Source organism: Parashewanella sp. 2304DJ23-3 (assembly GCF_056591695.1).
In genome coordinates, this window is record NZ_JBWQOH010000001.1 from 865,074 (window position 1) to 922,744 (window position 57,671).

Consider the following 57,671-nt stretch of genomic DNA (forward strand, 5'->3'; position numbering starts at 1 on the left):
AGCTGATATCTTTGTTCCATTTGTTGATTAAAACGTTCCATATCACTCTCAACACGGTCAGTTCTATCTTTGAGATTGTTCTGGCGAGTATCAATAAAACCATTAAATTCGGTAAAAGGATCTAAAACGGCTTCGAGTTTGTCTATGTAGGCATCATCAGCAGTAAATAAAGCTTCAACAGCATCAGCATCATCACGTAATGCATTCGACAGTTTTTCACTATCAATACTTAACTTACCGTATCTATCTAGCTCTAGTCCGATATCAGCTAATCGCATGCCATTGGGTGCAGTTTCGAACAAGACATTTTTCAGCCTCCCCTGAAGTGCACGAACTGAAGCATCACCATTTAGTACGCCTACTGACTCTGAGTCAGTATCTGTGGCTGCGCTACCTAACCCACTAGTAAGTGAGCCGATTTGATTCTGAAGTACATTAAAAGCAGTAACAAATTCTTCAACAGCTTCTTTGGCAGTATCCGTATCTGCTTTAACTTTTAGAGTTGTGCTTTCACCTGCCGCATGAACACTATCAATATCCAATGAAATGCCATCAATCACGTTTTCAACAAAGTTGCTGGAACTGCTGATATCCACACCATTAATACTAAACTGTGCGTCTTGAGCTACCTGACGAGTTGTCATTCCCCAATCAGTTCCATCTAAGGTCACTGCAATAGTGTTTTCAGCCCCAGTATCTTTTGAGGTCATCATCAGCTCGACGTTACTACCCGTTCGAACGATTGAGGCTTGTACACCTGGGTTGTCAGGATGTTGATTGATCATATCTCTAAGATCGGCAACAGTTTCTGTACCACCAGCATTTACCACAGATAAATCAATGCTAATGGCATCTGCAGGATCGGCACCGAGTTGAATATTTAGCAGACCCGTTGTTGGTAAAATATCTGTCTCACTACCAAAAGTACGAGTTAATTGCTCAGCCTGTGCTAATTGCGACACCACCACATCATAAGTGCCTTGTGGTGCACTGCTGGTAACAGTCGCAGTAAGCTCTTCGCCAATAACATCGACTTTCTTTGCTGTAAAACTGTCACCTCCAATAGCAGAAAGTTTACCTTCTAAACTTTTTAAATTTTTTTCCAGCGTATTGTAAGCATTTAACTCTGTTTGATAACGCTGAAAGCTCGTTGAGTACAGCTGGTCTCTTGAGGCACGCTCAGCATTAACTAAGTTTCTTGATATTTCAGTTGGTATAAAACCAGCACCAGCAACCATGACATTCCTCCATTTGATTCAAGGCAACACGAATCAATGAGCGCAGATTTAATTTATTCTTATCGTTTACTCATCAAAAGTCATGCCAACAAAATAAAACATTTAATAACAAACAATTACAGTCAATCCCATCTAAAACCAAGCTAACCTTCTTCCGCTCTAACTTACAAAAAGGAAATGGTTTTTCCCCTTAATTTATTTTCCTTTAGGGATAAAAAAAGGCGCCAAATAGCGCCTAAGAAGGAAAGATTGCAATCCGAGTTGATGATTAACGCAATAGTCCCATAACCAAGTTAGTGTTTTGGTTCGCAGAAGACAGAATGTTCGTACCAGCTTGAACTAGAAGCTGGTTACGAGTCATGTTTGCAGACTCAACAGCGAAGTCAGTATCCATGATACGGCCAGCAGCAGCTTGAGTGTTTTGAGTCACGTTAGCTAAGTTAGAAGCTGTGTGACCTAGACGGTTGATATTAGCACCTAGCGTAGAACGTCTAGTTCCAACTTCATTCAACAATGCATCTACAACGTCAATAGCATCATTAGCGCCAGTGCTAGTCGTTAGAGTTGCAGTACTAAGGTTAACGGTTGTACCACCACCTGTACCATCATCAATCGCAGCTAAATCAATTCTGGCTGCTGTTACAGTCAATACTTCAGTGCTTGAAGAGCCAATTTGAAAGTCAACACCACCATCTAAAGTACCAAATAAATCATTACCAGCATATTGGGTGCCAGGGTTGGCAGTTGTGCCATCACCAATAATACGAGTAATTTCAGTTCTAAGTTCATTAAACTCTGCATGTAATGCGTTTAAATCTGCATCTGAATTCACACCGTTTGCAGCTTGTAGTGCTAGTTCTTTTTGGCGAAGTGCAATTGTAGTTACTTCATCTAAAGCGCCATCAGCCGTTTGTAGCATAGAAGTTGCATCAGACACGTTACGGCTAGCCGTTTGCATACCCACAACGTTAGAGTTTAGACGAGTTGCAATTTGAAGACCTGCAGCATCATCAGCAGCGCTGTTGATGCGCATACCAGTCGATAGACGCTCCATGGCGTTAGTCAACATGTCGTTGCTTTTAGTTACTGAATTTTGTGCAATTAGAGATGCGTAATTAGTGTGAACAGACAACATAGTGTCTTCCTCCATGTAATGAATTTGTTTTCTTGTCTCACCAACAAAAAGACGGCATGGAAAAAGCAAACTAAAGTCGATTTAAAATTTTTTATCAGAAAAAGATAAAAAACTAATACTTTCAATAAATAAAAATAGAACGTTTTATAAAAGTGTATCTCGTAAAATGACAATTGACGTTTTATTCAGCGAAATGTTACCTCATTAAATGTACCTTAATTAAAAATCACCACACTGGTTATATATTATGATTAAGGCCACATTTCTGTGTATGTGCTTCTCTATTGTTGCTTTTCCATGTTTGGCTCAATCTCATTCGATGCTGAATGGTTATCAAAAAGTAGGTTGCGCCACACAAAATATCGCAACGAGTGATTCAGGAAAATATCTTTTCATTGGAAATTACGGTGAGCAAGGTGCCAAATGCCCCTCGTACCTCCTCAATACTGAAACTCATAACAAGATAAAAGTCACTAATTCAGATCTCATGACGTTTAGCCAAGGGGGAAGTTTCATTGAAAATACTGATACCGATATACCTTCATTTCTTGCCGTCAACCAAAGCTCAACTGTGAATGTTGGTGATAGCCTTTATGTTTATCAATTTGATCCCCAACTGAAAGCGCTACACATCGTTCAGCACTACGATGATGTTTATTATGTCAGCGAACTGCCCGATCATCAGCATTCGTTAATCAAACAACAACACGCTCTTATCGTTGTGCGTAATGATGATCTTGCTCACGGTCAACCATTAACAGCGGAAAGTACTACTCACAATATTACTTATGCTGGGCAAACGGTATTTTTTAAGAATGGAGCAGACCAATCGATCATTGTTATGCCTTACAGTGGGCAATCTTATTTCATTAGAAATATTTATCAGAATAATGCCAAGCCTGACTTCGCCTTTAAAGAAGGCCAATTAAATACCTCCTTACCTGTAATTAACCAAGCAGATAAAAATACCAATACCGTCACACTCACATTTAACGCAACCCATTCGCTTTCTCAAGGTTCACAGGAACTTAGTTTAAATCGATATGTGTTCTCTCCAGGGGCTCCTGCTCAAGGAAAGTTGACCACTTACAAACTGACACTTAACCAGAAACCTTTACCTAATTCTGATTACGATAATGATATTTATGCCTTGCTTGCTGTACCAAACCATCCGGATGAATTTGATATTGCGTTTTCTGACTTAAAAAAAATGAAAAGTGAAATTGGGGTCGTTAAAGTCAGCGATCAAGCTGGAAAACTAAACTTTGATATTATTAAATCTAAACAGTATTTCGATTTGATAAAAGCAGTTGGCTTCTTATCGAAAACGTCAGACGATGAAAAAATGGGCATGATTTCAATTAACCCCATATTTAAACAAGCGGCGTATTATAAAGAAGTACCTTACCTAATGTAATTGATGTATTCGAAAGTAAGTGGCTTTGATCTATCGCACTAAGCAGTTATGATTGCAGTTAAACTCACTTTCGAACTAACACCTTGAAATTGCTGCCTCTGAATATTAAAAATTTTGTACTCGCACTTACTATTGTTTTGTTAGGTGCGTGTACTTCGTTGCCAAAAACAACATTATTACCCACTCAAGTCTCTGATGTTAAACAAGCCCAAGCTTGGGAGCTCAAAGGTAAGCTACTTGTTAAAACCCCACAAGATAAAGTCAGCACTAATCTTTTTTGGCTTCATGAACCCAATAGAGATCAACTCACTCTTACCACAATGTTGGGTACAACGGTACTATCTCTTGATGCTAAACCAAACAACGTCACTTTGACTGCTGATGGTAAAACTCACACAGGCACTGATGCACAGCGACTTTTACGAAGGCTTACTGGTTGGTCTATTCCCGTAAATCAATTTCCTTATTGGATCACGGGTCAAATTCATCAAAAACAGCTCATTAGCAATTTCGACTCAGATGGTAACCCCAAATCAGCATTAATCTCATTAGATGGAACAAAATGGTCGCTCACGTATAAAAGTTGGCAACAACAAAGTGGCGCAAATGTTCCTAGACTGCTTCAAGTCAAACAACCTGAACTTGATTTAAAAGTTCAAATCAATGAATGGCAAGCGCTCGCCGTAACACAGTGAAAAACATGACATTACACACATTAAAACTTCCCGCACCAGCAAAACTCAATTTATGTTTGCACATTAATGGTCGACGAACCGATGGCTATCATGAACTGCAAACCGTTTTTCAGTTTCTTGATAAGTCAGACTTCTTAGAGTTTACCAAACGAAACGACGAGCAATTAAATCTTCACTCCGAATTAAATCAAGTTGTTGCGTCCAGCGATAACTTAATTCTAAAAGCTGCAAAATTATTACAACAACAAACAAAAACTGCATATGGCGCAGATATAACATTAGAAAAAAACCTGCCAATGGGCGGTGGAATTGGTGGAGGCTCATCAGATGCCGCAACCACCTTATTAGCCTTAAACCAGCTTTGGCAAACGAACCTGTCAACTGACGAGCTCGCTTACATTGGAATTCAACTTGGTGCGGATATACCTGTTTTTATTAGGGGTTTTTCTGCTTTCGCTGAGGGTATAGGTGAAATTTTAAATCCGATTTCATTACCAGAAAAATGGTACCTCGTGCTTACACCTGATGTGCATGTTTCCACTGTAGAAGTGTTTACAGCTCCAGAGCTACATCGAAGTACGCCTCGAGTAAATGCTGATAATTTATTCACAATTGAGTGGAAGAATGATTGCCAACCTTTGGTCGTAAACAAATACCCTCAAGTTGCCAAGGCATTAGACTGGCTGATAGAATATGCGCCGTCTCGAATGACAGGAACAGGCGCATGCGTGTTTGCTGAATTCGATAACGAACAGCAAGCTCTATCTGTGTTCGCAAAGCTGCCAGCAGATCTTAGTGGATTTGTTGCTAAAGGCTTAAATCGTTCACCTGTTTTAGATTGCTTAGCTGAAATAAACTAATTTGGGTAGGTTTGAAAATCACGTTCAAATCTACTGAAACAATAAGCCAACACCTGAGGTTCATACCGTGCCCGACATCAAGCTTTTTGCTGGGAATGCCACTCCTAGTCTCGCTAAAAAGATTGCCGACCGTTTATTCTGTTCACTTGGAAATGCCGAAGTAGGCAGATTCAGTGATGGTGAAATCAGTGTTCAAATCAATGAAAACGTTCGTGGAGCTGATGTATTCATCATCCAATCAACTTGTGCACCTACTAATGACAATTTGATGGAATTGATTGTAATGGTTGATGCACTTCGTCGCGCATCAGCAGGTCGTATTACTGCGGTTATCCCTTACTTCGGTTATGCTCGACAAGACCGTCGTGTACGCTCTGCTCGTGTACCGATTACAGCGAAAGTTGTTGCTGATTTCTTATCAAGTGTTGGTGTTGACCGCGTATTAACGTGTGACTTACACGCTGAGCAAATCCAAGGTTTCTTTGACGTACCAGTAGACAACGTATTCGGTAGCCCAGTTCTACTTGAAGATATGATTGCAAAAGAGCTTGAAAACCCAGTAGTAGTTTCTCCTGACATTGGGGGCGTAGTTCGCGCTCGTGCAGTAGCAAAACTGTTGAATGACTCTGACTTAGCGATTATCGATAAGCGTCGTCCTAAAGCTAACGTTTCTCAAGTTATGCACATCATTGGTGATGTTGAAGGTCGTGACTGCATCATCGTTGATGACATGATTGATACTGGCGGAACGCTATGTAAAGCTGCTGAAGCACTTAAAGAGCACGGCGCTAAGCGCGTATTTGCTTATGCGACTCACCCTGTATTCTCAGGTAACGCACCGAAGAATATTGAAGAGTCAGTGATTGATGAAGTTATCGTTACGGACACTGTACCACTGAGCGCTGAAATGCAAAAAATAAGTAAAGTTTCTCAGCTAACAATGTCTGCAGTTCTTGCTGAAGCTATTCGCCGCGTTAGCAATGAAGAATCCATTTCTGCGATGTTTAAGCACTAATCATTGTTTTCTGCTTAAACATGAAAACCCGGTATCGATAAAGTACCGGGTTTTTTATTACTATTAAGAAAAATTAATTATAGATATCATACTGTAAAAGTTAAAATAACTCTCTGTCGACACTACTTATTCTCAATATGTCAGAGCCTTTATCTGCCTTACCCAATAAAGTTTACCAAGCTCACAGTTTAAGCACTCTATCATTAAGTCAACTAAGCCTAATTGCGAAAAACAAGCAACATGTCGTCGTTGAATTTTACGAACCTAATAGTCAGGCTTATACACAAAGATTGTGCTCTACTAGCATCGAAGGTGGGGGAGTTAAACTCAAATTGATCCAATTTCACAGCAAACATCAAGAACTAAAGTTTGGAAGTCAAAGTAAAACTAGCAGTAAATCTGACTCATCATCGCATCATCATTTGCATCAAGGCGTTGAAGCTACAGAAAGCGAACTAGACGCTTTTAGGCCGCCAATGCACCCAAATCTAAACATGAAGAAACAGGAGTTTACTGATTCAAACGAGCATAAACAAACAGTGAGAATTACTGAAACCAGTTTTTCAACACATGTAGAACAATCAAAAGAGAATGAAGAAACCCAAATAAAATCCACTTTGGAATTTTGTTTAAGTAGGTTCTGCATTTCAAATGTTCATGCAGAAAACGAATTACAAGCTATGAATTGCCGCTTAAATGAAGTGATTGAATCGGCTTTTAAAGCTGTACGAACCAATAATATCGACTTATTGCAACAACAGATAGACTTAGGCATGAATTTAAATATCTCGAATTCAAAAGGCGCAACATTATTGTGTTTGGCTTGCTATTATGGCCGATACGAAATGTTGGAGTTAATGATTAAAAATGGTGCTGATGTAAACGGACTAGATAATTTTGGTCGCACTCCATTACAAATTGCCTGTGAAGAAAAAAACACTGACTGTGTAAAACATTTAATTGAGCGTGGCGTCGACCCTAAACAAGTTTTCACTGATGGCTTTAGCGCTTTAGGTAGAGCAGTGAGGAACAATGATACAGCTACTGTAGACACCTTATTACGAGGGGGCTACACAGAAACAAGTGCCACAATAGAAAAGCAGTATTCATCCGCTATGGGTACAGCCGCTCGATTTGACCATGCTGAATGCATGGATTTACTTATACAATCTAAATTCGACGTTAACATTCAAGATAAATGGGGGGATACTCCTTTATACAGTGCGATACGTTTTGGCACTCCAGCGTGTGTGGAACAACTATTAAGCAAGGGAGCGAAAATTGATATTCCTAATAAAAAAGGTTGGACAGCTTTCGCTATCTCGCAAATATTCAAAGGTTCTCGGTATGCGGAACTATTATTAGCTCACGATGCTGACAGCAACCAGGTTTTCCCAAATGGCCATACTCCATTAACTCAAGCCATTGCAAATGGTGAACTCGAAACGGTTGACTTGCTACTCAAAAATAAAGCCTGTCTTTCAGTAGCCAATAGAGATGGAATAAAACCTCTCGAATATGCGAAACAAACAAATCAGAATCGAATACTGTTTCGACTTTTATTGGAAGTAACCACCAAAGAACAACTTAAAGGCCTAGAGGAATCAATTCTTTTTGATATTGCCAAATTTGGCGATACACCTTCTTTTATGCATCTAACCTCAAATTCGCTTCTAACTCACTTAAATGCTACCGACGATGACGGAATGACGCCACTCATGATTGCAGTAAGCGGAGATCATTATGAATTTATTAAAGAACTACTTAAACATGATATAAACATTGATGTGAGGGATGCTGACGGTCGCTCTGCGTTGCATTTTGCCTCTAAACACCGAAATGGACAGCACTCTCTAATCAAAGCGTTATTGCAACAAGCTATAGCTAAAAAAGTTGAAGGAGACTATCTAGATATTACGCCTCCACCTTTAGAAACCTCACCTCTAGCAACACCAGCTAACACAGATGATTGGTTGCTTGTAACAACCTAAACTCTGCGTTAGTAAGCGTCTACAGTAAAGCTACTCATTCAGGTTTCTCTACTATAATTTGTAACGCCCTCTTCTACATAGTTCTTTGGCGGTTTAAAATCATCATTTTCGAACAGTGTAAATAACTCACTGCCCCCTGCTAACTTCGAATTAAAATTTGCCGGCTGTTTCGATATCGCCAAAGGTTTGTATGGTTTTAAAGATTCAACATATGCTTCCTTTAATGCCATTAATGATGACTTTTGTAATACGATTTCTCGCTAACTTGTTCAGAAAAAGTACTTACAGTGTCTACATCAATTGCCATTGAAGAGCTATCAACTCCAGATATCTGTATATTCAATCCTTGGTCAAGTATGGGTAGGTGCTCAGAGGCACTTTATTAAAAACTAGAACTCAAACCCATTATTTTTTTCAATTGTCTTACCACCAACATGAGTGATATTTTTGAGTCCGTTATAGCTTTTTAGATATCGATTATTCTCAATATCCAAATTTCCATCGATTTCCTTTAAACCAACAAAACCATCGAGATCAAACAAATTCTGATTATTCTCAATGTCCAAATTGCCCGGTAATAATGAAATGTGTTGCAAGGAATCGGTGCCTCGCAATTCATCATTATGATTTATTGTTATTGAGTTCCCAATTTTGTTCAAAGCATCTAATCCAGCTAACGTTCTTAAACTTAAATCATCAGTGACATTTAAGTTCCCTTTAATTTCAGTTAGGTGTTGAAAAGCATCCAAGTAAATGAGCATTTTATTATCTTGAATATTTAAATCACCTGAAATGCTTTGTAGATTATTAAGACTTAATAGATCTGAAAGATCATCATTACCTTGAATGTTAACGTCACCATCAACGGTTTGTAAGCCATCCAAATCTTGGATGAACTCAAGTTTTGGATTTCCAATAATACTGAGTCCACCTTGAATTTTTACAATGTTTTTTAGACTCCCTAAATGCTTAATTGAACTACCGCTGATCGTCAGCCCACCTAGGATTTCATTGCAACCTTTAAAGGTATCCGAAAATGCATCAACTTGTGCTTGGGTTGTCAATTTACGCACAACACACTGATTAGGTTTTAATGGAGAGAAATTAGACGAATGTGGACTTGCAAAAGCATTATGAATCATCCCTGAAAACAATCCGATAACAATAAGAGACGTTTTCATAATTCCAAATTAAATGAGTAATAGAAACAACATTATCCGCTTAAATTATAAACAGCTCAAAGGTCAATAGCGAATTACTTGTATTATTTTGAAATAATACAACGAAATTATTTTACCTTTACTTTAAAAACTGATACTTAACACAAAACAGTGCAAACATTCTAAATATCCTAGAGGTACCTCATGACAACTAAACACTCACTTCAAAAAGATAAGATAAAGATCTTGCTGCTTGAGGGAGTTCACCAGTCCGCTGTTGAATCATTAGAAAATGCAGGCTACAACAATATCGAATACCATAAATCATCACTTACTGGTGAAGCATTAAAGTCCGCTATCAAAGATGCGCACTTTGTAGGATTGCGCTCAAGAACGCAGTTAAGTGAAGAAGTCATTAATGGTGCCGAAAAGTTGATCGCAATAGGTTGTTTTTGTATTGGCACAAATCAGGTTGACCTTAATGCGGCAGCGAAACGAGGGATTCCAGTTTTCAACGCACCGTTTTCAAATACTCGAAGTGTCGCTGAACTAGTATTAGGCGAAATTATTATGCTAATGCGTGGCATTCCTGAAAGAAATGCCAAAGCGCATCGTGGTGAATGGTTTAAAAGCGCCTCTGGCAGCCATGAAGTTCGTGGGAAAGTACTCGGTATCGTTGGTTATGGTCATATTGGTACGCAATTAGGTATTCTTGCAGAAACCCTCGGCATGCAAGTCCAGTTTTATGATATTGAAGACAAATTGCCTCTCGGTAATGCTAAGCAAATAAAGAGTCTGAAAAAAATTCTTTCAACGTCAGATATTGTGAGCTTGCATGTACCCGAAACAAAAAACACTAAAAATATGATAGGCGCTGAAGAATTCTCTTTAATGAAACCCGAAAGTAAGCTCATCAACGCCTCTAGAGGTACTGTGGTTGAAATTAAAGCGTTAGCTAATGCCATTAAACAGGGGAAAATTTCAGGTGCCGCAATTGACGTTTTTCCTACTGAACCTAAATCTAACAATGATGAGTTTGTGAGTGAACTGAGAAACCTTGATCAAGTTTTACTTACACCACATGTAGGTGGGAGTACCATGGAGGCGCAAGAAAACATTGGACTTGAAGTGGCCGGGAAACTTGCTAAATATTCTGATAATGGCTCAACTCTTTCTGCCGTTAACTTTCCAGAAGTGTCTTTACCATCACATGATGACCACTCTCGCTTACTTCATATTCACACCAACAAACCTGGTGTATTAATTCAAATTAACCAAGCGTTTGCAGAACACCACATCAATATTTCGGCGCAACATCTGCAAACAAAAGGTGATATTGGTTATGTTGTTATGGAAGTCGAGACCAGTAAAGCCGACCAAGCATTAGAAGAGTTAAAGAACATTGAAGGTACCATTCGTACTCGTGTACTTTATTAGTCATCAAAGTCGAATATTCTCCTCATAATTGAGCAGAATATTCGACTCAATTATGCAATACCTCAACTTTGTTATATGATAGCCGCCAAATTTATTGGTACATTTTTAACACTTAGCTTGAGGTGCCCTATTTTACGCCGCATCAGTCAGTTTTGTAAGCAGCTCTTCAACGAGTCCCCTGCTACAGAGAAGAATCAAAACTCAGAAAACTCGTCCGGATTAACACTCGAAGTTGTACCGCGAGACAAACATAATATTTCTCGCCGTCAGATCAGTGAGAATGCTTTAAAAGTTTTATATCGTCTGCATAAATCAGGTTTCAAAGCCTATCTTGTAGGTGGTGGCGTGCGTGATATTCTTTTAGGTTTAAAGCCAAAAGATTTCGATGTAGTAACCAATGCTAAACCTGAAGAAATTAAACGTTTATTTAGAAACTGTCGCTTAGTTGGGCGCAGGTTTCGTTTAGCGCATATTGTCTTTGGACGTGATGTTATTGAAGTCGCAACCTTCCGTGGGCACCATAACTCAGACAAAAATGCCAATATATCCAAGTCAAACTCTGAAGGTCGTCTTCTCCGAGACAACGTTTACGGTACGATAGATGAAGATGCTGAGCGACGGGATTTCACCGTAAATGCACTTTATTATGACATTAGTGACTTTTCAATTCGCAGTTATGGCGGTGGGTTAAGAGACTTGAATAACGGCGTTATCCGTATGATCGGTGACCCTGAAACTCGCTATCGTGAAGATCCAGTGCGAATGATTCGAGCCGTTCGTTTTGCATCCAAGCTCAACATGAGTATTGATAAAGAGACTTCTCGCCCAATCAAAGCATTAGCGCCTCTTTTACAAGATATTCCTGCAGCAAGAATGTTTGAAGAAGTACTTAAAATGTTCTTCAGCGGTAAAGCGGTTGATAATTATCATTTGATGCAGCAATACGGTTTATTCGAGCCATTATTTCCTCAGATCACCAAGTCGATGCAAGATGATAACGACGACTACCTGAAGAAAATGGTTGAACAAACACTTAAAAATACTGATGTTCGTATCCGCCAAGAAAAATCCGTTACGCCTGCTTTCTTCTATGCTGCAATGTTGTGGTACCCATTACAACAAAAAGCGCAAGATATCGTACTTGAAAGCGGGCTTTCACTTTACGATGCTTTTGTCACTGCCATGGCTGATGTAATGGAAGAGCAATGTCGTACTATTGGTATTCCGCGTCGATTTAGCACTATTACCAAAGATATTTGGCAATTGCAGCTTCGCCTCGAAAAGAACCAAGGCATGCGTGCATTTAAGCTTATCGAACATCCAAAATTCAGAGCGGCATACGACTTACTTCAACTTCGAGGTACCATCGAGTCAGATAACGTTACGACGGTTGCAAACTGGTGGAAATCTTTTGTAAATGCCGACGAAGAAGAGCGTTTACAAATTGCACGCAAGGCAAATCGAAGCCAACCTAAACGCAACGGTCAGCGTCGTAAACGCCGCACTAAACCTAAAGCCAAACCGCAACAGAATGACTAAAGTATTTGTTGCATTAGGTGCTAACCTGCGAGATCCAGTCTCGCAGTTAGATAATGCGAGCATGGCATTAGCACAACTCGCTTCAGTGGATAGCCTAAAAGTTTCACCTTACTACTCTTCAGTGCCAATGGGAGAAGTTGAGCAACCTGATTATGTCAATGCCGTTGCAAGCTTTGAAACCAAGCTTAACCCGATTGAGTTACTAGATGCTCTACAAGATATTGAGAGTCAACAGGGTCGAGTCAGGGAAGTGCATTGGGGGCCTCGAACTTTAGATTTAGACATCCTGCTGTATGGCAATCAAGTTATACAGTCTGAGCGACTCATTGTTCCTCACTATGGCATGAAACAAAGAAGCTTTGTGTTAATCCCTCTTCACAATATTGCGCCAAATCTCACTTTGCCATGTGGGACAACGGTGGCAAGTCTAATTAACGTTCAAATGAAAAGTGAATTACAACAGCTCGACATAGATCGTTGCAGCAACTGATTAATTCGCTTATAACTTGTTCTCCATTTCATTGGGTTAATATTGTTATGTCAAAAGTCACCACTTCGACTCTGTTTAAATTTAAGCAGGAAGGAAAAAAGTTTTCAGCACTTACCGCTTATGATTCAAGCTTTGCGAGTGCATTTGATCAAGAAGGCATTGATGTGCTCCTAGTTGGAGACTCATTAGGCATGGTGATTCAAGGCAAAAAAGATACGATTCCAGTATCTGTAGAAGATGTTGCTTACCATGTGCAATGTGTCAGTAATAGTGTTGAGCGAACTCTGTTAATTGCTGATATGCCATTTATGAGTTATGCCACACCTGAGCAAACGATGGAAAACGCAGCGACGCTTATGCGAGCTGGTGCCAGCATGGTAAAGCTCGAAGGTGGACACTGGTTATTAGAGAGTATTTCGATGCTCACTGAACGCGGCATTCCGGTTTGTGCTCACTTAGGATTAACGCCTCAATCAGTCAATGTTTTTGGCGGTTTTAAAATCCAAGGTCGTGATGAAGAAAACGCCAAACGTATTCTTGAAGAAGCAAAAGCCATTGAAAAAGCAGGTGCTCAGCTATTAGTACTTGAATGTATTCCGGCTGATTTAGCTAAAACCGTTACAGAGGCCTTAACGATTCCAGTCATCGGTATTGGAGCAGGTAAAGATACTGACGGTCAGATACTTGTTATGCATGATATTTTAGGTATTAGCAGTGGCTACATTCCACGTTTCTCTAAAAACTATCTGGCACAAACGGGTGAAGTTCGTTCAGCAGTAAAAGCTTTTATCACTGAAGTTGCTCATGGCACCTTCCCTGCAGATGAGCACACCTTTAATTAAGGTGTGCAAGACCAAGCACATCATTTAATGTTTACAGAGTTATCACACATGAAAGTTACTTCTGAAATCGCAACCATTCGTCAACAAGTCAGAGAGTGGAAAAAAGCAGGTGAAACGGTCGCATTTGTCCCAACAATGGGCAACTTGCATAAAGGGCACATCTCTTTAGTAACAGAAAGCTTAAAACACGCAGATCATGTTGTTGCGTCTATATTTGTCAATCCGATGCAATTTGCGGCCCATGAAGATTTAGACACTTATCCGAAAACATTGGCTGCGGACCTTGAACAATTATCAACTGCCGGCACTGAACTTGTGTTCACGCCGACTTCTGAGCAAATGTACCCAAATGGTTCCGAAAATCATACTAAGGTAACCGTTCCAGAAGATGCAATTGGGCTGTGTGGCGAAAGCTCAAGTCGGCCCGGCTTTTTTACAGGTGTCGCAACAATCGTTTTAAAGCTATTTAATATTGTTCAGCCTGATATCGCTTGTTTTGGTCGAAAAGACTATCAGCAACTGATCATCATAAAAACTATGGTCGATGAACTGGCTTTGCCTATCCGCATCATCGGAGTCGATACATATCGTGAGAAAAGTGGCTTAGCCATGAGTTCTCGTAATAACTATTTGAGTAAAGATGAGCGAGCCCAAGCTGCCGAAATAAAGCGAGTATTAGATGCCTCAATTGCCCGTGTTCAAGCTGGCGAAACACACAAAACTGTACTCGATGATGCAATAGAATCTCTGACTGAAGCTGGCTTCAACACCGATTACATCATTATTCGTAATGCAAATACAATGCAGCCTGTTAAGTCTAATGATGATGAGTTAGTCATCTTAGTGGCAGCTTTTCTTGGCTCAACACGTTTAATTGATAATCTGTATTTTACCGTTTAATATTTGAACTCACTATATACATTCTGTTAATCTAACCATTCATAAATAATGGATTTTTATGATTAACAGGATGTTTTGCTATGAATAAGAGCAATTGGCTTTTCTTATTAATTTTTCTTTCAACGCCCACTTTTGCCAGTTCATTTTATAAATGCACTAAAGGCGACAGGGTCGTCTATAGCCAATCCATTTGCCCTCAATCTTTCAAACAGAGTGAAATTGCTTACAATAATGGTGTCACCATTGAGAAAGACTCTGACCAAGATGTCAAAAAAGCAGATCCTTTAAAAATATTATTAACGAACACCACCATTCCCCATGATAAGTTAATACTGCTGATTTCAGGTGAGATTAAGCGCATCAAGCAAGAAATCAGGTATAACGATGTTATAAAAGCGAACGAACTTCAAAATTTAGCACGAAATCGTTTTTGGCAAGAAACTGAAATTAATGATATTGAATATGAAAAAGACGTTGAGAAACTGAATAAACACTTCGATGAACTCAATAAAGTGAACAAGCAAACGATAGCTGTACTTGAATCAAGACGGCAACAACTTGAGAAATAAGTTACTAGAAATAATTACATGTCATCCTTTTTACTTCCATTAAACCACTATAACAAACATTAAAATAACCTTATGTAATCAATAAATTAAAGCTTATAACCAATTAACTTAATTTAATGTAAATTGCATTGAACTTCTCAAATAACTTCATTAAAACTAGCTCCCAGAGTCAGTTTCGTTTTTAATTTTTGACCCTACAGTCAACTAGGAATCGAGAAAGGCCAACAAACTAAGAACCAAAGGCTCATAATATAGAGGTAGTAGTATGATGTTAAAAAAAGTCGTTTTTGCCACATTAATTGCCAGCGTATCAGGCTCATGTTTAGCTAACTGGGTCGGTGATGTAAGTTACATGAAGCTTCAAAACAAAGTATCTAAAAACAGTCAACTTGTAAAAGACTCTGGAATTAACGCAAAAACCTTTGACTATAATGCCATTGTGGCTTCAATAGGTTTTGAAGTGCCAATCAATGAGAACTTCACCATCACGCCTGAAGCGCAGTATGGACATGGTCTTGGTGATGATACTCAAGATACGGTTAGAAACTTTATTGGTGGTGATCCCGTAAAAACACACATTTCAAGTGAGTTAAAAAGCTATTACAGTTTTAACGTGCGCGCTCAATATAACTTTAACCCTCAGTTTTATGCGTACGCTCAGCCTCAATACACACGTATTGAAGGTGAATCAACCCTTAAATCCGTCGATGGTTACTCAGCTTACTCCAAAGGGCATGACACTAAATTTGGCTATGGTGCAGGCGTCGGTTACATGATTACTCCGCAACTTGCGGCAGACTTGGGTTACGTAAAATTCAGTGGTATTGATGTCAATGGCGTTAAACTTGGGATGAGATACAAATTCTAATTTATTACAGCGCTCTATTTAATAAAAAAGCACCTCTCGGTGCTTTTTTTGATCACACTGTGTCAGTTACACTAATTATCTAACCTAACAGGCATTCCATTCCTTTTTTCAAGCATTCTCTTTAACGTTTCTGAGTTCGTTTTTGCATTTGCAATAAAGCGTTTCACGTTACGATTAAAGGTAAGTGGCGCATCCTCGTTAGAATCGTATTGAGCTTGGTTCTTGGATAGTGGTTCATGCACTTCTATGTATCGATGACCATCAGGTTCGACAGCAACTTTAATGGGTTCATTGATGAATTGAACACGAGTATGAACTGGGACTTCTTTAAATAACGCTTCAATATCATCATTACGTAAACGAACACAGCCATGGCTCACACGTAGTCCTATTCCGAAATTCGCATTCGTGCCATGTATCGCATAAAGGTTACCTACATACAATGCAAATAGGCCCATAGGGTTATCAGGCCCTGCTGGCCAGACTTTTGGTAATGTCTCTCCATTAGCAGCATAGTCAGCCCTTATTCTTGCTGTAGGCGTCCATGTTGGGTTTGCCTTCTTACGCCAGATTTTTGTTGTCCAATTCTCTGGAGTATCACGCCCAACCTCGCCAATACCTATCGGGTACACTTCAACCGTCCCCTTTCCTTTCGGGTAATAGTACAAGCGCATTTCTGCCAAATTGATGATGATGCCCTTACGAGGAGCATCTGGCAAAAGTAATTTATGTGGGATCACCAGCTTTGATCCGGGCCTTGGTAGGAACGGATCAACACCTGGATTTGCTTGCATTAAATTCGTTAAACCTAACTGAAACTTGGCTGCAATATCTTCGAGTGCGAGTTTTCCTTGAGGAACAACATAAGTTTCGTTTTGACCAACGAGCCGACCGCCATCTTTGGGTATTACATAAGTCAATGCAAATGCTGACGGAGCTAAAAACAATAAAGGGAGAACTAAAGCAGTAAATCGATTCATAAAATACTTCATCAATCCATATATCTATTATCACTTGCTGCATAATAGGCTAATTTGTTGATGTTGCAAAATTTTGCATTTAGAGTCCTTTGAACATTTGCTACCATTGCCTGTAAATTACTATAAGTAACAACACGTTTAATGAAATCCAATCAAATCACGGTCGTCGTCGGCTCAAAGAATCCTATCAAAATTAATGCGGTTAGAATGGCTTTATCCCTTTACTTTCCGGCATATGAAATCATGGCTGAAGGCATTGATGCTCCCTCTTTAGTAGCTGATCAACCAATGACGTCGAACGAAACCCGCGAAGGCGCAGTCAATCGAGTAGCATTTTGTAAGCAACACCATCAAGCCAATTTTTATGCTGCGATTGAAGGTGGGGTTGAAAATACATCTCACGGTAGCTTCACGTTTGCTTATATTGTTATTGATAATGGTCAATATCAAAGCATAAACCGGAGCGCTAGCCTTCCTTTACCAAATTCTGTGTACCTCGCTCTTGAAGCCGGTAAAGAGCTTGGTGACGTAATGGATGACCTATTCAACGAAACGAATGTAAAGCAAAAAGGAGGAGCGATAGGTTTGCTTACTCATCATCTCGCAACACGTGGCTCTACCTACGAACAAGCAGCACTTCTTTGTATGGCGCCTTTAATGAATGAGTCTCTTTATGCCGAATAATATTATTATTAGAAAATTGACCAATGCTGATGATGAAATCATGGCGAGCATCATTCGCAAAGCGTCCCATGATTTTGGCTTAACTTCAGAAAAAGGCTACGGCGTTTCTGATCTAGTTTCACAGCCTTTATCATCACTTTATCAGCACAACATGAGTAATTATTGGGTCGTTGAACTTGATGGTGAAATTATTGGTGGCGCTGGTATCGCACCCATTGAAAATCAGAACAACATTCAAACTTGTGAACTTCAAAAAATGTATTTTTTGAACAAAGCGAGAGGGTTCGGCATTGGTAAAAAACTTTGTCAGTTTTGTTTGGATCAGGCTAAACAACTTGGTTATCAGTTATGTTACTTAGAGACAACGGCAGTGTTGACTCAAGCTTATCATTTATATAAATCCATGGGATTTGAAGATATTCATTACCGCTTAGGTAACAGTGGCCATAATGATTGTGAAATTATGATGATAAAGCAATTATAGAAGTCGATTCGTCATATAGATATTTAGGTTATGACGTTTTCTGATCAGAGAAATCTGGAAAAGAAGTTAATTGCTCACAGCCACTTTTATAATTGCAAAAGGATTGTAGAACACTGATAGGGCATGAAAGGTTAAGTGCTGCCTTCTCTAAACCGTCTAACTTTATAGCTGAGTCCTCACTTACAAGTTTTATGAGTTCAAAAGCTAAAAAAGCTGCATACCTACTACAGTTCTTCCTATCACTTATTGATTGCAAGCCATAATTTACAGTATCAAAGCCTCCTGAATCTTGCTTTCCTTTTCTCGAATTGAATACTCTAATACCACTCTTATGTAGAACAACTAAAACAGTATGGTTCTCTTTTGCAAATCCAAATATCTTACCTCTTTCTCTAATTCCTAAAAGATAAAAGCCAAATGCGTTTCTATTTTCATTTATATGCTCATGATATTTATCTAAAATCACAGCTCTTAAATTTTTTTGCTCATAACCATCTGCATTAACTTCACTTATAATTGAATATTTCGATGATTTTGAAATAGGATCATAAGAAACTCTATTTTGTAACCAAATGATCATTGCACTAGCAGATATTTTTGATCTCAGATTTGAAACGTCAACAGAGCCTTTCTGATGTTCATCAACTTGCAGTTGGTTTTTATCAATCTCCATAGGCGTTTCTTTACCTACTTGTATTACTCCAATGACACCGTCTTCAGTAGAAGTAAATTGAACAAGATCATCATCATCAAATAAAGTTTGATCTTTATCCATTGAATTACTGCTAGCTGAATCATCTATTGATATTGCTTCAGGAAAAGTAGTTTGCCTATGCTTTTGAATTAGGCACTCCTTAATCCAAATACATTCATACTCTATTGATGAAAGAACTGTGCACTTTCTACTAACACTGGAAGGTTGCTTGATTTCATCATCTTCTTGTGAATTAAAGAAACTAGAAAAATCATAAGTTATGCCAGTTTTATCCACTTGAACTTTTAATTCATACTTCCTTGCCCAAATTTCCGGGCAATTAACCGCATAAATATTTATGTAGAAAATTTGTTCACGTAATTGTAACGTTTCAAGCTCTTTAGTTCCCTCGAATCGCCCTGTTCTATAATCATAATACATTGGTATTTGGAGCACTTTACCTCCATAAAGCCCAGCTTACTTTTCATGACAATAACTTAAATTCATCAAAAAATTACAAAAAAAAATAATATTTAATCTAACGTTAATTTCAGCTGTATAATCACGGAATAATGTCTTATCAACCTTCCTTGCTCTTCTTTAATACACGGTTTTTGCCTCAAACTATATTATGTGAGCAACCTCACTACCTCTGGAGCTATATTCATTCACCCCTGTCAGTGATTCCTTAAGCGATTACAATCTCAAAAAGTCTTGAAATAACATCCTAGTTCGAAGCTTAAGCCTACTTGTTAGAAAAGCAACTTGTTGTAAAATTAGGAAACCAGTTCACTAAAGGCCGTTCCCAATTAGTCATTTCGATTTGTTACTGCCAATTTTAGGCGTAACCCATAGAGCTGTGTATATTTTTCGTTTCTTCTGTGTTGCCGAATGCTTATGTAGAACACTACACCTCACATTCGTCGTCTTGAATAAAATAACCAATTTATCGCTGCAAAAACAATCACGAAAGATCAACAGCCCCTAATATGTTTTATTAAAGATTCTTCGTTAAATTCAAAGCCACTATATTTAATTTGTTTATAGCCAGATAAAAGAGTATAAAAAAGAAACAATTCGATAACGCTGAATTACTCTTGATTTATACACGACTTTCCAACTCCTCCTTAGAGGTAAGTAAACTCTGCTTAGGTACGATGACTTGGGGAGAGCAAAACACGCAAGAAGAAGCCTTTTCACAGATGGATTTAGCGATTGAACACGGCATCAATTTTATTGATACTGCAGAGCTCTATCCCGTTCCGCCTAAAGCTGAGACACAAGGGCGCACTGAAGAGATTCTAGGAAACTACCTAAAAAGTTCAGGTAACCGTGATAAGCTCATTATTGCGACAAAAGTGGCTCCGTCAGGACCCGGCATCAACTATATCCGACCGAATATGGCACTTGATTGGAACAACATTCATCAAGCAGTTGACGCCTCTTTAGAGCGGCTACAAATTGACACCATCGACCTGTATCAGATTCATTGGCCTCAAAGAGACAACAATCGGTTCGGGCAGCTCAACTACCAAGTAAATAACCAAGAGAGCACCACACCGATTATCGAAACGCTGGAAGCACTTGCTGACATCATTAAACAAGGCAAAGTGAGGTATATCGGAATTTCCAATGAAACACCTTGGGGGGTGATGAAGTATTTGCACCTTGCAGAAAAGCATGGACTACCAAAAATTGTGAGTATCCAGAATCCTTACAATCTGCTCAATCGTAGTTATGAAGTGAGTATGAGTGAAGTATCGCATCGAGAGAATATTGGTCTACTGGCTTACTCACCACTCGCATTTGGTGTCCTTACTGGCAAGTACCAAACCCAACCTTGGCCCAAAAACTCTAGATTAGCTTTATTTGAACGATTTGATCATCGCTATACATCATCAGAAAATGCGAATAATGCAATCCAAGCTTATGTTGACTTGGCAAGGGAGTTCAATTTATCTCCAGCACACTTGGCTCTGGCATTTATAAATCAACAACAATTTGTTGCCAGTAATATTATTGGTGCGACAAACTTAATCCAGCTTAAAGAGAACATTGACAGCGCTAACATTGTTTTATCAGATGAGATCATCAATCGACTAGAAGACATTGGCAATACATACAGAATTCCATGTCCGTAGAGGGGACGACATTCAAAACGTCAGCTAAACTTGCAAAAACTTTTATTTTGCAACAAGATCGGCCTCCGATTTTAGTGATACTGAAAAATGAACATGCCGAGCCAAACTCTAACGCCTTTAGCAGAAAACTTAAGGCCAAACTTCCCAACATTAAAAGTAGAGTTTGATGGTACGCCATTATGTTATTTAGATACGGCGGCAACCAGTCAAAAGCCTCAATCAGTCATTGAAGCCATCAATAGTTTTTTTCAAACTAAAAATTCAAACGTTCATCGTGGAGCACATCAATTGTCTTCACTGGCGACTATCGAGTATGAAAACATCAGGCAAAAAGTTGCTGATCTGATTTCAGCAAATCAGTGCCAAGAAGTAATTTTTACCCATGGGTGTACTGAATCTATCAATATTGTGGCAGCTGGGCTCGACTCACAACTGTCCAATGGTGATATCATTTTAATCGACAGTGCAGCGCATCATGCCAATATTGTTCCTTGGCAACAATTAGCGAAGCGTACTGGTGCAATCATCAAACCTATCCCCTTAACAAAAAGCTTCCAGTTTGATCTTAAAGCCTATCAAACTCTTTTGAAATACGAACCCAAACTGGTCGCCGTAGCGCATGTTACCAATGCATTAGGGACACTCAATCCTGTAAACGAAATCGTAAGGCTCGCCAAAGCAGCTGGCGCAATAACTCTCGTCGATGGTGCTCAAGCCATTGCTCATCTCGAGATTAACGTTCAAGAAATTGACTGTGATTTTTATACGTTTTCAGGACACAAGATGTACGGACCGACAGGTGTCGGTATTCTTTATGGCAAATACGATGTGCTCGATACATTGTCTCCCCTGCTAACAGGCGGTGAAATGATAAAATCCGTCAGCTTTGAGGAAACCGCATTCGGTAAATTACCTAACAAGTTAGAAGCTGGCACGCCACCTATTGCTGAAGTCTTTGGTTTAGGCGCAGCCGTTGATTTTATCAAGCAACACCTTACTCAAGCACACCAACAACAAGAGCACACACTACTAAAATACTTAGTCGATAAGTTATCTGAGCTTACTGAAATTGAAGTCTATGCTCAGTCAAAAGACAATGTAGGTGTTGTAGCGTTCAACGTTAAAGATGAACACCATCAAGACATCGGAATGTTATTAGATCAACAAGGCATTGCGATTCGCTGCGGCCATCATTGTGCCATGCCCTTAATGGACTTAATGCAGATTAAAGGTTGTTGCAGAGTTTCTATTGGAATTTATTCTACTCAAGCTGATGTTGATACTTTTATCGGTGCGCTACGACAAACATTGGAGTTATTAAATTAATGTCTCAAGCATTCCCTGACACTCATGATTTTCATTATACCATCCCTGAGTTAAGCGAAATTACAAAAACCTTTTTGGCTGCAAAAAATTGGCAAGAAAAATATCGACAATTAATGCTTCTTGGCAAACGTGCCCCAAAATTGAAGCCTGAGTTTAAGATTGAAACTGCGAAAATAGATGGATGTGAAAGTGATGCTTGGCTTTACCATAAAGTCATAGAAGGTAATCATTACTTCATCGCAGACAGTGATGCAAGAATCGTTAAAGGCTTGATTGTGATATTACTTGCGGTTTTTCACAATCAAAATACAAAACCAAACCTCGATATCCAGCAATTGTTTACTGAATTAGGTTTATACACCCAACTAAGTCCATCACGGACTAACGGGGTAGCTGCGATGGCTAAAGCCATAGAAACGAGTTTCTAGAACTGATTAGAAATAATAATTAACTAATATTTTGATTCCGTAAGTGACGCTAATTTGCAATGAATGTTGGAGCTACAACATCTGATAGATAAATTGAGATGTCATTTGTAAGCGTTGGAAAATACATATAATATTTTCTTTCATCAAATGTAATAAGCATCTTAACCTCCTCGAAAACTCAAACTACATTTCAGTGTGAAATTTCTATTTTGGAGTAGAATATAAACATCGACATAATATCTTGAGGCCTACAATGCTAACCCAACGCCTTACTAAATTATTCCTCACTGTTTTAATCATTCTAATCTGCCCGCTTGCTCAAGCATCTCAGCATCCAATCATCATTTACCAAGCTAAGAAGATTTACACAATGAACCCGATGCAGCCCAAAGTGTCAGCAGTGGCTGTTCAAAACGGAAAAATAATTTCAGTTGGCACACTAAAATCCTTTAAGTTGTGGTTAAAAGACAAGCCCTATACCGTCGATGACCGTTTTAAAAATAAAATTATCACTCCAGGCTTTGTTGAGCCACACGCTCATCCTCTATTGGCTGGACTGGTCTATCGCCTACCCTCTTTGAGTTATTACCCAATACCCAGACCCTATGGTAAAACTTATGTGCCTGTAAAAACCAAACAGCAGGCAATAGCAAGGCTCAAGCAATATATAAAAGCATTAAAAAAACCAACGCAGCCCCTTATCGTGAGTGGTTACGATGTACTCGCCATGGACAATGGCAAATTTACCCTGGATAAACGAACACTTGATAAAATATCGGCAACTCATCCAATCATCATTTCAGATTCATCGATTCATAATTTATTTTTAAATTCCGCAGCACTAAAATTGCATCCTTTGACACAGCAAGAGTTGCTTGTTCAAGGCGTTAATCGCGATAAAAATGGAGAACTAACAGGAATATTTGAAGGCGCTACCGCTTCAATAATGATGTCGAAAAAGTTATTTTCTCATCTCATTACTCCTACACAAAATGCAAAGACCTTAAAATACATTACAGATCTGAGCCGCAAGTTTGGCATTACCACAACGAGTGAACTGGCTATGGGGGTCTTAGACTGGAAAACCGAACTGACTGCTAACACTCGTTTTTTTAATGCAGAGACAACACCAATGCGATGTGTTGTTGTTTCATTTTCAAGTTCACTTGTCAAAACCTATGGTAAAAATGCAGTTAATAAACTAGAAAGTTTAGAAGACCAAAGCACCAATAAATTAATATTTAATGGGGTTAAGTTTTTTTCTGACGATGCTTTTCTCAGCTTAAATATGAAAATGAAGCCACCAGGATACTTTGATGGCCATCACGGCTTATATTTAACACCACCAAAGTTTCTATACCAATTAATGTTGCCTTGGTGGAATGCAAACCAGCAAATCCATGTACACTCAAATGGCGACGCAGGAAATCAAGTTACTTTGAATGCACTTGCAAAATTACAATCGGAGAAGCCTAGATTTGACCACAGGTTTACTTTTGAACATTTAGGGATAGTGACGCCTGAAATGATTAAAAAAATGTCTAAATTAGGCGCATTAGCCAGTGTTAACCCATATTACTTGTATTACCGTTCTGATATGAACGAAGCATACATTGGCGCAGACAGAGCGGATACGACGATACCATTAAAAACACTATTAGATAACGATGTAACGGTTTCATTGCATGCTGATATGCCTGTAGCTCCGCCTGTTCCACTTGAGAAAGTTTGGATAGCAGTTAATCGAATAGGAATGTCTGGTAAGGTAAAAGCGCCGTCCGAGCGTATTTCGGTGTATCAAGCCATGAAGATGATTACCATAGATGCCGCATACACTTTAGGCATTGACGACAAAGTTGGTAGCATCGAAACCGGAAAGTTTGCCGATTTTACTGTTCTAGACGATGATCCCTTTACCGTCGATAAGACTAAAATTAGGGGGATTCATGTATGGGGAACCGTATTCGCCGGAAAGGTTTATCCAAGCAGTGAAATAAAGCCCTAGAGGCCGTTTCCAATTAACGATTTCGATTTGCTGTTGTAGGTTTTTTGTTTATTCAAGACGACGAATGTGAGGTGTAGTTGTTCTACATAAACATTCGGCAACACAGAAGAAGCGAAAAATATACACAGCCCTTAGGGTTACGCCTAAAATCGAAATGACTAATTGGGAACGGCCTCTAGTCTGGGGGACATTTACTCGTAAGCTTTTAATCATGACTAGAGGGCGTGCACTCTATTGAATACCATTGAATACATGACAAGTACTTTTAATTGGTATTACGAGCAAAAAAATAAAGAGAATGTGCATCTCAAGGAGCATATCCTAGGTGGAATAAAAAACAGCTAACCAAATCGTTTCAGCGTCGTCTTGTGTCCAAGCTACTCGATGCTTTAGATGAGCAGGAATGTTGTAATAATCCCCGTTTTTTAAATGAATAACTTGTCCATCTTCAAGTTCTAACTTAGCTTCACCTTTAAGAATAATGACCCATTCATTTTGATCTTGATCATACCAAAAATCTTCAGGGCTTTTGTGCCCTTTTGAAATGATCCGCTCAATCTTAATCTTGTCATTTCCGGCAATGGTTTCGAAGAACTCTTCGGAAAGCTCATTAGGTATATCTTTCAATATATTGTTCATTAATACTCGTTATACTCTATGCACAAAAAAGCGGAGCATTTGCTCCGCTTTCAATTTTAGGATATTCGCTTAAGTTTACTTAACGAATTCAACACCAATTTTGATGTCACCTTTAAGTGTGTCTAGCATTGCATCACGTGCGTTTGATTCAAACTCGCTAACGTCACCATAAGACAGTACTTTTTCAACACCGTTTTTACCCAAAACTACAGGTTGTGCGAAAAATTCAGCGTGCTCACTACCACCATCAACGTAAGCGCATTCAACAACATTTGCTTCACCTTGAAGGCCACGAACTAGTGATAAGCCAAAACGACAAGCCGCTTGACCCATTGAAAGTGTAGCGCTACCGCCACCAGCTTTAGCTTCAACTACTTCAGTACCCGCATTCTGGATACGGTGAGTTAGTGCTGCAACTTCTTCATCAGTAAAGCTCACACCTTCTACTTGAGAAAGTAGAGGAAGAATCGTTACACCACTGTGACCACCAATAACATTGATGTTCACATCAGCAGGGCTTAAACCTTTCGCTTCAGCGATGAAAGTTTCAGAACGAATAACATCAAGTGTAGTAACACCGAACAGACGGTTCTTGTCGTATACGCCAGCCGCTTTTAATACTTCAGCAGCAATCGCAACAGTAGTGTTAACAGGGTTAGTGATGATACCAACCAATGCTTTAGGGCATACTGCAGCAACTTTCTCGATCAAGTTACGAACAATACCAGCATTGATGTTAAACAGATCTGAGCGATCCATACCTGGTTTACGAGCAACACCAGCAGAAATAAGTACCACGTCTGCGCCTTCTAAAGCCGCAGATGGATCTTCACCAGCAAACCCTTTAACTTCAACATCTGTTGGGATGTGGCTTAGGTCAACGGCAACACCAGGTGTAACAGGAGCGATATCATATAATGATAATTTTGCACCCGCAGGTAATTGAGTTTTTAGTAATAGGGCAAGTGCCTGGCCGATACCACCAGCAGCACCAAGTACAGCAACTTTCATAGTTCTCTCCGTTGATTTATCGGTATTCTGTGACATAGATCATAATTATGGCGCAACCTTACTGGAATGCGAGCAAAATATCAATCTCACAACCTCTATACATAGCACTGAAAAAACTGAAAAATTGTAGCAGCGTAAACCTTAGTTTCCCCCACAATTACAAATGAATATTTATGCAATGCAAGTCATTTTATTTGACAAAAATGCATCTGTTATGCAAAGATCTTTAAGTTTTTTGAATATAAAGATTGAAAATTTATTCAAGTAAAAATGAAGTAACAGTTTAGATATTTCAATAAACTGTCGCAGATTGTTTAAGTTAAAAATCACTGAAAAATTATTATGACAAACAAGAACCAAGAAGAGCTCGTAAAAGTCTTTAAGGCTATTCTGAAAGAAGAACGATTTGGCTCTCAAAGTGAAATCGTTACTGCTCTACAATCCGAGGGGTTTAGTAACATTAACCAATCTAAGGTATCCCGTATGCTGAGCAAGTTTGGGGCAGTTCGCACCCGAAATGCAAAGCAAGAAATGGTTTACTGTTTACCAGCTGAGTTAGGGGTCCCAACAGCTGGTAGCCCACTAAAAAATCTAGTGTTAGATGTTGATCACAACTGTTCAATGATTGTTGTTCGCACCAGCCCAGGTGCTGCTCAACTTATCGCAAGGTTGTTAGACTCAATAGGGAAGCCTGAAGGAATTTTAGGCACTATTGCTGGTGATGATACAATTTTCATTACTCCATCAAACATTAGTAACATAGATAGAACATTAGAAACGATAAAATCACTATTCAATTACACTGAATAGTTAATTGTAATCTAAATGTAAAAAAGAGTACGTATGGGGCGTACTCTTTTATTTTATAGATAGTTGTGCTAGTGAATTAAACTTTTTCTAGTAAAAAATCTAGTGATGGGGCAAAAAATGAAGATCCTGTGAGGGCTTGAGTGTACTCCATCAGCTTATCAGTATGCCCATGTCCGTCACCTTTGATCATACTTGTTAACATATCTTCAAAATGTGCAGGCGTTCTACACACAGAAATAAACATTAAGCCTTGCTGCCTCAAAGATCCAAATGGCATGCTTTGCCTAAGAATTTCTTTAGACTTCCCGTTTTCATCTTTTAAATTCACACGTTTAATATGACTAGTTAACGGCTTATCTTCAGAAGCATACTCAATATCGTCTTGTTTGGTTCGAGCAATAATATCTTCTTGTTCTTTTTGTGGAAGTCGATGCCAGTGATTCAGCTTGTGCTCGTATTTTTGAACGTGAACATAACTCCCGCCTTGAAATTCTTCATCCTCTTCTTCGACCAAAGCAACTTGTTGACGCTGGCGACCTTTCGGGTTTTCAGTGCCATCAACAAACCCTGTTAGATCACGGCTGTCCATGTATCTGAACCCACGCTCTTCATCGACAAGTTCCACAAGTCCTTCAAGCATCTGATGGATTTCATTAGCCACTAAGTGAAGCACATCATAACGATCACAACGAATATGAAAGAAAAGGTCAAACTCAATAGCTGGAGCAACTAAGTCATTGTATTGAAGTGATGGAAACGGTCTTAACAGTTGCGGTCTAGAATCTGGGTATAAACTGTCCCAATAATTCGCACCTACAGCCACAAAACCATTGAAAGCGCTGTCTGCATGCTGATCGGTCTGCTCAAAAATATATTGTGCGACTGATGCTAAACAAGGACGTAATAAAGGCTCTACATGATCACGAGCGTTATACATCAAATAAATACTGTGTAGATTCCCTTCAGCGCAAATCCCGAGTTGTTCCCTTGGCATTGATTCTATATCCATGTTTTTCTCCTGAGAGTAATTTCATACTAAACAATTAAATGGATAAATTCACGACGATTTTAGCTTAATGCGTCTAAAAAACCACTGGAGATTTCCCTCAAGCTCTACCAATATGAAATAACCTACGAAAGTATGGCTAGAATAAATTCAGACCAATAAAGTAGTAATCGAATTTAGACTTATCACTTTTTTTCTCACCTTCACATAGCTTCTCATCAAACATATTTTGCAACCTCAAACGAGGATTTTGAAGCGTGATTGGGATATACAATTGATAGTGATATAGCCATATGAAATAACTACATATCTTGAAACAGATTGTCATTGTTTCTCATCGATTTTTGATATAGCTTAAAAAAGCATCAATTCATATAGGAAACATCATGAAACGAATCATTCTCGGTAGCTTAGCTGCTTCTGTTGTATTCGCGTTAACCGCATGTGGAAATGATAGATATGCTCCAACTCCCCCTCCTCCACCAAACCATAATGAACAAGGCGTTAATTCCTTAAAATCAGGAATTGATTTTGCTAACTTCGACAAGTCCGTCCGTCCGCAAGATAACTTTTATCGTTATGTAAATGGTACTTGGTTAAAAAATGCCAAGATTCCAGGAGATAGAACCAGCGCAGGTGCCTTCTATGATTTACGTGAAAAATCTCAAGAAGATGTGAAAAATATCATCGAGCAACTTGCTGATAAACCAAATTTAAAAGCTGGGACTGATGAGCAGAAAGTAGCTGACCTTTATCGTTCGTTCATGGATGTTTCTAAATTAGACCGGCTCGGCATTACTCCAATTCAACAACAATTTTCTGATATCAAAAAACTTAGAAATAAATCACAACTTGCGGGTTATTTTGCAAAAAGTCAGCGACTTGGCAGCGGAACACCCATGGCTTTCTACGTAGACATCGATGCCAAAGATTCGAGCCGTTATGCGCCGCACATATGGCAATATGGCTTAAGCCTGCCAGACAAGGACTACTACTTTAATAAAGAAGAACGCTTTGTAAAAATTCGTAAAGCATTCGTAGCGCACATAGCCAAGATGTTTAAGCTTGCTGGCTTACCTGATGCTCAAAAAGCCGCTCAGACAGTTATGACACTAGAAACTGATATCGCTAAGCAGCATTGGGATGTCGTTGATAATCGTGACAGCACCAAAACTTACAACCTTTATCAAATAAAAGATCTTAAAAAACTGTCTCCGCAAATCGACTGGGCTGTGTATTTAAAAGATCTTGGAGTCAAAAACCAGAAAACCATCATAATCAATCAACCGAGCTTCATAACCGGGCTTGGTAAAGTAATAGCTCAACACTCAATGTCTGATTGGCGCACATATCTGACTTGGCAATCTTTAACCAGTGCTGCGAGCAATCTTTCTCAGCCTCTGGATAAAGAAAACTTTGAATTTTTTGCTAAGACGCTTAATGGTCAACAACAGCAGCAACCTCGCTGGAAAAGAGGTGTAAGCACAGTAAATGGTGTACTTGGTGAGGTGGTCGGCAAGGTTTACGTTAAACGTCACTTTACCCCAGCCGCTAAAGAACGCATGGAACACCTCGTTGAAAACTTACGTGCTGCCTATAGTGACAGCATTAACGGCTTACCTTGGATGAGTGAACAAACTAAGGTGGCCGCTCAAGAGAAGCTCAGTAAATTTGTTCCTAAAATTGGTTACCCAGATAAATGGGAAGATTACAGTAAACTCACAATCAAAAATGGAGACTTAATTGGTAATATCGAGCGCGCAGCTAAGTTTCAATTCAATAAAGACTTAGCCAAGCTTGGCTCACCGATAGATAAAGCAGAATGGCATATGACACCGCAAACGGTGAATGCTTATTACAATCCAACCATGAATGAAATTGTATTCCCTGCAGCCATTTTACAGCCACCCTTCTTTAATATGGCGGCGGACGATGCGGTGAATTATGGTGGTATTGGTGCTGTTATTGGCCATGAAATGGGTCATGGTTTTGACGACCAAGGCGCTAAATTTGACGGAGAAGGTAATCTAAGAAATTGGTGGACACCGAGCGATCTTGCAAAATTTAATGATCGTACGGCTCAATTGGTCAAACAATACGATGGCTATTATGTTTTCAAAGATTTACCAATTAATGGCCAACTGACTTTAGGTGAGAACATTGGTGATTTATCAGGTTTAACCATTGCCTATAAAGCTTATCAAAAATCTTTGGATGGCAAGCCTGCACCAATTATTGATGACTTAACTGGAGATCAGCGTTTCTTTATCGGCTTTACGCAAATTTGGCGAGGCAAAAAAACAGAAGCCGCTGCACGTAATCAAGTCGCCACTGATCCTCACTCTCCTGCAGAGTTTAGAGCTGTAGGCTCACTTTCAAATATGCCAGCATTTTACAAAACCTATGGTGTTAAGCCAGGTGATAAGATGTATATCGCACCTGATAAACAGGTGAAAATCTGGTAAATACTCTCATTTGATTCAAAATAAAAAAAGCCGCTGCCATTTCGTTGCGGCTTTTTCTATACTTGTCGAAAATCACATCTTGATAACCCATAATATGAACGACATTATTGATCAGCTCCAAGATGCCAGCATCGAAACTGCATTTCCGCTTGAACTACCAACCTTTGAACAATTAGTTGAGGTTGAAGAACAAATTTTAATTCCGCTTCCTGGTGCTCTAAAGGAATATCTTTTAGAAGCCAGCGATGTCATTTTCGGTAACGTTGAGCCTGTCACTGCGGCAGATCCAAGCTCACATACTTTTTTACCGGAAGTGACGAGCTATGCTTGGTCAATTGGTTTACCTAGAGATCAAATTGCCATCTGCCAAGTTGGCGATAACTTCTATTGCATCGATCAACAAGGTGAAGTCCGATATTGGCAAAATGATCGTTTTACTGAGCATTGGGAACATTTTTGGCTGTGGGCAGAAGAAGTGTGGTTGGCTAAATAGCCAACCATTTTTATGGCAGTAACATCTAAAAACTGAGATCTTCGTTACAAAAAGCATCAATTTTCAATCATAAATCACACTTAACAGCACTTTTGCTATTAACTGATTAAAAATCAAACTTTGATCACACTTATTCTTATAAATCAGTAAATAACCTATTACATAAACTTATTTTAATAAGGTGATCACGAACACAATACCATTTAAGTTGTTTGTTTTTATTCGTTAAAATAACAACATGAAATTTTGCTAAATAAATTCTAATTCATCATTAATTACTTTCTTTCATCGTAATATGAAGTGGTCGGTGAAACATGAAAGGAGCAAGATGATGGCCAGTCCAGTAACGAATAGCATTCCATTTAGTCCCTACGGGATTAAAGGTGAAAGCGACAGTTTTATCATGCCGAAAAAGTTTCAAATTAGCCCTGAGCTGGTTGATAAACTTTCACATGCTGAAACTGAAGAAGCGGCGCTCGAGTGTGTCCCCTTGCTTCATTTGCAGGAAGCGATAATCCAAGCTCCTATTAGCGACGCAATAACCCATCTATGGCACATCGTTCATCAACCCGATGAAGCCAACATCTCTGATGCACTTGATATGCTCACCCATTCAGCAGAGCTCGAAGCTCTGGGCAAAACCTCAACAGATTTTGAGCGTTTTCAATTCAAAGCTACAAAAACAGAAGGAAAGCTGGTCTTCAATGTTGAAATTAAAGGCAGCCCGGTAGAGAAGCAGTTGACGGTTAACCCTATGCCCGCAGAATTAACTGAAATCGCTGAACAACCCATTTCAAATAAAAGCGAGTTCTTTACCGGGAATGCCCCTCTTCATAGCAAAAAACTACTCGAAGATGTGTCTTTGAGCCTAAGTAACGATGGTAAGCTTGAGCTAAAAGGTAAATACCTGAACCCGTCCCAGCATGCTCGACTATTGGGTGAGATCAGTAATTTAACCCCTAATCAGCAGAAGATTTTTATGGCCAATAAAAATCAAGAATTACAAAAATGGATTACATTTAACTCCAATTTATGGGCGCATGTTGCGGATAAAAGTGAACAATTCATCAAAGATGCTGGTCATTTACTTGAAGTTGCTCCACCAGAAAGTGCGAGTGCAATGGAACAAACACTGCAAGTAATAGGGCTTATTAGAGATATTTCGAATGTTCAAGACCTTTATCAACAGAGAATGTTAGGAGAAATTGTTACGCAATCATTTTCAAGACCAAGGCTTTCTTCCCAAGTAAGTTGGGGATAGCACTACAAAGGGAGTAGAACGAGTACTCCCTTTTAACCGCCTTAAAAACCCATCACAATCATTTTAGAAAGAAACTCGTCGTTTTCGTTATCACCGACATCTGCATAATCAGTGACTTGATAATGATTTCTGGAATTCACCTTTCTCTGTATCACTTTTGCATCAGTGATAAGTGAACTAAGCTGCCAAGACTTCGTTTTACCTTTCTGAATGAGCCTCAAATGCTTGGGTAACTGATAATAACTCAACCATTCAATATCGATTCCCTGCTTTGAATCCATTTTCACCGTTTCATCACATGCAAAATCAGAGGCTTTAGGTGCAGAAAGTTCAAAGTCACTTAAGGCAATCACTGAATTGAGCTTATTCCACTTCCTGGTATTAGCTTCAACGGTCTTATGATTGAGTTGATATTCAATGCCTCGCTCAAACCCATCGTAATAACGTGTTAGTTGTACGCTCACTGACTTTTTTTTATTCGAAACGTACCAATATTCCGCTTTTTTCTTATATGGGTATTCATACACCACTTTATTTTTGAGCCTCCATACATTGACCGGATAACTGACCATCTCTCCTTCAGTATTCGTTACACTTACTTGATACCTGGCACCGATTCTCAATTTATCAACTGAGCAACTTTTAGCGTTTACATGAAGATGGACACTAAAAAATAAAACAAGAATAGAAATAAAATACTGTGTTTTTTTCATAATAAATCTGACGAAATAAAATTAATAAAACGCCCACGTTTAGTGGGCGCTTAACCGTACTAGAAGCATATATTTATTAAGTTACAGTTTGTTTTCAGCTTTTCCGACTAAATCAGCAGCATGTTCCATGATATGGAAAATAATACTCTGCTCGTTAGTCCCAGAAACCAGCTGAGATGAAGGCCCTTGTGCATACAAACCTACATCTTCACCAGCATGGGTTTCACTACTTCTTGGTACAAGCGCTTCCTGATGGAACCCTGCAGCTTCGGTATTAACGTCAGTTAAATCTGTACGGCCTGTCATATGAACGTCATGGTCATATCCCGCATCAGCATTCGTTTCAGTATCTAAATTCATAAAGCCGCGACCATTCGCATAACCGAGTGTGGTATATGGCTTGTCATCCGATGCTAAAGCAGGTTCAGTTTTACCCACTGCAACCACTTTACCTAGGATAGGATTACCACGTTTTGGGTACCCTGCAATAGTAAATACATGGCTATGATCAGCCGTGACGATAATCAAGGTTTCTTCGGGATCTGACATCGCAACAGCTTTAGCAACAGCGTTACTGAACTCAATGGTATCCTCTAACGCATTAAATGCATTACCTGCATGGTGGCCATGATCAATTCGACCTGACTCAACCACCAGCATGTAACCTTTGTCGTTCTTGCTGAGTACTTGCAGTGCTTTTTCTGTCATCTGCGTTAGTGAAGGCTCACCGGCAATATCATTATGACGATCAGCTTCATACTGCATGTGACTTTCATTAAACAAACCAAAAATGCGTTCTGTCGTTGCCGAATTCAATGCATTAAAGCCTGCTCGATCCATCACATAGTTACCTGTTGGATACTTTGATTTCCACTCATTCACTAGGTTACGACCATCAGTGCGATCACCTTCAATATCGCTTCTTGCATCTGTTGAGTTTGCACTGGCATCTTTTGGTAAGAAGTGACGACGTCCGCCACCCATTACTACTTCCAACCCGTCAACATTCAAACCTTGGTAGCGAGCTTCTAAGTTCGTTTCAAAATTAACCAACTGAGAAGCAATATCCTCACAACCAGCAGTAACAGCAGCTTCAGGCATATCTGAAACGTCTTCCCAGTTACGGTCTGCCGATTTGGCGTAAGTTGCCGCAGGCGTGGCGTGTGTAATACGTGCTGTTGAAACAACACCAGTTGATAAGCCTGCAATTTCGGCTAACTCAATCGCAGTAACTAACTCATTACCGCTGACCGTAGAGCAATCACCACGCTGAATATCTTCATCTACTCCTAAGACACCCGCATCGGTTTTAACACCTGACATCATCGCTGTCATGGTACCTGCAGAATCAGGTGTTTGGGCATCCACGTTATAAGTTTTAGCAAGACCTGCGAATGGGAACTTATCAAAGCTCAAGTTATTCTCTTCGCCTTGCATCCCTTTCTTTTGACCTTCAAGAATACGAGCTGCTGTTACAGTAGAAACTCCCATTCCGTCGCCCACAAACAAGATGACATTCTTAGCTGCACCACGAGTGTTATTCGCTTTAGCCACCATCATTTTGGCATCTTCGACCGATTGTGCGCCTTGCACATACCAAGTATTACTGGTGTTATTTACGATTTCTGACGGAGATACGGACTCGCGCACAGGGTTACATTCATGTGAAGTTCCCGTAATTTCATCGGCGTCGAGTTGTGCGTTACCGTTTACGTCAAGCCCACTATCGGTACGAACACCACCGTTAATGCACACCGCATCGCCAGCGTCTAAAGCCGTTTGAGTCACAAAAGATGTTTGACCATCAACGCCATTTGCACCGTTTTTGCCATCTTTACCGTCATCACCATTACAAGCAGCTAAAGCAATTGACGTACTTAAAATTGCTAGTTTAGTCGTTATTTTCATTGTTCTTATTCCCGTTACTCTTTGTCTAACGACAAGGCATTATTGATGATGTGGTAAATAACACTTTGCTCAACGGTCCCTTGCACAAGGTGAGCGCCAGGTCCTGTTGCGTGTAAACTTATGTCTTCACCGGCGTGAGTTTCACTGCTTCTTGGTACGGTTGCTTCTTGGTGAAAGCCTGCTGCTTCGGTATCAGCTAATGCTATATCAATACGGCCAGCATTGATGTCTTGACCATAACCTGCATCGGCATCGGTTTCGTCACCTAAATGCATATGGCCACGGCCATTAGCGTAACCCACGGTGGTATATGGCTTGTCATCTGAAGCCAATTTCGGTTCAGTTTTTCCAATCTCAACTACATTGCCAAGGATTGGGTTACCACGTTTTGGGTAGCCTGCGATAGTAAATACATGACTGTGATCCGCAGTAACTAGAATTAACGTTTCTTCTGGGTTCGTATTCTGATAAGCCGCTTCAACTGCTTTGGCAAATTCAACAGTATCGTGAAGTGCGTTATAAGCGTTACCAGCATGGTGACCGTGGTCAATACGACCAGATTCAACAACAAGTAAGAAACCGTCTTCGTCTTTTTTAAGTAACTCTACGGCTTTGGAAGTCATATCTGAGAGTGAAGGCTCACCTGCAATATCATTTCCACGATCGGCTTCGTATTGCATATGGCTTTCGTTAAATAGACCAAATACATGAGAGTCAGTTTCAGGGTTAATAGCGTCAAATCCCGTTTGATCCATCACATAACGACCTTGCGGATAAGCTTCTTGCCATTCGGTGACAAGGTTACGCTCATCAGTTCGGTCCCCTTCAATTTCGCTTTTAGCATCCGTTGAATTTGCCGCAGCATCTTTCGGTAAGAAATGGCGACGACCACCGCCAAATGCGACTTCGATACCATCAACATCAACACCTGGATAACGAGCTTCAAGGTTTTCTTCAAAGTTAACAAGTTGCGATGCGATATCTTCACAGCCACCAGTAACCGCTTCTTCTGACATATCAGAAACGTCTTCCCAATTACGGTCGGCTGATTTTGCATAAGTTGCTGCTGGAGTAGCATGGGTAATACGTGCTGTTGAAATAATGCCTGTGGCTAGGCCCTTAATTTCTGCAAGCTCCAAAGCTGATGCAACTTCATTTCCTGAAACAGTAGAGCAATCGCCTCGAGCAATATCTTCATCGACACCAATGACACCAACATCGGTTTTAAGACCAGAAATCATTGCGGTCATGGTCCCAGCTGAATCCGGTGTTTGTGCATCGACATTATAAGTTTTAACTAGAGCAGTATATGGGAAGTTCTCAAAGTATAAAGCGCCTTCCTCTCCTGATTGGCCATTCATCTGACCTTGGTAAATACGAGCGGCAGTGAGGGTTGAAACACCCATGCCATCACCGACAAATAAAATCACATTCTTAGCTTTGTTTTGAGTCGTTAAGCTCGTCTTCGTTTCAACTCTTTGTTTTGCGTCTGTAAACCATGCGTTTTGCGTTTGATGACTTGGCAAGACAGCTGCATTTGCAGCGACCGCCAAAGCTAGTGCAGAAGGAACTAAAGCCCATTTTGCATCCATGACATTACCTTTTGTGTTAAAAGTAACTGACCATAAGTTTTCTAACATTTTTTGACGTACATTTTTAGCACTCTACTGCGTTGCAACTTCGGTTACATAGCTACGGCTATGCGCTCTACGTTGCACCTTGAATAGCACTAAACCTGAACGCCAAAATTCTGAAGAAACTTATCATCAGCTACTTATTGATGTTTAAAGCAGTGATCTGCTTTTATGTGCGCATCAGTAAAATAGAAGTCATGTGTTGCAGTTCTAATACAGAAAAATGAGGCTTTAATTACATTAATGTGAAGACAGTATATAATCCCGCCAATTTACTATTTGTCGAGAAAATCATGTCTAAATTTGCCGCACTTAACGGGATTGAAGCCCAAGCTTTACGACAATCTTTATCTTTAACTCAGCAACAGCTTGCTGAATTAACTAAGCAATCACATGAAGATGTTGTTGCATGGGAAGCCAATGAAAAACCAATGCCAACTCAAGTTGAAAAAAAGCTGCTCGAAATTGACGATCTGATTGAAATGCAAGTGGTGAATACCTGTGACGGCATTGAAGCGTTATTTAACAAAGAACCTAAGCGTCGTTTAGCTTTTGTGGTCTATCCAACTCAGGCTGTTTACACACAATATAATCCTGAATTTGTTAGCTCGTTGCCATTAACAGAACTCTATAACACTTCTGCTTGGCGAATAAAAAAAGAGTGTAAGCTGGTCTTGGAAGTTGATGTCACATTAGTGCCATTAGATGTTGAAGCTTATAAAGCCTATCGTGAACAGAACGAACTCAAAGAAAGCCGTGAAAGCCGCGCAAAGTGGGCTGCGACCCAATTGAAATAATGCATAAACCACAGCTTAAGGCTACTTCAAGGTCTTAAGCTGTATAGCTAGACTTTAATGTTTACAAAGATGTTAAATTTAGAAATTATTCTGTATATTGTTCACTTCTTATTCATTCATCCTTGCGAAAATGCTAGCTGAAATACTCTCAACAGTTAAAGGTAAAATTAACCTAATAACAAATAAGCTAAGTCAACTTCAGTTAGGCTTGGTTGAAAAATTAGCTCGATATAGTCGTCCTCAGAAGCTCTATGCTTTATCGGTATTATCGCTGCTTCTCCTTTCTGATTCTTTATGGATAAGCGTGTTTCTCGCTTTTTCAGCGTTGATAATGGAATGCTTACCTATTGTGCATTTTATTTGGCGTTCACTTATCGGCAAAGCCGTTATTCTGATGGTTTATGCCGTCATCGCCAATTTCGCACTCGCAAATGCTGCCTCTGTAGTTAACCAAGTGGCTGGCGTCTCAAGTGATTATTTTACTTATGGTCATAACTTTGCGATTTTACTCTATATTCCCACATGGATAGCAGCCATTACAGTACTTGGGTTATTGTTCTTCCAAGTCATTTCGATCATTTACGTTTCAACGGTTATTCTCATCTTAAAGCCGCTTCATTTGGTTAAAAAATTCAATATTTCAAAATACCCACACCCTGTATTGACCATGGCAATCAGAACGGTTTTAACCTTAGTGATTATGTATTTCATTCAAGGCTTAAGCGAAAACTCTATCGTCAACGATGCCAAAATTGTTCAGTTTACCCCTGGTACTAAATCAATAAAAGAAACTCCAAAAAAGCTGACAGATACGAACAATGTCAGTGAAAAACACCAAGAACAACAACTGGTTAATGACATACTGAATGATATTAATATTGATGATGAATCTAATGGTGATATGAAGTTTCTTATTGCTTCGGTGAAATCTTTGAAGGAAAACGGCACAACTGGCACACAAAAAATAGAGCAGCTTGTCGCCCACTTTATTTACTACTTTGATTCTGATGAAAGAACCCGCTGCGAACTAGATAAAAACAGCCATGGCGTTGTACTCAATGATTATGAGGTACTTGAGATCATCCCAGATGAGAAGCAAGTGAACTTGTATCGCTACAAAGTGAGAACTTGCATCTCTCCTGCATTTCCAGAGTCTTACTATCGAGGCGATTAATCGCCTCGTTCTCCTCTTGCTGCAATCGCTAACTTACCTTTCTCTACTGCACTATTAAAGGTTGGTCTAGAAACCATATTGGTCATAAACTGTTGTAATTTTGCTGGTATGTCCTGTTCAAATGCCTCCGCCCAAACAAGGGTTTGTGCCAGCATAATGTCTGCGACAGTAATGTCATCGCCGAATAAAAACGGAGTATCAGGCATCATATCTTCAGCCAGCTGTGCCGCTTTATCGAACTCCCATTTTGCAGTTTTAAGCACTTCAGGAACCCGCACCTCTTCAGGCAGAGCAAACTTGTGCTTGCCCATAGTCCATAAAGCTTGCTCTAACTCTGTTGTAATAAAGCTCATCCATTGATGATGACGAGCCAACTCATACACATCCCCTTGCGGTAAGAATTGATTATCTGAATATTTATCACAAAGATAGAGGTTAATAGCTGCAGATTCTGTTAAAACAAAGCCATCATCGACTAGAACAGGAAATTTTCCTGCAGGATTTAAAGCTAAGTATGTTTCGGTTTTATTGTCACCGGCTCGAAAATCAATGAATTCAAATTGCCAGTCGACTCCTAACTCCTCGAGCAACCAAGATACTCTTAACGCCCTACTTCTTGGAGTTCCATATAATGTGATCATCTTTTTCCCTTAAGTGATAAAATAGCCGTAACTGAATCTAACTTAACCAATCATTGTGCGCTTAGACAAATTTATTTGCGAAACCACCGAACTCACTCGTAGCCAAGCTAAAAAACTATTAAAAGCTGGTGAAGTCACCTGTAATGGAGCTGTTGTAAAAGACGCTTCATTCAAAGTTGGCCTCGATTCTGAAGTGATGATTGACGATCAGCTTCTCGAATTGATTGGCGATCGCTACATCATGATGAACAAACCAATGGACACGATTTGCTCAACCATCGATGAGCATTACCCTTCAGTAATTTCTTTATTGGATGTACCTAAGTCCGATGATTTGCATATTGCAGGTCGCCTAGATGCCGATACAACTGGTTTAGTGCTCATCACTAACGATGGGCAATGGTCTCACAAAATTACTTCTCCGAAGAAAAAGTGCAGCAAACGCTATGTAGCGGAACTGGCCGATCCTATTGAAGAATCTGCTATCCCTTTATTTGCTGAGGGTATCCAACTAAACGGTGAAGATGGTTTAACTCTGCCAGCAGAACTTGAAATACTGAATGAACATATTGTGGTATTAACCATTTATGAGGGTAAATACCATCAAGTAAAACGTATGTTCGCTGCCATAGGGAATAAAGTGGTTGGCTTACACCGTGAAGCGATTGGTCAAATTGAACTTGAAGAAGAAATAGAACCCGGTGAATGGCGTTATTTAACGGAAGAAGAGGTTAATTCCGTAAAGTAAGGTGTTTAAAAAATCTAAGAGAGTGCTAAACAAGCCTGACGATAAGTTCTTTGAAAATTATCGTCAGGTACTAGGGTCTGTTGATCTTTCGTGATTGTTTTTGCAGCGATAAATTGGTTATTTTATGCAAGGCAGCGCTTGTGCGGTTTGGTTATTACCGACATATAAAACTGTCGTTACTTCGTTTCCAAATAAACAAGCGATAACGCAGTAGAAATGACCAATTTGCGCTGTCTTCGATGCTTTTTAGCGTTCGCTGTTCTGTGTTGTGACCAGCTCACTTAGATGACTAAGCTTCACTGCTCACGCCTTGAACAGGTAAACGCTAAAATAGCACAAAATTTAATCCTGAAAGATCAACAGACCCTAAGTATTAGATGCTCAGTGATAAAACTATCGTGTTGTCACTATTAGCTCACCTGAAATTGTGCTCATTTTTACCGAAGCAGATGCTTTACCTGTTGAGAAACTTAAAGACTCAGCACGCGTATACTTTTGCTTTTTAGGCTTATCATGAGTTAAACGGTTGTTAATGTCGCCACCAGGGCCACCATCTAACTCAAAGCTTGCGCTTGGCTTTTTCGAAAAGCCTAACTCTATATCACCACTCACGCTCTCAGCTCTTACTCGTTCAACATCACCCGATAACTTAATTTGGGCATCTCCGCTAACAACTCTCACTTCAAGCTGTTTTACCTTACTAAACTGAGCTTCAAGCTCACCAGAAATAAGTTCAGCCTCAATATCTTCTGCGTTACTTGTTGAAACTAAATTGCCACTTACTAACGTATAGCGAACACGACCGTTACTATTGGTGTCTTTAATTTTCCCAGAAATTGCAGAGAATTTTATCTTGCCTGATAAGTTGGTTGCGTTGATATTTCCAGAGACTGAACTCAATGTTGAGGCGCCATCGATCTGAGTTGCATTCACATGACCACTCACGGTTTCAACATCAATATCACCTTCCAGTTTACCGAGTTTGAAGTCAGTGCTGACACCATCAGCATCAAGGTTAACCTTTCTCGGCACCATAATAACCAGGTTACTGCCCTTCGCATTGGAATCATTTAATCTACGAGGCAATTTATCTTTTATTTTTATCGAATCTCCATTGCGCTCAAAAATGAACCCTTCACTTTTTTCATCTAAGGTTCCTTTAACCTTAACTTGAGGCTTATTCCATGTCTCAATATCAATATTTCCTCTAGTGATCTCAATATGCACCGTCGGCATTGTTGAAACATCGAGAGTTTTATTCACCTGCTCTGCAGCTAACGTACTCAATGGCAGCATGCTTAGTGCGACCAGAGTCAAAATAAATCGTTTCATCATCTTCATCCTATATTGTTTTAATGGTTTCCATTTGTTGAATTTTTGAATGTTGCTTTAGCAGTTCAAGCTCTCGTCCTTGAGTCCAAAGCCATAAGTCCCATAACTGTTTATTATTTGGGGACTGTTTGAGTTCATTAATAATGGATGTTTGAGCTTCTCTTAGCTTTAGCAGCCCCCCCTTAAACTCACTTTGTTCTGTTAAACTGACGTGCTTTAATTGGCTTTGCTCAATCGCTTTAATTTGCGACAGGTGCTGCTGATTTAACGTATCTATCAGTGTTTCTAAACTATTATTGCTCTGAAAAGCTAACGGTCCTGATTTTTCAAAACTAACCTGTTGAATTAAGACCAGGCTCAGCAACCCAATTAGAATTGATGCCGCAACACCAAACTTAATATTTAATGATTTTGACTTAGGTTCATCAGGTGTTATCACATCCAACCTTGCTTCAACCTGCTGCCATGAGCTTTTAGATGTTGAATACTCCTTAGGTAGATCATCAATCAATTGATCGAGTTTTTTATCTAATTCTTGTTCAGCTTTAGTCATCAAAGCATCTCCTTTAATAACCTACGAGCTCGATGATATTGTGCCTTACTGGTACCTATAGCAATCTTCAATAAGTTCGCAATTTCGTCATGGCGATAGCCTTCTACAGCATGCAATACAAACACAATCCTTGCTCTTTCTGGCAGTTGCATGATCAGTTCGTCCAACTCGTCATATTCATCTTCTTTGACTGGTTCATTGACACTTTCAAAGCCCAAGAATCGTTGTGCCCATGACTTATGCTTTTTGATTGTCGTTAAGCTTTGATTCACCACCAGCTTATGTAGCCAAGTAGAGAATTGACTATTGCCCCGAAAAATCGGCAATTTTTGCCATAAACGCACAAAGCAGTCTTGAGTAATTTCTTCTGCAATACTTGGGTTACTGCTCAGGCGCAACGCCAGAGCATAAACACGCTTATGATGTAACTCATAGAGCGATCGAAAAGCATTACGGTCGCCAGCAGATGCTTTAGCTATCCATTCGCTTTCTTGAGTAATCGATTGATGGTTTTCAACCAACGCCAGCAAAGCATCTTCCTTGTTTTATTGTTTTGTTAGTGATTAGACTGCCTGAAATAGACAAAAGGTTTAAACGGAATTTAAAATTTTTTTTGAAAGTGGAGCTTCAAAGAATTTTGAAGCTCAAGGCAAGCGGATTATTTTGACTTTTGATATACCAATTGAGCGGTTGCTAAATCACCAATTGCGCTGCCTACAGATTTAAATAAAGTGATTTCTTCATCCGTTTGGCGGCCATTATGCTCTCCTTTACAAAGATCAGTTAACTCAGCTTTCACTTCATCTAATGAAAACACACCTTCACTTATAGGTAATAACAGCTCACCTGCTTCAGCAAAGCAATTTACCTTAGAATCTACAAACACACTCGAACGGCTGAGTAATTGACTGTCACACTCTCTCGCATTCTTTAAATGATTGCCGACTAAATCTACATGCGTTCCTTCAGAAACCAGTGAACTATCAAACAAGGGCTCTGGCGATCGGGTTGCACAACTGATGATATCGGCCCAGCCTACGCTTTCGTTTAAATCATCACAACGTGATACTTCTATATCAGGACGTTTGGCTTTAATTTCAGAAATAACCGCTTCCATTTTCTCAGGGCTTCGCCCCCAAACTCTTATCTGATTGATATTGCGCACACTAGCATGAGCCAATGCCATATATGACGCTAAGTTACCTGTACCGCATAGCAATAGTTTAGCCGCATCTTTTCGAGCTAGTAACTGGCTTGCTAACCCTGAAACCGCAGCCGTTCGCCAATAGGTCGCCGAAGTACCATCGACAACAGCTTGAGGTACACCCGTTTTACGATCAAAGATCATAATTTGAGCGTAAATACTTTTTAGATTCTCTGATTGTTTTGGGTTATCAGGCATATAGGTGAATGCTTTAACAGCAATAGTTTCTTCACTCCAAGACGGCAAAACCGCAAACGCATCATGGCTTACGCTATTAGGTTCAAGCTCGAATACCTGTCTTTGTGGCATCCCAAAAGGTTGAGAAAATGTCTGTTCTAATGTGCTAATCAATGCTTCGAACGAGAGGGTTTGACGTACATGATTTTCATCGAGTAAAAGCATATTTAATTCTTCTCAAAAGGTGTTTTGTATACTTTATACCTAATATTTTTATTATTAAACAAATAATTTTTTTCTAACCTTTTTCTCTTTTAGTTCTATAAAATCCAAACCACCTTAATCTAACACTCCCCAGTGTCATACTCTTTTTGTGTGCTCTGAAAACGTCTGCAAAGTCTTCATATAAATTCGCCTTACAAAAAAGCCAAGTTCACTCATTTCTAATTTTCTTCCTCCTTATTTGGTTAACATATTTTTAAGTTTTGAAGTATCTCGTGCATGTTCATCAAACCGATATACATTTGATTTTTAATAACTTAGCAATCTCTACTCTTCTATTAAAAATCTACTTATCTCCGAGATTCCAAATCTGAATGACATGTAATTAAATCATGAACCAATGTAACTGGAGGGCATGGATGACCGATTCGGAAAAGCCGCTAATTTAATAAATATGGATCAATTGCGCATAGCATACTCTTAATTATAATTTATCTTTTATAGCTTTATTTGATGCCTGACAAACACCTCTAAACTATCTGTTAGCCCCTTTAACAGCAAAGCTCCACTTAAAGGCTCTCCCGTAATAGTAACCTTTGCTTTTCCATTTAGCTCAACCATTAGAATATTAATTAATAACTGCTCTTTTTGTTGGGCAGCTCTTTTTAATAATATTATTTTCTGCTCCATCGTCAGAAAGCCCAAACACCGCCCTCCTTTTTGCGTAAAGATATCTTTAATATGAAGATTCTCGACATCAATAACTCCAATATCACTGTCATCTAAATTTTCCATTAATGAGAAAAAAATCTCTTTATCTCCAACAAGAAGACCAGCCAATAATTTAAGACTTTTCGATTGACGCTCACCTTTCAAGCCCTCAATGAGCTCTTGTTTTAATGAGGGATGAATATTGATTATCAAATAAATAGCATTCTGAATGAGCGTTTTCTCCATACATACTCTCTTGAATTGCTCTCTAGGTAATACGTGCTGATAAAAAAAGTCAGCAAAGTCCTCAATATTATTAATTCCAAACATTAACGAAACTACAACCTCAAGTGGCTCATTACCTAACTCCCTACACAGTCCTTTCTGTTGTAATTCAACAAAGTTGCATTGCAACAGACCCTCCCTAGTTTCTTTTACATGAGATAGAGAATTTACAGTGTTCATCACCCCATTTTTAACGGCAGGATTGAAAGTATCAGATAATAGAGACACTCTTTGAGTCAAAAGAGACAGGCGATGAACTGCGCCAGCTTTTATAAGTTCAATTTCAAACGAAGCTGAATTACTTGGCTTAATTCCTTCGTCATTACCCATCTCAAATGAACTGGTTGAGTTTATAGATAAAGAATCAGCATCAGCTCCATTAGAAGTACTTTTTATAGATACTATTTCAGAATCTTCTTCATCAAAGTTTGGGATATTTTTCAAATTGTTTATATTTATTTTTTGTGCACCAGCTACTGATGAAGTTTTCTCTGAGCTCTTCTCTGATGAACTCTTCTCTGATGAATTAGTACCTAATGAGCTACAACTAAGCGAGCACAAATATTCACTGCACTCTCCACCACCTTCCTCATCAAAAAATGCTGTTTCACCCAAATCTGCTAGAGACGCACTGTGACTAAAAAACTCATCTTCATTATTATTTAACCTCTTTTGAGATTTAAGTTTACTCTCTAGTTTTTCTATCTCTATGACCTCCTTTAACAAGCAATCTTCATATTCTGATCTAAAACTTGAAGCGAAGGTTAAAAGAAAGAAAGGCGATTGTTTTAAAAGCTTAAACATTGATAAAACTGTTTGGGCAATTTTGAACTCATTGGGAGTAAATTCAGTTCGACGGTGAAATGATGGATATAGCTGTTGGCACAGATATTTAAAGATTTTTTGCTCTGTTTCCGATGAATACTGCCAGTCATTTTGTAATGATAGCTCATGACGAATTAGGTCTTTTAAATGGGAGTACTGCAAGTGTTTATACTCATCAAAGCAGTCTGTTGAAACTAAAGTAAACTCATTTAAAGCTATTTGTAACTCTTGAAACAGATTGGCTGGCTCATTTTCAAGACTTTTAATGCAAGCACCTAATACAAGCTTAAATTTTCGCAAGTGCTCGATGCGACAACCTTTAAGCTCACAAAACACACTATTTAACATTTGTTGTAGCTGTTGAAGCTCTTTTTCTGTTGCAAAGACACTGAATTTTTCACAATGAGTACGCAATTCATATACGTACTCATTGAATGGTATCGCTCTTCTTGGATCATTTTTTAATTCTGAAAGCAACTCATTCAACTTAGTTATGAGTTCTAGTTGAGTCTTAACCACACACTCGCATTGCTGACAATTTTCTTCATCATAAAATTGACTAACAAGTTGAGTTCGGTGAAATGAATAGTCAGAATCTACAGCCATAACACATACGTTTACATATATGAAAACATCTCGCTATTATGTCCTAACAAGACTCACTTTAAGATTAAATTTTGTTAATAAAAACAAAACCTAAACTTCAACTTCATTCTATCCTTATGAGCTACCCTTCACGCTTTAACTTTATTAAGTGGTAAACGTTAACTAAACACCCGAAACCATTCATGGCCGCAACTGGCCAAGCTGAGATGGCTATACCGTATAATGTAAAAAGAAAACACCCTGCGAAATTTACCATCCTCAGCGGAATGATATTCCTCATCATCAAAGAAACTGCAACTAAAACAGACGCCATGTACCCCATAACTTCAACAGTATTTATCGAATCCATATCACCTCCTATAATGAGTTAATTGATACTAACCGCTCAACCTTGGCACGACTAAACCAGAAAAACGCTCGCATGTTCTTAAACGATTAAAATGAATACAATGAGACTATTTAGGTTGTGTCTCTAAAAAACATGATTTTTGTATTTGCTTATTCGCCCACTTGGCCAGTTTAGGTGCTTGAGACTGCCAATTTAAATGAGGGTGTCGAAAATCAATATAATCAAGCGCACAAATCAACACCAGTTGTTCAGCTGCTAAACCGTTTACCCCATATAAATCGTTTTTTTTAGTCTCAATGTGCTTAACGGTTCGTATGATGGCGCCTTCAAAGCGTTGAGTCCAAAATGGTGACCTAACACCTTCTTCTTCACGCATTTGCTCTTGCCGTAGTCCTACAGTACTGTCTACTAACCCTTTTACCATCGAGAAATTAGCCATTCTCTGCCAATCAACCTTTGCCCCAAAAAGCTTATTATCGCCATGCTTTTCATCCAAATACCTGATGATCACTTCGCTATCGAAAAGTGCACAATTATCGTCAAAAATAAGACAAGGAATTTTAGCGAGCGGGTTTGCATCTACGAGGTTGGCTTTATTTTCAAAAGGATTCGAAATCACCTCATTAATATTTGGAACATTTAAGTATCGAGTCACAACTCTCACAATTCGAGCGTAAGGTGACGCAAGTGAATATAACAATGTAGCCATAAATCTTACCCTTACCAGTATTTTTCGACAGTAATATTACCCGGTGCTCTGCGTAAGTTTTTAATCAATCCTTTATCATATAAAGCTTGTTGAGCACCCGTAATCATACCTGGGTTTCCACAAATCACGACTTGAGAGTCTTTTTCTGTAAGCTTAAAGCCAGCATGCTTTTCTAGACTACCATTAATTATTGCATCCGGAATTCGTTCAGAAATAGCACCATTGACGCTCTCTCTAGTAACAGAAACAATTAACTTAAATTGTTGTGGGTACTTTTCTTTAAATGCCTCAATTTGTTGAAGGTAAGCTAAATCAGCTGCTTCTCTCACGCCATAGACTAAAACGACCTTCTCATAACGATCCCATGGTTCGCTGGTTTCCATAATGGACAAGAATGGCCCTACCGCAGTGCCTGTTGCCAAAAACCATAAATGCTTCGCAGTGTGCTCTTTGGGTAGCTCTTCCAATACCATAAATCCGGCGGCTTTTTTAGAAACCTGTATTTCATCACCTTTATTCAATTGATGTAACGTAGGGGAAAGCTGACCGTCATCAACGGTTACGGCCAGCACTTCAACATAATCTTTCCCTGGAGGATTAACCACAGAATAAGCTCTGGCAATACGCTTATCATCACGAATCTCACTTAACTTGATGAATTGTCCTGCGATGAACGGTTCAACATCAGCAGCAATTCTCAAGCTAAAAAGTTTATCGTTCCAATCGATTCGTTCAATTACTTTTCCAGTAGTCCACATATCTAATCCTCAGAAAATTAAGCCTAAATTATGCTGGTTAAATTCAAACTTCTATAGAATATAAAACAATCAATTATAACTATAGCTTTCTTCCTTATTTCACCCTAATGTAAATTCAGGTGAAAGAAGCATCGTACCTCGTATGTCTTATAAGATATTAAGCGATGAAAAATCGCTCAAAACCATCAGAATGGTCTAGTCTTTAACTGAATACTCTGTGAGCAAGAGTGACAAGAAAAAGGAAGGAAAAATGGAACAGCAAATAAGTTGGGTGACAGAAGGGCTACACCTCCTCGGTAGCTTATTTTTACTGGCTATCGGTTTAGGATTCCTCGCTATCCTTTACATGTACTACAAAGATAAAAGCCAAACCAAACAAGCCATTCGTCATAACTACCCTGTAATAGGAAGGTTTAGATATTTATTTGAAAAACAGGGTGAATTTTTCAGGCAGTATTTCTTCTCTCAAGACCGTGAAGAAATGCCTTTTAATCGTGCTGAACGAAGTTGGGTTTACCGCGCGGCTAAAAAAGCTGATCGCTCAATCGCCTTCGGTTCTACAAGATTCCTAGAAACTGACGGCGCAATCATGTTCATGAATACCGCCTTTCCAACATTAGATACTGATGCTGCACCGCCTAAGCCCATTACTGTTGGTGAAAATTGCCGTCACCCTTACACCACTTCAAAAATTTGCCATATTTCAGGTATGAGCTTTGGCGCTCTTTCACGACCTGCGGTTTTAGCATTATCTAACGGTGCCTCAAAAGCGGGATGTTGGATGAACACAGGGGAAGGTGGTTTGAGTCCTTATCACCTTGATGGCGGTTGTGACATTGTTTTTCAAATAGGTACGGCTAAATATGGTGTGAGAAATAAAGAAGGTCACCTTGATGATGACAAACTGATGGAAGTCGCTTCTCATGCTCAAGTAAAAATGTTCGAAATTAAGCTTAGCCAAGGCGCAAAACCTGGTAAAGGTGGCATCCTTCCGGGTGTAAAAGTAACTGAAGAAATTGCCAACATTCGTGGCATTCATGTTGGTGAAGACTCCATTAGCCCCAACGGCCATATTGAATTTAAAAATGTGGGTGACATTCTCGACATGATCCACCACGTGCGTGAAGTAACAGGTAAACCTACCGGCGTGAAAGCGGTAATTGGTGATACTCACTGGTTAAACGACTTTTTTGATGAAGTAGAAAAGCGTGGAGTACACAGTGCGCCAGACTTTTTTACTGTAGACAGCGCAGACGGAGGAACAGGTGCAGCTCCTCAGTCACTTATCGATTATGTAGGGTTACCACTAAAAGAGGGGCTACCGATACTCGTTGATACTCTTAAAGAGCGTGGATTAAAAGATCGTATTAGAGTTATTGCTTCCGGTAAATTGGTTACCCCTTCAAAAGTGGCTTGGGCTTTGGCAATAGGTGCCGATTTTACGGCTTCTGCCCGCGGCAATATGTTTGCTTTAGGCTGTATTCAAGCACTTCAATGTAATAAAGATACTTGTCCTACAGGTATTACAACCCATAACCCAAGGTTACAAGAAGGTTTAGACCCTATAGATAAAGCCGAACGTGTCGCCAATTATAATCATTACTTACATTATGACTTAGAGCTTATTGCTCATTCTTGTGGCGCAGAAGACCCAAGGGATTTAGAGCGACATCATGTGAGGATTGTAATGGAAAATGGCTTATCAGTAACGTTAGATAAGTACTACTCGCATTTGAACAAGTAACAAATATTGCAAGCAGTTTAAATACTGCTTGCAATATTGTCCTTAATACATAGTCTAAAACTTAATTACTTTTCTCAGCTTTTTGCTTTGGACGCCTAAAAGTTTTTCTTTCGGACACTCTTGCAAACGCTTGTTTAAATTCAGGCTCTGAAGTAACTCTTCCTGTTCTGACATCCTTTATTGGTTCCAATACATCCACAACATATATACGCTCTAAAGCAGGCAGGGATTCTTCTTTATTAAGAATACTGACAAACTTTTCACTGTTATTTTGAACCGAGCTCATAACTATCAAACTTTTAAATTTCTTAATTTTATCATCTGGCAATTTACGGGTAATATCAAAAGAGTTGATTTCAGAAGCCTCTATCCCTTCAACTGCCTTAAGTTTTACTTTCTTACTAGCAAGTTGGCTCACTGGGTAAGCATAGTGCTGAGCACTAGGCACTATACCGAGAACTGAAGCTCCCTGACTTTCAAGACTAAGAATTGCCTTAGGAGTACTATTCGGTCCAATTAATCCTGAGTAAGTTTGCTTTAAGGGCCACATATGTCTATGCCGTGTTCTATATAAAGTATTGGGACCATCAATAATAATGAGTGTATTTTCATCTATGGTAACTCCTTTACTCTCTAAAGCAGCAATTGCAGTCTCAAGCTTATATACGTTCTCAAGTTGATCCACAGGGTAATCTTTAGTAACTGCTGTACTTTCGTTGGTTCCTAAGTTATCTGTAGGTGCTGTGTGAACTTCGAGTTCATTATGAGAATAGGCAGCAAAAGACTGAGACCTTGCTCTCGAGGCTACAGATGGATCGATTGAAGGAGTGTCAGACAAAGTTTTTGGATTAGGTAATCCACTTGTATCAATCGCTCTTCTTGTAGTAGGCGCTGATGAGACTCCAGAATCACTTGTTTTTTGAATCTTAGAGATAACAACATGCGTTGTTTCAATAGGCAATTTAGGAACAGAAGCTTGTTCTTTTGCCTGAGCGTGTTCTACACTTGAATGCTCCAAGCGTTCAGTCTCGGGGTCACCTCCCTCATTTCCTTGAGTTTCTATTTCAGTTAAACATATACTAAAACCAAGATCTTTTGGTAATTCATCTTCACATAAGTAAATAGTTTTTCTTAACTCACTATCATCTTTCTCAGTACTAATTTTGGTAACACGCAATTCTTGTGTTTCGAAATCTCTTGCCACGGTAACAAAACATTTCTTTGCGGTTACTTGCTCCAAGACAGTGTGAATAACAACAGACAGCCCTCCTTTAAGCTGTTTTAGCTCCGATTTTAGTTCCTCTTTCTTTTTCTCATTATCTTGATTTTTCTCATTTTTCAAAAACCATAAGTTATTTCTCAAGGATTTCCCAAACGTCAAATCAGTGAAGTCCAGCGGAGCTTGTACTCTGCTTTCTAATGTTCTAGCTTGAACATCACCACTATAAACGTCATTGAAGTATTTGCTAACTTCAGAATAAGTTGAACTATGATGTATATCAGAGTCCCCCATGTGCGTTATCGCTTTTTTAGTTTCCTCATCGTATTCTTTTGAACGAACAGAAGTAATATAAAATTGCGTTCTATTGGTTGTATCATTTATTCGTGTGACAGTTAGATACCTTGTTTCTATTCTCCATTTCTTATCGTCATTTAAAGGTGGACGATCCAATTTTACTTTTATAACCCCAGAGAACCCCGGCTGAATTGAATCTAAAAACTGTTGTAACTCTTTTTCTTTACCTACATCCTCTAAAAAGTAGTCTTCAGTTCGATGATTAAACGAAATTTTTTTATCATCTAATATAAGTACTCTACGAAGTTTTAACCTTTCAGCTTCATCTATTTCTTTTTTAGCAACTTTAAATTTATTATTAAGGGCTTCACTGGTATCTTTACCCTGAACTACCTGTCCAGCTTCAGATAAATTCTGCCCTGGTTTCAGAGTACAAAGAACTTCAAGAAAATGACCTCTAAGCTCTAAGCCATTCATTGCATCATATGTTTGAGCCGTGCTCCCTAAAAGCCCATCAACTCTTGGTTTTAGGCCCATCACACTCACTATCACACTACCTTTACGCACTTCAACTAGTCTGACCTTAAAAACTTTAAAATTTTCACCTTTACCTATTTCTAATAAAATTTCTTCTCCTTCTTTGGGTCGTATTTGACTAGGGAGATTAGTGGGCTCAAAATTAATATAGTAATTTGTAGGTGAATGTAATGCGGGAGCGGGAGCAGCAGAAGCAGTCATTTTTATTTCCTCGAAGAAAGCTAGATAATAGAATTTAAATTTCAAAACTCTAACTTAGCTAACAATAAAAACGGCCAAGTCTATATCTTAATACATATTTCCGATCAGAAAAGCTGTTTTTAAATTTGATTGAAGGTCACAGTTTTTATTTACTAAAACTCTTTGGTGCCAAAATTTAAAATTAAAGGTGTTACTTTTTTCGCAAAAAACTAAATAAAAGCATATTTTCAATCATATAAATTTATAAACAAAGATCTTATAGTTATATATTAGGTTATAGCGACTCTTGGCATATAGAAAATACAAATTTGTAGATGTTTATGAAGGGAGTATTATCGGGTCGAGAGCATAAGCTTTCCTTTCCTGATTTATCAAAGTGATGCTCTGGTGTCGTAGCTATACCCTTTAACCTTTCCAATTAAGAGGTTATTCAGTTAACGTCTAGGTTTCGATAGTGTGATATGCACTCTTCGAATCGATGATAACGGACTCAAAGTATTGTATGGAACTGTTTACTTATGAAGAAAGTGTAACTTTAAAACATCATGTAGCTACGCCTGACCTTTACACTCCTTAAGTAGTTGATTATTTTATTTTTCCATCATTTTACCGTTCATTTCAATCCGGTGAGTCTCTTTAATATAATCAAAAGACTTTTGAGATAAATTGAAGAAAATAAGGTAATAAAAAAGGAGCAAAAGATCACAGATGATATTTATCGTCAGATTAGATTGCGGGAATAATTTTTATTAAACTAAATCATTCCCGTAAATAACCCCTGAATAAACAGCCTTTTCCAACTAAAATATAGGTAGAAACATCTAACAATTTCTAGAATAAATATAACATCTGAAATAAATTTATTAGATTGGTAACAGTAAAGAAATTTGATATTACTTTAAGTCAATTCAACACCCTAAAAAATATATTTTATGTTACTGTTATTCTCTAACCAAGCTTATTGGCTTTTTAAAAATCAAAAATAACAAATTGTTTAATATATTTTTATGTTCCTAATATATAATAATCTTTGTACATTTTAGAAAACAAAATATCAAGAGCTGAGGAATTATAATTTTGCTGTAATGCTTTATCAATACAACTGAAAGTGAATACTTTTTCACCTCCATATGAAACTCTGAAGACATAAAAAGTCCAAGGTACCCCATCTTCAATAAGTGTCACTGAATCTCCAGGGGTTAATTTTACAGCTAGCTGCCTTAATCTTTTAGCAGTACTAACCTTTTTAAATTCTTCATATCTTTTATCACTATCCCTCAATTTGAATTCTTCAAGCATAGATAAATTATAGTTCGATTTTTTCACTGCAACCGTCGAAAACTCGTTCTCCAACATGTCAACTTTAGGAATTTTTAATTCCCACCCGCAGTTCATATTGCATAAGTGAATATCACTAAGCAGAGTTGGCAGCTTCTCAATTAAAAAAACATCCCTTATTGCTTCTTTAGTTTCTTTTGTACCTCTCAGTTTTACAGTAACCAATCCGTTATCGAAACAACGCACTACTAAATTCACTGGATGAAGTGTTTCTGACCTGTATGATTCTGAATCAACTTCCTTACCAGGAGGAATAATGAGAACTTTAATCTTCAATGATAATTCTTCGTTCTCTTTTAAACTTTCCAATTCCTCTCTACAACTTAATACATCTTTATCTTTACCCAGCCAAAGTGTGTCATCTTCTTGTATTAAAATTACATCATTCCAGAAAGGCAAAGGTTCTTTGGGTGTTGTGCTAACAGTTGATAAATCTATTCCTTCTTTTGAAATTTTAATAATTTCAAACTCATCCAAACAAGTTGGAACAATATCAACCTCCTGTTCTTTATATGATTTTGCAACTATTCTAGCCGTTGCCTCCTCTGCCAATTTGGCTTTATTCTGGGGTAAGGGCTTTGAAGTTGATGCTTCAAAAAAATCCTTGAGAACTCCTGGATTAACTGATTTGTTCTTAGTCTTAGAGTATTGAGATATAAAGTCTATTACTTCTTGTGCTGACAACTCATTGGTTTCAAATACACCTTCCGTATTAAAGTTCAAATATGAAGCTGAAACTTTAGTCATGAGCTTTCCTTGACTCAGTACCGGCTTTTCAATATCAAAAAAATAATGCTTTTCGTCTGTCCAAACACTTACTTTCTGCCGAGTACTTAGAGTGTTTTTTAGTTCAAACAACTCTTGTAAATCATCCAGAAAGTACACTGAATGATTTTGATTTTTTATTTTACCCTCCACAATGGACGCCTTTATTTATAACTTAAATGAATAAAACGTAACTACCTAAATATTTATTCTAGGTCTTCAGTACTCTCAAGCTTAATTCACTAATAATAATATGAGCTTTATAAGTGCGCACCTTTTGTTAATCAGAATTAATTTTATCACTCAATGTATTACTGTCGTCATTGCGTTTGCGTAGTAAATTTTTAAATATCAGAGAAGACAATTCATCACCTACAGTTAGAAAGGCCAATGAAGATTTAGTATTTAATATCAATATTTAAGGTAAGCTGTTTTAAACTGCTTACCTATACAGCATTGAAGAAAGTTAATCTCTAAAATTATTCAACTTGCGCCTAGGTGATAATACTAAGCCCACTCAATGAACAATGGTAAAAATCACTAATTAGTGATAAAAAAAGCAAAACTTTAGCTTTTGTTATTCAATGCGATGAAGACGAAAGCCTGTAAAGGCAGTACATAAAGGGCTTTCATTTTTTGGCTCAATCTTTGCTCAATGCTTTTTGATAAATCAATTCACAATGATTAAAGGGAATAATATGGATATTAGCAATATCAGTAACATCATCATCGTTGCCATCGTCTTTTTCGCCATCTTTGGAGCAGACTTTTTTAAGTACCGTCTACGAATGAAACAGCTTGAAGCCAAAATAGATAGCAGCGATAAAATGAAGCTTATTGATGAAGTAGAAAGTATCAAGCATCGCTTAGTTGTATTAGAGAAAATCATTACAGACAAAGGCTATGAAGTGAATGAAGAAATTAATAAGTTGAAAGGTTAAGCCTTAAATGTAGTCACAGTAGAAATCACTTGCACTTTTCCTCACTCTAAAGGCTCCCCAAAAATTTCGACTGATTGAATTTATAGGACAGAGGGTAAGCAATAAGCTGAATGTCCGAGGCATGGATGCCGAGGCCAAGCGCCCATGGATGGGCTTGCAGCGTTTCAGCGTTTGCTTATCCTCTCGTTCTCAACAATGGGGATTCGTTAGAGCCCTCGCTGGTGCGATATAGACTAGTCTCTAAAGTTATTAAACTGAAATGGCTGTCCTAAATCAGATTCTTTCGCTAAACGCATCACAGCTTGCAAGTCATCTCGTTTTTTACCTGTTACACGCAAACTGTCTCCTTGAATTGCAGCTTGAACCTTTAGTTTGCTCGCTTTAATCAGTTTTACCAGTTTCTTTGCAATGTCTGTTTCAATGCCTTCCTTGAAACGAACTTTTAACGAGAACGTTTTCCCACTGTGTACCGCTTTATCATCCACATCCATTGCCGCAGGGTCGACATTTCGCTTACTTAACTGCATACGGAAAATATCGATCAATTGTTGGCATTGAAAATCATCTTCCGCTGATACCGTTACAACAAAATCATTCAATTCAATACTGGCTTCTTTACCACGGAAGTCAAAACGGCTTGAAAGTTCACGGCTTGAATTATCAACTGCATTTTTCAATTCAACTTTATCAATTTCGGACACGATATCCATAGATGGCATATGAAGTTACCTCAAATAAGTATGTTGAAATAATTCTAGTCTTCCTTGGTATTTAATAAAAGCCATATTATGATGTTTAGCCTTGTTCAATATTGGGCGATTATGTGATTAAACAGTCTCATCTCTTTAAATTTCTGCTTGTGGTCACTGTATTGGTCATTAGCTATTTAGTATTTTCTCGTCCTGGTTATAATCAGTCGTTCCCGCACATTGATAAGATTGGCCACATGGGTAGCTTTTTCTTATTATCAGCATTAACCCATTTGGCGTTTAAACCTAAATGGTGGCGTTTAATGTTGGGGCTTATCGCTTATGCAGGTCTAATTGAAGTTGTGCAATCTTATTTACCCTACCGCAGCGCATCATGGGCAGATTTTGCTGCTGACATATTAGGGATTGTTGGCTTTTATCTATTATTATTAGGTTATCGTAAACAGCGCTCATCATAATTTCTTTGAATGAAAGTTATCTAAACAATTTTATGAATATGAATTTATCTGAAACCAAAATTGGCATTTTAGGTGCTGGAGCAATCGGACAACTTATTGGTTTCCAACTGCACCAAGCGGGTGCGCGTCTGAATTTCATTCATAAATATGACTACTCTTGTGATGAAGTCGTCAACTTCACGGCTCTCGATAAAGACGAACATCAATATCAAATCAGAGCATTAACAGCCAGTGATCCGTTGGTAAAACAACTTAAACTCATTATTGTCTGTGTTAAAGCCTATCATGTTGTGGATGCCATCAAAGGTATTGAGCCATTTCTTGCAAAGGACTGCCACATTGTTCTACTCCATAATGGTTTAGGGCCCCACTTAGAGATCAGCCAATATTTAAAGGCCAACCAAGGGTTGTCACTTGGTACCACGTCTCAAGGTGCAACTCGTGACTTCAAATGGTCAGTAACTCGAACAGGGAAAGGGCTAACTCAGCTTGGGCACTGCATTGGTCAACCATTAAATGATGACTTAAAACAATTGTTATTAACGGCTATTCCCAATAGTGAATGGACCGATGAGATCTTACCGTCTTTATGGTACAAATTAGCTGTAAACTCAGTCATTAACCCACTCACTGCAATTAACTCTTGTAAGAATGGCTCTCTGGCACATCAAGACTACAGCAACACCATTCAAGATATTATTTCTGAACTCATGCTTGTTGCTGAGCATGAAAAACTGCCCATTGAGCGCACACTCGTCCATGATCGAGTGCATGAGGTAATTAAGTTGACTCAAAACAATTACTCATCAATGCACCAAGACATTGCGCATCAGCGCCAAACAGAAATCGACTATATCAACGGTTATCTCGTGAAGTTAGCCCATAAACACCAAATACATATTCCAACTAACAAAAAGTTATTAGACTCGATTCGATTGCTAAGCCAGCAAGGTCAATAAGCATCAGATGATATAGAATGCGCAACCATCGATATGTAACCACAGTTGTAACACATCAGGTTACTGAGGCCGAAGCTAAGAAAACCTAAATTAATTTATAGTCAGCTACTTAAAATGGCATTGGTTAAAAAGACGTTATCAAGTAGAATAGCGTCCCTGTGTGAGTAATTCTTAATTTTCAGTTCGAACGAGTTTAGATGAGCCTAGTTGCAATTGGTGTAAACCATAAAACTGCTTCTGTTGATTTGCGTGAAAAAGTCGCCTTCTCTCCAGATGTGATACATGAAGCCATGAAAAGTTTGGCTCAACGCACCCCAACGGGTGAAGCAGTGATTTTATCGACTTGCAACCGTACTGAACTTTATTGCAATAGAATTCAAGCCGATGATGTTTTAGCTTGGCTTGAAAAATTCCATGGTATTGATGCTGAAATACTTCGCCAGCATACTTACACTCTCCAAGATGTCGATGCCATCAATCACTTAATGCGTGTCTCTGCTGGTTTAGATTCTCTCGTTTTAGGTGAGCCTCAGATCCTAGGGCAAGTGAAACAATCGTTTACTAAAGCTAAAG

Annotated in this window: 53 protein-coding genes (2 of these 53 cut by a window edge); 30 read left to right on the plus strand and 23 right to left on the minus strand. The window is 38.8% G+C overall.

Annotated features, from left to right (window positions below):
* Positions 1-1,238 carry the 5' portion of a flagellar filament capping protein FliD gene (gene fliD, locus AC1EU2_RS03805; protein ID WP_480296658.1) on the minus strand. The gene continues 82 nt to the left of window position 1, outside the view, so 1,238 of the gene's 1,320 nt are visible here — the first part of the coding sequence; the start codon lies at positions 1,236-1,238; the stop codon falls past the left edge of the window.
* 268 nt (positions 1,239-1,506) lie between these two features.
* The gene (locus AC1EU2_RS03810; RefSeq protein ID WP_480296660.1) at positions 1,507-2,373 is read right to left on the minus strand and encodes a flagellin N-terminal helical domain-containing protein; all 867 of its coding nucleotides are present in this window, start codon (positions 2,371-2,373) and stop codon (positions 1,507-1,509) included.
* A 247-nt stretch (positions 2,374-2,620) separates the two neighbouring features.
* On the opposite strand from AC1EU2_RS03810, the gene AC1EU2_RS03815 reads away from it, so the two are divergent.
* The 5 genes from AC1EU2_RS03815 to AC1EU2_RS03835 all read left to right on the plus strand — a co-directional run bounded on the left by AC1EU2_RS03815 (position 2,621) and on the right by AC1EU2_RS03835 (position 8,351).
* Positions 2,621-3,790: a hypothetical protein gene (locus AC1EU2_RS03815; protein ID WP_480296661.1), complete on the plus strand. Its 1,170-nt coding sequence runs from the start codon at positions 2,621-2,623 to the stop codon at positions 3,788-3,790.
* An 89-nt stretch (positions 3,791-3,879) separates the two neighbouring features.
* Entirely contained in the window at positions 3,880-4,485 is a 606-nt protein-coding gene (gene lolB / locus AC1EU2_RS03820) for a lipoprotein insertase outer membrane protein LolB (RefSeq protein WP_480297071.1), read from the plus strand.
* A gap of 5 nt (positions 4,486-4,490) precedes the next feature.
* Positions 4,491-5,345, plus strand: coding sequence for a 4-(cytidine 5'-diphospho)-2-C-methyl-D-erythritol kinase (ispE, locus tag AC1EU2_RS03825; protein ID WP_480296662.1), 855 nt, complete (start codon positions 4,491-4,493; stop codon positions 5,343-5,345).
* A 67-nt stretch (positions 5,346-5,412) separates the two neighbouring features.
* Positions 5,413-6,360, plus strand: a complete 948-nt coding sequence (locus tag AC1EU2_RS03830; protein WP_480296664.1) for a ribose-phosphate pyrophosphokinase — start codon at positions 5,413-5,415, stop codon at positions 6,358-6,360.
* Between the two features lie 137 nt (positions 6,361-6,497).
* Positions 6,498-8,351 (plus strand): ankyrin repeat domain-containing protein, encoded by a 1,854-nt coding sequence (locus AC1EU2_RS03835; protein WP_480296665.1) that lies wholly within the window; start codon positions 6,498-6,500, stop codon positions 8,349-8,351.
* A 389-nt stretch (positions 8,352-8,740) separates the two neighbouring features.
* On the opposite strand, the gene AC1EU2_RS03840 is transcribed toward AC1EU2_RS03835, so the two are convergent.
* Positions 8,741-9,532 (minus strand): hypothetical protein, encoded by a 792-nt coding sequence (locus AC1EU2_RS03840; protein ID WP_480296667.1) that lies wholly within the window; start codon positions 9,530-9,532, stop codon positions 8,741-8,743.
* A gap of 183 nt (positions 9,533-9,715) precedes the next feature.
* Here AC1EU2_RS03840 and serA point away from each other — a divergent pair, with 183 nt between their 5' ends.
* From serA to AC1EU2_RS03875, 7 genes are all read left to right on the plus strand, one after another.
* A complete protein-coding gene (serA, locus tag AC1EU2_RS03845) occupies positions 9,716-10,948 on the plus strand; it encodes a phosphoglycerate dehydrogenase (protein WP_480296668.1) in 1,233 nt (410 codons plus the stop codon).
* Between the two features lie 75 nt (positions 10,949-11,023).
* On the plus strand, positions 11,024-12,487 hold the full coding sequence (gene pcnB, locus AC1EU2_RS03850) for a polynucleotide adenylyltransferase PcnB (RefSeq protein ID WP_480296669.1): 1,464 nt from the start codon (positions 11,024-11,026) through the stop codon (positions 12,485-12,487).
* A complete protein-coding gene (gene folK / locus AC1EU2_RS03855) occupies positions 12,480-12,977 on the plus strand; it encodes a 2-amino-4-hydroxy-6-hydroxymethyldihydropteridine diphosphokinase (RefSeq protein WP_480296672.1) in 498 nt (165 codons plus the stop codon). Before pcnB ends, folK begins: the two co-directional genes overlap by 8 nt.
* Positions 12,978-13,024: 47 nt before the next feature.
* Positions 13,025-13,819 carry a 3-methyl-2-oxobutanoate hydroxymethyltransferase gene (panB, locus tag AC1EU2_RS03860; protein WP_480296674.1) on the plus strand — a complete coding sequence of 265 codons (795 nt, stop codon included), beginning with the start codon at positions 13,025-13,027 and terminating at the stop codon, positions 13,817-13,819.
* Between the two features lie 48 nt (positions 13,820-13,867).
* Positions 13,868-14,719, plus strand: coding sequence for a pantoate--beta-alanine ligase (gene panC, locus AC1EU2_RS03865; protein ID WP_480296675.1), 852 nt, complete (start codon positions 13,868-13,870; stop codon positions 14,717-14,719).
* Positions 14,720-14,799: 80 nt separating this feature from the next.
* The gene (locus tag AC1EU2_RS03870) at positions 14,800-15,288 is read left to right on the plus strand and encodes a DUF4124 domain-containing protein (RefSeq protein ID WP_480296676.1); all 489 of its coding nucleotides are present in this window, start codon (positions 14,800-14,802) and stop codon (positions 15,286-15,288) included.
* Positions 15,289-15,553: 265 nt separating this feature from the next.
* Positions 15,554-16,156 (plus strand): outer membrane protein, encoded by a 603-nt coding sequence (locus AC1EU2_RS03875; RefSeq protein ID WP_480296677.1) that lies wholly within the window; start codon positions 15,554-15,556, stop codon positions 16,154-16,156.
* A gap of 71 nt (positions 16,157-16,227) precedes the next feature.
* On the opposite strand, the gene AC1EU2_RS03880 is transcribed toward AC1EU2_RS03875, so the two are convergent.
* On the minus strand, positions 16,228-17,136 hold the full coding sequence (locus AC1EU2_RS03880; RefSeq protein ID WP_480296678.1) for a L,D-transpeptidase family protein: 909 nt from the start codon (positions 17,134-17,136) through the stop codon (positions 16,228-16,230).
* 141 nt (positions 17,137-17,277) lie between these two features.
* Between AC1EU2_RS03880 and yjjX the strand changes: the two genes are divergently transcribed.
* Both yjjX and AC1EU2_RS03890 read left to right on the plus strand, forming a co-directional pair.
* Complete coding sequence (yjjX, locus tag AC1EU2_RS03885) at positions 17,278-17,820, plus strand: inosine/xanthosine triphosphatase (RefSeq protein ID WP_480296679.1); 543 nt, start codon at positions 17,278-17,280, stop codon at positions 17,818-17,820.
* Positions 17,810-18,304, plus strand: coding sequence for a GNAT family N-acetyltransferase (locus tag AC1EU2_RS03890; RefSeq protein ID WP_480296680.1), 495 nt, complete (start codon positions 17,810-17,812; stop codon positions 18,302-18,304). Before yjjX ends, AC1EU2_RS03890 begins: the two co-directional genes overlap by 11 nt.
* Before the next feature lie 28 nt (positions 18,305-18,332).
* On the opposite strand, the gene AC1EU2_RS03895 is transcribed toward AC1EU2_RS03890, so the two are convergent.
* The gene (locus AC1EU2_RS03895) at positions 18,333-19,454 is read right to left on the minus strand and encodes a hypothetical protein (RefSeq protein WP_480296681.1); all 1,122 of its coding nucleotides are present in this window, start codon (positions 19,452-19,454) and stop codon (positions 18,333-18,335) included.
* 641 nt (positions 19,455-20,095) lie between these two features.
* Between AC1EU2_RS03895 and AC1EU2_RS03900 the strand changes: the two genes are divergently transcribed.
* From AC1EU2_RS03900 to AC1EU2_RS03915, 4 genes are all read left to right on the plus strand, one after another.
* Positions 20,096-21,139 (plus strand): NADP(H)-dependent aldo-keto reductase, encoded by a 1,044-nt coding sequence (locus AC1EU2_RS03900; RefSeq protein WP_480296682.1) that lies wholly within the window; start codon positions 20,096-20,098, stop codon positions 21,137-21,139.
* 93 nt (positions 21,140-21,232) lie between these two features.
* Positions 21,233-22,465: a cysteine desulfurase gene (locus tag AC1EU2_RS03905; protein WP_480296683.1), complete on the plus strand. Its 1,233-nt coding sequence runs from the start codon at positions 21,233-21,235 to the stop codon at positions 22,463-22,465.
* Positions 22,465-22,893, plus strand: coding sequence for a SufE family protein (locus AC1EU2_RS03910; RefSeq protein WP_480296684.1), 429 nt, complete (start codon positions 22,465-22,467; stop codon positions 22,891-22,893). Before AC1EU2_RS03905 ends, AC1EU2_RS03910 begins: the two co-directional genes overlap by 1 nt.
* 253 nt (positions 22,894-23,146) lie before the next feature.
* Positions 23,147-24,898 (plus strand): amidohydrolase, encoded by a 1,752-nt coding sequence (locus tag AC1EU2_RS03915; RefSeq protein ID WP_480296685.1) that lies wholly within the window; start codon positions 23,147-23,149, stop codon positions 24,896-24,898.
* Between the two features lie 321 nt (positions 24,899-25,219).
* Here AC1EU2_RS03915 and AC1EU2_RS03920 read toward each other — a convergent pair whose 3' ends face one another.
* Positions 25,220-25,537: a cupin domain-containing protein gene (locus tag AC1EU2_RS03920; RefSeq protein WP_480296686.1), complete on the minus strand. Its 318-nt coding sequence runs from the start codon at positions 25,535-25,537 to the stop codon at positions 25,220-25,222.
* 75 nt (positions 25,538-25,612) lie between these two features.
* Positions 25,613-26,548 (minus strand): malate dehydrogenase, encoded by a 936-nt coding sequence (gene mdh / locus AC1EU2_RS03925; protein ID WP_480296687.1) that lies wholly within the window; start codon positions 26,546-26,548, stop codon positions 25,613-25,615.
* A 342-nt stretch (positions 26,549-26,890) separates the two neighbouring features.
* Here mdh and argR point away from each other — a divergent pair, with 342 nt between their 5' ends.
* A complete protein-coding gene (argR, locus tag AC1EU2_RS03930; RefSeq protein ID WP_480296688.1) occupies positions 26,891-27,358 on the plus strand; it encodes a transcriptional regulator ArgR in 468 nt (155 codons plus the stop codon).
* 76 nt (positions 27,359-27,434) lie between these two features.
* Here the strand turns inward: argR and AC1EU2_RS03935 are convergent, their stop codons facing one another.
* A complete protein-coding gene (locus AC1EU2_RS03935; protein WP_480296689.1) occupies positions 27,435-28,367 on the minus strand; it encodes a Dyp-type peroxidase in 933 nt (310 codons plus the stop codon).
* 383 nt (positions 28,368-28,750) lie between these two features.
* Between AC1EU2_RS03935 and AC1EU2_RS03940 the strand changes: the two genes are divergently transcribed.
* The 3 genes from AC1EU2_RS03940 to AC1EU2_RS03950 all read left to right on the plus strand — a co-directional run bounded on the left by AC1EU2_RS03940 (position 28,751) and on the right by AC1EU2_RS03950 (position 32,583).
* Positions 28,751-30,829, plus strand: coding sequence for a M13 family metallopeptidase (locus AC1EU2_RS03940; RefSeq protein WP_480296690.1), 2,079 nt, complete (start codon positions 28,751-28,753; stop codon positions 30,827-30,829).
* A gap of 94 nt (positions 30,830-30,923) precedes the next feature.
* Complete coding sequence (locus AC1EU2_RS03945; protein WP_480296691.1) at positions 30,924-31,322, plus strand: SMI1/KNR4 family protein; 399 nt, start codon at positions 30,924-30,926, stop codon at positions 31,320-31,322.
* A gap of 331 nt (positions 31,323-31,653) precedes the next feature.
* Complete coding sequence (locus tag AC1EU2_RS03950; protein WP_480296692.1) at positions 31,654-32,583, plus strand: hypothetical protein; 930 nt, start codon at positions 31,654-31,656, stop codon at positions 32,581-32,583.
* A 41-nt stretch (positions 32,584-32,624) separates the two neighbouring features.
* On the opposite strand, the gene AC1EU2_RS03955 is transcribed toward AC1EU2_RS03950, so the two are convergent.
* The 3 genes from AC1EU2_RS03955 to AC1EU2_RS03965 form a co-directional block, all read right to left on the minus strand.
* Positions 32,625-33,296 (minus strand): hypothetical protein, encoded by a 672-nt coding sequence (locus AC1EU2_RS03955; RefSeq protein WP_480296693.1) that lies wholly within the window; start codon positions 33,294-33,296, stop codon positions 32,625-32,627.
* A gap of 81 nt (positions 33,297-33,377) precedes the next feature.
* Positions 33,378-35,204, minus strand: a complete 1,827-nt coding sequence (locus AC1EU2_RS03960; protein ID WP_480296694.1) for an alkaline phosphatase — start codon at positions 35,202-35,204, stop codon at positions 33,378-33,380.
* A 14-nt stretch (positions 35,205-35,218) separates the two neighbouring features.
* The gene (locus AC1EU2_RS03965; RefSeq protein WP_480296695.1) at positions 35,219-36,796 is read right to left on the minus strand and encodes an alkaline phosphatase; all 1,578 of its coding nucleotides are present in this window, start codon (positions 36,794-36,796) and stop codon (positions 35,219-35,221) included.
* A 335-nt stretch (positions 36,797-37,131) separates the two neighbouring features.
* Between AC1EU2_RS03965 and AC1EU2_RS03970 the strand changes: the two genes are divergently transcribed.
* Together AC1EU2_RS03970 and AC1EU2_RS03975 are read left to right on the plus strand one after the other, a co-directional pair.
* Positions 37,132-37,635 (plus strand): DUF4447 family protein, encoded by a 504-nt coding sequence (locus AC1EU2_RS03970; RefSeq protein WP_480296696.1) that lies wholly within the window; start codon positions 37,132-37,134, stop codon positions 37,633-37,635.
* A 130-nt stretch (positions 37,636-37,765) separates the two neighbouring features.
* On the plus strand, positions 37,766-38,809 hold the full coding sequence (locus tag AC1EU2_RS03975; protein ID WP_480296697.1) for a hypothetical protein: 1,044 nt from the start codon (positions 37,766-37,768) through the stop codon (positions 38,807-38,809).
* On the opposite strand, the gene AC1EU2_RS03980 is transcribed toward AC1EU2_RS03975, so the two are convergent.
* Positions 38,806-39,450, minus strand: a complete 645-nt coding sequence (locus AC1EU2_RS03980; protein ID WP_480296698.1) for a glutathione S-transferase family protein — start codon at positions 39,448-39,450, stop codon at positions 38,806-38,808. The genes AC1EU2_RS03975 and AC1EU2_RS03980 overlap by 4 nt on opposite strands.
* Positions 39,451-39,505: 55 nt before the next feature.
* On the opposite strand from AC1EU2_RS03980, the gene rsuA reads away from it, so the two are divergent.
* Positions 39,506-40,198: a 16S rRNA pseudouridine(516) synthase RsuA gene (rsuA, locus tag AC1EU2_RS03985; protein WP_480296699.1), complete on the plus strand. Its 693-nt coding sequence runs from the start codon at positions 39,506-39,508 to the stop codon at positions 40,196-40,198.
* A 393-nt stretch (positions 40,199-40,591) separates the two neighbouring features.
* Here rsuA and AC1EU2_RS03990 read toward each other — a convergent pair whose 3' ends face one another.
* From AC1EU2_RS03990 to AC1EU2_RS04025, 8 genes are all read right to left on the minus strand, one after another.
* Positions 40,592-41,530, minus strand: a complete 939-nt coding sequence (locus AC1EU2_RS03990; RefSeq protein WP_480296700.1) for a DUF4097 family beta strand repeat-containing protein — start codon at positions 41,528-41,530, stop codon at positions 40,592-40,594.
* A gap of 10 nt (positions 41,531-41,540) precedes the next feature.
* The gene (locus AC1EU2_RS03995; RefSeq protein ID WP_480296701.1) at positions 41,541-42,083 is read right to left on the minus strand and encodes a hypothetical protein; all 543 of its coding nucleotides are present in this window, start codon (positions 42,081-42,083) and stop codon (positions 41,541-41,543) included.
* On the minus strand, positions 42,083-42,610 hold the full coding sequence (locus AC1EU2_RS04000) for an RNA polymerase sigma factor (RefSeq protein WP_480297073.1): 528 nt from the start codon (positions 42,608-42,610) through the stop codon (positions 42,083-42,085). The genes AC1EU2_RS03995 and AC1EU2_RS04000 overlap by 1 nt, the downstream gene beginning before the upstream one ends.
* A gap of 131 nt (positions 42,611-42,741) precedes the next feature.
* On the minus strand, positions 42,742-43,689 hold the full coding sequence (lhpI, locus tag AC1EU2_RS04005) for a bifunctional Delta(1)-pyrroline-2-carboxylate/Delta(1)-piperideine-2-carboxylate reductase (RefSeq protein ID WP_480296702.1): 948 nt from the start codon (positions 43,687-43,689) through the stop codon (positions 42,742-42,744).
* A gap of 495 nt (positions 43,690-44,184) precedes the next feature.
* Entirely contained in the window at positions 44,185-45,984 is a 1,800-nt protein-coding gene (locus AC1EU2_RS04010) for a hypothetical protein (RefSeq protein WP_480296703.1), read from the minus strand.
* Positions 45,985-46,234: 250 nt separating this feature from the next.
* Positions 46,235-46,462: a YgjV family protein gene (locus tag AC1EU2_RS04015; protein ID WP_480296704.1), complete on the minus strand. Its 228-nt coding sequence runs from the start codon at positions 46,460-46,462 to the stop codon at positions 46,235-46,237.
* 106 nt (positions 46,463-46,568) lie between these two features.
* Entirely contained in the window at positions 46,569-47,171 is a 603-nt protein-coding gene (locus AC1EU2_RS04020; RefSeq protein ID WP_480296705.1) for a glutathione S-transferase N-terminal domain-containing protein, read from the minus strand.
* An 11-nt stretch (positions 47,172-47,182) separates the two neighbouring features.
* Positions 47,183-47,929, minus strand: a complete 747-nt coding sequence (locus tag AC1EU2_RS04025) for a ferredoxin--NADP reductase (RefSeq protein ID WP_480296706.1) — start codon at positions 47,927-47,929, stop codon at positions 47,183-47,185.
* Between the two features lie 250 nt (positions 47,930-48,179).
* Here AC1EU2_RS04025 and AC1EU2_RS04030 point away from each other — a divergent pair, with 250 nt between their 5' ends.
* Positions 48,180-49,673 (plus strand): FMN-binding glutamate synthase family protein, encoded by a 1,494-nt coding sequence (locus tag AC1EU2_RS04030; RefSeq protein WP_480296707.1) that lies wholly within the window; start codon positions 48,180-48,182, stop codon positions 49,671-49,673.
* A gap of 61 nt (positions 49,674-49,734) precedes the next feature.
* Here AC1EU2_RS04030 and AC1EU2_RS04035 read toward each other — a convergent pair whose 3' ends face one another.
* Positions 49,735-51,927, minus strand: a complete 2,193-nt coding sequence (locus tag AC1EU2_RS04035) for a hypothetical protein (RefSeq protein ID WP_480296708.1) — start codon at positions 51,925-51,927, stop codon at positions 49,735-49,737.
* 1,005 nt (positions 51,928-52,932) lie between these two features.
* Positions 52,933-54,183 (minus strand): hypothetical protein, encoded by a 1,251-nt coding sequence (locus AC1EU2_RS04040; protein WP_480296709.1) that lies wholly within the window; start codon positions 54,181-54,183, stop codon positions 52,933-52,935.
* Positions 54,184-54,728: 545 nt separating this feature from the next.
* Between AC1EU2_RS04040 and AC1EU2_RS04045 the strand changes: the two genes are divergently transcribed.
* Positions 54,729-54,971, plus strand: coding sequence for a hypothetical protein (locus AC1EU2_RS04045; RefSeq protein WP_480296710.1), 243 nt, complete (start codon positions 54,729-54,731; stop codon positions 54,969-54,971).
* 233 nt (positions 54,972-55,204) lie between these two features.
* Here AC1EU2_RS04045 and AC1EU2_RS04050 read toward each other — a convergent pair whose 3' ends face one another.
* Entirely contained in the window at positions 55,205-55,690 is a 486-nt protein-coding gene (locus tag AC1EU2_RS04050; protein WP_480296711.1) for a YajQ family cyclic di-GMP-binding protein, read from the minus strand.
* 104 nt (positions 55,691-55,794) lie between these two features.
* On the opposite strand from AC1EU2_RS04050, the gene AC1EU2_RS04055 reads away from it, so the two are divergent.
* The 3 genes from AC1EU2_RS04055 to hemA form a co-directional block, all read left to right on the plus strand.
* Positions 55,795-56,139 carry a VanZ family protein gene (locus tag AC1EU2_RS04055; RefSeq protein ID WP_480296712.1) on the plus strand — a complete coding sequence of 115 codons (345 nt, stop codon included), beginning with the start codon at positions 55,795-55,797 and terminating at the stop codon, positions 56,137-56,139.
* Between the two features lie 32 nt (positions 56,140-56,171).
* On the plus strand, positions 56,172-57,098 hold the full coding sequence (locus AC1EU2_RS04060) for a ketopantoate reductase family protein (protein ID WP_480296713.1): 927 nt from the start codon (positions 56,172-56,174) through the stop codon (positions 57,096-57,098).
* A 197-nt stretch (positions 57,099-57,295) separates the two neighbouring features.
* Positions 57,296-57,671, plus strand: partial view of a glutamyl-tRNA reductase gene (gene hemA, locus AC1EU2_RS04065; protein WP_480296714.1) — the 5' end (the start) only. The gene runs 875 nt beyond the window's last position; 376 of the gene's 1,251 nt are visible here — the first part of the coding sequence; its start codon is at positions 57,296-57,298; its stop codon lies off the right edge, out of view.

Excerpts from the sequence above, each read along its gene's own strand:
- AC1EU2_RS04045 (WP_480296710.1), top strand. The coding sequence starts at position 54,729 with ATGGATATTAGCAATATCAGTAACATCATCATCGTTGCCATCGTCTTT.
- panC (WP_480296675.1), top strand. The coding sequence starts at position 13,868 with ATGAAAGTTACTTCTGAAATCGCAACCATTCGTCAACAAGTCAGAGAG.
- AC1EU2_RS03840 (WP_480296667.1), bottom strand. The coding sequence starts at position 9,532 with ATGAAAACGTCTCTTATTGTTATCGGATTGTTTTCAGGGATGATTCAT.
- AC1EU2_RS03950 (WP_480296692.1), top strand. The coding sequence starts at position 31,654 with ATGGCCAGTCCAGTAACGAATAGCATTCCATTTAGTCCCTACGGGATT.
- AC1EU2_RS04015 (WP_480296704.1), bottom strand. The coding sequence starts at position 46,462 with ATGGATTCGATAAATACTGTTGAAGTTATGGGGTACATGGCGTCTGTT.
- AC1EU2_RS04020 (WP_480296705.1), bottom strand. The coding sequence starts at position 47,171 with ATGGCTACATTGTTATATTCACTTGCGTCACCTTACGCTCGAATTGTG.
- AC1EU2_RS03940 (WP_480296690.1), top strand. The coding sequence starts at position 28,751 with ATGAAACGAATCATTCTCGGTAGCTTAGCTGCTTCTGTTGTATTCGCG.
- AC1EU2_RS04025 (WP_480296706.1), bottom strand. The coding sequence starts at position 47,929 with ATGTGGACTACTGGAAAAGTAATTGAACGAATCGATTGGAACGATAAA.
- AC1EU2_RS03810 (WP_480296660.1), bottom strand. The coding sequence starts at position 2,373 with ATGTTGTCTGTTCACACTAATTACGCATCTCTAATTGCACAAAATTCA.
- AC1EU2_RS03965 (WP_480296695.1), bottom strand. The coding sequence starts at position 36,796 with ATGGATGCAAAATGGGCTTTAGTTCCTTCTGCACTAGCTTTGGCGGTC.
- AC1EU2_RS03955 (WP_480296693.1), bottom strand. The coding sequence starts at position 33,296 with ATGAAAAAAACACAGTATTTTATTTCTATTCTTGTTTTATTTTTTAGT.
- pcnB (WP_480296669.1), top strand. The coding sequence starts at position 11,024 with ATGATAGCCGCCAAATTTATTGGTACATTTTTAACACTTAGCTTGAGG.
- AC1EU2_RS04060 (WP_480296713.1), top strand. The coding sequence starts at position 56,172 with ATGAATATGAATTTATCTGAAACCAAAATTGGCATTTTAGGTGCTGGA.
- AC1EU2_RS03915 (WP_480296685.1), top strand. The coding sequence starts at position 23,147 with ATGCTAACCCAACGCCTTACTAAATTATTCCTCACTGTTTTAATCATT.
- AC1EU2_RS03905 (WP_480296683.1), top strand. The coding sequence starts at position 21,233 with ATGCCGAGCCAAACTCTAACGCCTTTAGCAGAAAACTTAAGGCCAAAC.
- AC1EU2_RS03880 (WP_480296678.1), bottom strand. The coding sequence starts at position 17,136 with ATGAATCGATTTACTGCTTTAGTTCTCCCTTTATTGTTTTTAGCTCCG.
- AC1EU2_RS03875 (WP_480296677.1), top strand. The coding sequence starts at position 15,554 with ATGATGTTAAAAAAAGTCGTTTTTGCCACATTAATTGCCAGCGTATCA.
- AC1EU2_RS03945 (WP_480296691.1), top strand. The coding sequence starts at position 30,924 with ATGAACGACATTATTGATCAGCTCCAAGATGCCAGCATCGAAACTGCA.
- folK (WP_480296672.1), top strand. The coding sequence starts at position 12,480 with ATGACTAAAGTATTTGTTGCATTAGGTGCTAACCTGCGAGATCCAGTC.
- AC1EU2_RS04035 (WP_480296708.1), bottom strand. The coding sequence starts at position 51,927 with ATGACTGCTTCTGCTGCTCCCGCTCCCGCATTACATTCACCTACAAAT.
- serA (WP_480296668.1), top strand. The coding sequence starts at position 9,716 with ATGACAACTAAACACTCACTTCAAAAAGATAAGATAAAGATCTTGCTG.
- AC1EU2_RS03990 (WP_480296700.1), bottom strand. The coding sequence starts at position 41,530 with ATGAAACGATTTATTTTGACTCTGGTCGCACTAAGCATGCTGCCATTG.
- AC1EU2_RS04050 (WP_480296711.1), bottom strand. The coding sequence starts at position 55,690 with ATGCCATCTATGGATATCGTGTCCGAAATTGATAAAGTTGAATTGAAA.
- AC1EU2_RS03890 (WP_480296680.1), top strand. The coding sequence starts at position 17,810 with ATGCCGAATAATATTATTATTAGAAAATTGACCAATGCTGATGATGAA.
- AC1EU2_RS03995 (WP_480296701.1), bottom strand. The coding sequence starts at position 42,083 with ATGACTAAAGCTGAACAAGAATTAGATAAAAAACTCGATCAATTGATT.
- AC1EU2_RS03960 (WP_480296694.1), bottom strand. The coding sequence starts at position 35,204 with ATGAAAATAACGACTAAACTAGCAATTTTAAGTACGTCAATTGCTTTA.
- AC1EU2_RS03815 (WP_480296661.1), top strand. The coding sequence starts at position 2,621 with ATGATTAAGGCCACATTTCTGTGTATGTGCTTCTCTATTGTTGCTTTT.
- AC1EU2_RS03870 (WP_480296676.1), top strand. The coding sequence starts at position 14,800 with ATGAATAAGAGCAATTGGCTTTTCTTATTAATTTTTCTTTCAACGCCC.
- AC1EU2_RS03980 (WP_480296698.1), bottom strand. The coding sequence starts at position 39,450 with ATGATCACATTATATGGAACTCCAAGAAGTAGGGCGTTAAGAGTATCT.
- AC1EU2_RS03970 (WP_480296696.1), top strand. The coding sequence starts at position 37,132 with ATGTCTAAATTTGCCGCACTTAACGGGATTGAAGCCCAAGCTTTACGA.
- AC1EU2_RS03920 (WP_480296686.1), bottom strand. The coding sequence starts at position 25,537 with ATGAACAATATATTGAAAGATATACCTAATGAGCTTTCCGAAGAGTTC.
- AC1EU2_RS03835 (WP_480296665.1), top strand. The coding sequence starts at position 6,498 with ATGTCAGAGCCTTTATCTGCCTTACCCAATAAAGTTTACCAAGCTCAC.
- mdh (WP_480296687.1), bottom strand. The coding sequence starts at position 26,548 with ATGAAAGTTGCTGTACTTGGTGCTGCTGGTGGTATCGGCCAGGCACTT.
- lhpI (WP_480296702.1), bottom strand. The coding sequence starts at position 43,689 with ATGCTTTTACTCGATGAAAATCATGTACGTCAAACCCTCTCGTTCGAA.
- AC1EU2_RS03935 (WP_480296689.1), bottom strand. The coding sequence starts at position 28,367 with ATGGATATAGAATCAATGCCAAGGGAACAACTCGGGATTTGCGCTGAA.
- panB (WP_480296674.1), top strand. The coding sequence starts at position 13,025 with ATGTCAAAAGTCACCACTTCGACTCTGTTTAAATTTAAGCAGGAAGGA.
- AC1EU2_RS03975 (WP_480296697.1), top strand. The coding sequence starts at position 37,766 with ATGCTAGCTGAAATACTCTCAACAGTTAAAGGTAAAATTAACCTAATA.
- AC1EU2_RS04030 (WP_480296707.1), top strand. The coding sequence starts at position 48,180 with ATGGAACAGCAAATAAGTTGGGTGACAGAAGGGCTACACCTCCTCGGT.
- yjjX (WP_480296679.1), top strand. The coding sequence starts at position 17,278 with ATGAAATCCAATCAAATCACGGTCGTCGTCGGCTCAAAGAATCCTATC.
- argR (WP_480296688.1), top strand. The coding sequence starts at position 26,891 with ATGACAAACAAGAACCAAGAAGAGCTCGTAAAAGTCTTTAAGGCTATT.
- AC1EU2_RS03910 (WP_480296684.1), top strand. The coding sequence starts at position 22,465 with ATGTCTCAAGCATTCCCTGACACTCATGATTTTCATTATACCATCCCT.
- ispE (WP_480296662.1), top strand. The coding sequence starts at position 4,491 with ATGACATTACACACATTAAAACTTCCCGCACCAGCAAAACTCAATTTA.